Below are 57671 nucleotides of genomic sequence, written 5' to 3' on the forward strand. Positions count from 1 at the left end.
GTCGCCAGCACGGCGAAATGCCCGGCGGCCTCCCGCCACGCCTGGCCGAACATCGCCGCCCCGCCGGACGCGGCCATGAAGGCGGCGAACTCGACGAAGACCAGCGTCGCCGCCATCGGCACCAGGGCGGCGCGAAGGGCGCCGAGGGCGACGTCGGCAGCATGGGGAGCCGATTGCGCGGAGGTGTCGCCCCGGGGCAACCGGGCAAGCAGGATGGCGGCGATCACCACCAGCCATGTCGCCGGATGGCGCAGCACGGCCAGCGGGGCGAGCCCGCCGAACGGGTCGAGCACCAGCCAGCGCCCGGTCCAGTCGGACAGCGGCGGCAGCAGCCGCGTTGCCATCAGGGCGCCGACCAGCATGACATAGGGCCACAGCCGGGCGAACAGACCGCGGAGGTCGGCATCGCCGCGCAGCAGCCGCGGTGCTTCCACCAGCACGAGCAGGATGCCCGTCGCCAGCCCGCCGCCCAGTTCCGGCGCGACGAACCGGTTGGTCGCCCAGATCAGCGCGGCCAAAACCAGGACCAGCGCAAGGTCGGCCGCCCGGTCCCGCAGGGTGGAGCGCAGTCCCGCCGCGTGGATCAGGCCCCAGAACACCGGCAGCAGGCAGGGCAGCACGACCGCCATCAGCAGGGCGCTCGCCGTCCCGAGTTCGGCGAAGGACACGCCGACCAGTTCGGCCCCGACCCGGGTGCCGACGCCCATCGCCCCCCAGGGTGCCAGCACCTGGCTGAACAGGCCGAGCGCTGCGGCATGCACCGGCGGTAGCCGCATCGGCCGCAGCATGGCAAGCGCGACCACCAGCCCGACGCCGAAGCCGGTCACCGATTCGGCGAAGGGGCCGACCAGGAAGCAGGCGGCGAAGACGGCGCGGCGTCGGTTCTCCTGCGGGACGGCGGCGGCGTCCAGGCCGCGCGCCTCGAAGGCGCGGTGGAACAGCAGGCCGGCGGCGATGATCGACATCGCATGCCACGCCAGCCACGCCCCTTCGCCCGCCTTGGCCGCCGCCACCCCGAGCGCCGTGTCGAACGACGGTTGGACCGCGATCAGCGTGGCGAGCGCCAACGCCATGCCGACCAGTCCGGCATTGAGCAGGCTGACCCGGCGGGAGGCGAGCAGGAGGATCGTGCCGGCGAGCGGCATCATGTGGAAGGCGAGGGCCATGATCGGAAAGGACTGCCACGTAAGGAAGGATGGCGGCGCAGGGCGCGGCCGGAGGATCCGGATACTAGTATATCTTGAGCAGTGCAATCATGGCGTGCCTGCATTCCGGCCAAGCATTCCTGTCGCGCGTTTGGGCCGAATGTCTCTGCCGCGCAGATCGGGGGATGTGCATCAGGGCCGCAGCGGCAGGCTGGAGAAGTGGGGCGGGTTCAGGCCGGCCACCTCGGTCAGAAGCTGGGTGAAGCGCTCCGCGGCCGGCGACAGCGAGCGATTCGCCTTGCGGATGAAGCCGATCCGCCGCACCAGCCCCGGCGTGCGGATCGGCTCGACGGCGATGCCGTCGCAGTTGGCGGAATCGACCGCGGATTCGGGCAGCACCGATACCCCCAACCCGGCACGCACCATGCCGACCGCCGTCGACATGTAGTTGGCTTCGCAGGCAAGCCCGATCTCCAGCCCCTCCTTTTCCAACACCCGCTCCAGCAGGGAACGGACGCTGGTGCCGCGGGCGGTGAGGATCAGCGGGAAGGCCGCAACCTCCTTCAGCAGCAGCGGCCGCCGTCCGGCCAGGGGATGGTCGACGGGGAAGAAGGCGCACATGCGGTCGGACAGGAAATCGATCACCTCGACGTCGCGGTCCGGCCCGACCCGGCTGCCGATGCCGAAATCCACCTCCTCCGCCTTGACCAGCTGGATGATCCGCTCGGCGACGACGTCGCTGACCTTCACGTCGATGTTGGGATGGTCGGCGGCGAAGCGGCGGATGGCGAGCGGCAGCAGACCGGCGGCGACCGACGGCAGGGTCGCGACCGACACCGAGCCGCGCCGCAGCCCGGCCAGATCGTGGCCGGCGTCCATCACCGCCTCCAGCTCGCTGAGCACGCGCTGGAGCGCCGGGAGCAGGTCGCGGCCGGCCTGGGTCAGCACGACCTGCCGCTTGTTGCGGTCGAACAGGCGGACGCCGAGCGAGTCCTCGAGCTGGCGGATCTGCACGGTCAGCGCCGGCTGCGACACATTCACCTCGGCGGCGGCGCGGGTGAAGCTGCCCAGGCGGGCCACTGCGACGAAAGCCTTGATGTGCCTGACCCCTTGCAGCATGGCCGAAATCCCATAAAGAAAACGGAATACCGTAATCCAACAAATTCATTTCTCTAATCTGATTGGCGGTTCGTACCATGTCAATCACGGACGCTGCCATCGGACAGAGATGGAACCGCTTGAAGAAACCGGAGACGGTCCGGCAACGGGAGCGGCTTGCCGATCAGGGCGAAAATGCGTCTGCCCAAGAAGAAAACAATAAGAACATCAAGGTTAGCGGAGGTCCCATGCTTGCCATACTCGGTCTGGCCACCATCGTCGTGCTGCTGGTGGTCATCATGTCCAACCGGATGTCGCCCCTGGTGGCGCTGATCGCCATACCGATCATCGCCGCTTTGATCGGCGGCTTCGGCTTCGGCACGAGCAAGTTCATCATCGACGGCATCCGCGCCATCGCGCCGACCGCCGGCATGTTCGTCTTCGCCATCATCTTCTTCGGCGTCGTCACCGATGCCGGGATGATGGACCCGATCATCGACCGCATCCTGCGGCTGGTCGGCACCAAGCCGGCCCGCATCACCGTCGGCACGACGCTGCTGGCGCTGCTGATCCATCTCGACGGGTCGGGTGCGGTCTGCTTCCTCGTCACCATCCCGGCGATGCTGCCGCTCTACGAGCGGCTCGGCATGGACAAGCGCATCCTGGCGCTGTGCGTCTCGATGGCCGCGGGCGTCAATTTCCTGCCCTGGACCGGGCCGATGATCCGCTCGGCCGCGGCGCTGAAGGTGCCGGTGACTGACATCTTCAATCCGCTGATCGCGGTGCAGGGCGTCGGGCTGGTCTTCATCTTCGCGGTCGCCTATCTGCTCGGCAAGCGCGAGGAACGCCGCCTCGGCCTGTCGGTCACGGCGCTGGCCCCCGGCGAGGCGCGCTCGGTTGGCGCCATGGGGAGCGGCGCCATGGGTGCAGGCAGTGCCGCCGCGGCGGGGCCGGCTCCGCGGGTGCTGACGCCCGAACAGCAGAAGATCCGCCGGCCGAAGCTGTTCTGGGTCAATCTGGTGCTGACCCTCTTCATCATGGGCGTGATGATCGAAGGGGCGGTCGACCCGGTGGTGATGTTCATGATCGGCACCGTGCTGGCGCTGATGATCAACTATCCCGACGTCAAGATGCAGAAGGACCGCGTCGACGCGCACGCCAAGGCGGCGCTGATGATGGCGAGCATCCTGCTGGCCGCCGGCGTCTTCACCGGCATCATGGGCGGCACCAAGATGCTGAGCGCCATGGCGCAGTCCGCCGTCGCCTTCGTCCCGCCCGACATGGCGCAGCACATCCCCTTCGCGCTGGGCATCCTGTCGATGCCGCTGAGCCTGCTGTTCGACCCGGACTCCTATTATTTCGGCATGATGCCGGTGATCGCGGAGGTCTACAAGACGCTGGGCGGCGATCCGATCCAGATCGCGCAGGCCTCCGTGCTGGGCCAGATGACCGTCGGCTTCCCGGTCAGCCCGCTGACCCCCGCCACCTTCCTGGTCGTCGGGCTGTGCGGCATCGGCCTCGGCGAACACCAGAAATTCTCCATCCCCTTCCTCTTCGCGGCGTCGGTGGTGATGACCGTCACCGCTGCGGTCCTGGGCGTCATTCCGTTCTGACCCTCCGGCATCCGCCAAGCAGGATTTCCGACCCTCGCCCGCTCATGGGCGGCCCCGGAAATCCTGCGAACCCTGCCTGGACAGGAGCACATCATGAAAAGCATCCGTATCGGATCGGGCGCCGGCTATTCGGGCGACCGCATCGAACCGGCGGTCGAGCTGGCCGAACAGGGCGACATCCAGTATCTCGTCTTCGAATGCCTGGCCGAGCGCACCATCGCCATCGCCCAGGGCGCCAAGCGCAAGGATCCGGCCAAGGGCTACGACCCGCTGCTGGAAGCGCGCATGCGGGCGGTGCTGGAGCCCTGCCATAGCCGGGGCATCCGCATCGTCACCAACATGGGGGCGGCCAATCCGGCGGCCGGGGCGGCGAAGATCCGCGAGATCGCGCGCTCGCTGGGGCTGGAGGGGCTGAAGATCGCCGCGGTGTCGGGCGACGACGTGCTGGAGACGCTGGTCTCCGGCGGCCACCGCATCGAGGAGACCGGCGCCCCGGTGGCAGAGCTGGCCGACCGGCTGGTCTCCGCCAACGCCTATCTCGGGGCCGCGCCCCTGGTCGAGGCGCTGCGGGCCGGCGCCGACGTGGTGATCACCGGCCGCGTCGCCGATCCCGCCCTGTTCCTCGCCCCGCAGATCTTCGAGTTCGGCTGGTCGATGGAGGATTGGGACCGGCTGGGCAAGGGCACCGCGGTCGGCCATCTGCTGGAATGCGCCGGGCAGGTCACCGGCGGCTATTTCGCCGATCCCGGCGTCAAGGACGTCGCCGGGCTGGCCCGGCTGGGTTTCCCCATTGCCGAGGTGGCGGAGGACGGCAGCGCGGTCATCACCAAGGTCACCGGCTCCGGCGGGGCGGTGACCACCGCGACCTGCAAGGAACAGCTGCTCTACGAGATCCACGACCCGTCGGCCTACGTCACCCCCGACGTGGTTGCCGACTTCTCGCACGTCACCTTCACCCAGGAGGGGCCGGACCGCGTGCGGGTCGCGGGCGCCAGCGGGAGGAAGCGGCCGGACACGCTGAAGGTCTCGGTCGGCTATCTCGACAGCTACATCGGCGAGGGGCAGATCTCCTATGCCGGGCCGGGGGCGGTCGCGCGGGGGCGGCTGGCGCTGGAGATCGTGCGCGAGCGGCTGGAGCTGACCGGCGTGCGCGCGACCGAGCTGCGCTTCGACCTGATCGGCATCGATTCCATCCATGGCGACGCGCTGTCGACCGCCGGAGGGCAGGAGCCCTACGAGGTGCGGGTCCGCGTGGTCGGCCGTGCCGACAGCATGGCCGAGGCGGTGCGCATCGGCAACGAGGTGGAGACGCTCTACACCAACGGACCGGCCAGCGGCGGCGGCGCCACCAAGTCGGCGAAGGAGGTGGTGGCCATGCTGTCGGCCCTGCTGCCCCGTGCCCTGGCGAAACCCGCCGTCGATCATGTGGAGGCCTGACATGAAACTCCGTGACATCGCCCACTCCCGCACCGGCGACAAGGGCGACATCTCCAACATCTCGGTCATCGCCTTCGACGAGGCGGACTATCCGCTGATCGAGGCCGCCGTCACGCCGGAGCGCGTGAAGGCGCTGTTCGGCGAGGTCGTGCATGGCGAGGTGGTGCGCTACACCGTTCCCAGCATCGGCGCGCTGAACTTCGTGATGCAAAAGGCGCTGGGCGGTGGCGTCACCCGGTCGCTGGCGCTCGACGCCCACGGCAAGTGCCTGGCCTCGGCCCTGCTCGATCTCGACATCCCGGACCGGGCGGCCTGACCGGCGTTCGTGCGGTCGGCTTTCGGCGTAACGGTGGCCCGCCGATCGGGGGACATGCCTCCTCCGATCGGCGGGCCTTTCCGTTTGCGCCGTCAGCCGGCGCGCACCTGGGTCAGGAAACGGTGGACCTCGCCGCGCAGCCCCTCGGTGCGGACCGACAGCTCGCGGATGCATTCCAGCACTTCGTAGGCGACCTTGCCGCTCTGTCCGGCGGCGGTGTTCACGCCGCCGATGCTGGTCGACACCTCGTGGCTGCCCTGGGCGGCCTGCTGGATGTTGCGGCTGATCTCGCGGGTCGCGGCACCCTGCTGCTCGACGGCGGAGGCGATGGAGGTGGCGACGTCGTTGACCCGGCCGATGACGCGGGCTACGCCCTGGATTTCCTGGACGGCCTGCGCGGTCTCGCTCTGGATGTTGGAGACCTGGGCGGCGATATCCTCGGTCGCCTTGGCGGTCTGGTTGGCCAGCGCCTTGACCTCGCTCGCCACCACGGCGAAGCCTTTCCCCGCTTCACCCGCCCTTGCGGCCTCGATGGTGGCGTTCAGGGCCAGCAGGTTGGTCTGGCTGGCGATGGAGTTGATCAGCTCGACCACCGCGCCGATGCGTTCCACCGCGCCGGCCAGCCCCTCCACCTTGCCGTTGGCGCGCTCGGCGCTCTCCACCGCCTCGCGGGCGATCTGCGAGGACTGGCCGACCTGACGGCTGATTTCGCCGATGGAACTGGACAGCTCCTCGGTGGCGGATGCCACGGTCTGGACGTTGGCGGAGGTCTGTTCGGTCGCCGAGGCGGCGGCGCCGGCCAGCTTGCCGGTCTGGTCGGCGGCGCGGGTCATGTCCTGGGCGCGCAGCTCGATCCCTTCCGCCTCCTTGGCGACGTCGTGGATCAGGTTGCCGACCGACTGCTCGAACTGGTCGGCGAGCCGGGCGGTGGCCTGACGCTTCTCCGCCTCTGTGCGGTGCGCCAGCTCGGCCTGCCGCGACTCCAGCTCCGCCTTGGCGACGGCGTTCTCCTTGAAGACCTGCAACGCCTGGGCCATGCCGCCGATCTCGTTGCGCCGTGCGGCTTCCGGGAAGGTGACGGCGAGGTCGCCGGCGGCGAGCGAGGTCATCTTGTCGCGCAGGCGGTGCAGCGAGCCGACGATGTCGCGGTTGATCAGGACGGCGATCAGCACCAGGCCGCAGATCAGCGCCGCGGTGATGCCGCCGATCCTGAGCAGGAATTCCTGGTAGGCGGCATCGATGTCGTCGGTGTAGACGCCGGAGCCGACGATCAGACCGAGCGGCTGGAAGCGCTGCACGTAGTTGGTCTTCAGCAGCGGAACGTCGGAGCCGAGCTTGGGCCAGACATAGCGGACGATGGCGTCGTCCTGCGTCCGCATCGTGTCGACGATCTCGCGGACGAAGTATTTTCCGGCCTTGTCCTGAAGCTGGGTGCGGTCGGTGCCCACCGCCTTGTGGTTGGACGGGTTGGCGACGGCGATGCCCTTCATGTCGTAGGCGAACAGATAGTCGGCGCCCTTGTGGTAGGACATCGCGTGCACGGCGTTGCGGAAGCGCGTCAGCGCCTCGTCCCGGCCGATGGCCTTGGACTCGACCTCGGCGTTCAACCCCTTCGCCAGGCCGACGGCCATTTCCACCACGGAGCGGATGGTGTCGATGCGGTCGTCCACCATGCGCTGGTGGGAGACGGTGCTGCTGACGGCGATGACGATCAGCGACGCCAACACGGAAACGGAAACGAGGGCGATCAGCTTCACGCGGATCGTCAGATTTTCAAGCAGCCTCATGCCACGGTCTTTCCTGAGCTGACGGTTTTTCGGTCGTGCGGCGACGGCTTCCCGGCTCTCGGCGGACAATGTGGGATGGAGTCTGAACAGGAAGTCATCGCGGGAAAATTGCCGCGCCGAGGGGCTGGAGCCGGGCGGGATGCCCGGGCGGCCGGTCGGCGCACATGCTGGGAGTCGCCGCCACATTAACCGCGATGCTTTAAAACTTTCTTTGCGTCCGAAAATTTCGCGCCGGGGAAGCAGCCTGTCGCCGGCCTCGACGGAGCAGGTGGCCTCAGGGCAGTTGGATCGCCGATTGCCACAGTTGCAGGAAATGCCGGTGCTTCAGCGGGTCGAGGAAGACCAGCAGCGCCGCGCTGAGCGCGATGGGGTGGAGCGGCGCAACGGTGCTGGAACGCAGGCCGGAGGCCGACGCCTCGCGGGTCACGGTGGAGGAGAGCGCGTAAAGGGCGGAGCGGCCGGCGACCACCTCCTGGCCGCGGGTGGACAGCAGGTAATCGATGAAGCGGCCGGCCAGGCCGGGGCGGGGGGCCGATTTCGGGATCGCCGCGACGCGCGAGATGACGAGTGTGTAGTCCTCCGGCATCACGATGCCGATGGGCGCTCCCGCCGCGACGCGCGCCCGTGCGTAGGAACCCAGGACATTGTAGGCGATCAGTGCCTCGCCCCGCTCCACCATGTCGAGGAGCTCGGCGGTGCAGCAGGCCGTCCGCACCTGGGCGTTGCCCATCAGCCCCACCAGCTGCCAGTACTGGCTGAACAGCAGCGCGTCGTGGGCGGCCAGCAGATAGCCGATGCCGCTGCCGGCCACGTCATAGGTGGCGACCAGCCGGCCGTAATGGGCGCGGTCCTCGCGCAGCAGCCGGATCAGCGCGTCGCGGGTGCGCGGCACCCGGTCGTCGGGCAGGCGGTTGCGGTCGTAGGCGATCACCGCCGGCTCGAAGGTGAAGCCGAAGGCCTCGTTCCGCCAGTTGGCCCAGCCCGGCAGGAAATGGGTGTCGGCGGGGACATGGGGCTGGGTGTGCCCGTCATTCACCAGCTTGACCTGGAGGTCGGCGGCGGAGCTGATCAGCAGGTCCGGCTTGTCGGTGTCGGCATCCCTGACCGCGCGGGCATACAGCTCGGAGGTGCCGACGTCGACATACTCGACGGTGACGTCCGGGTTGACGCGCTGGAAGTCGAGGACCAGCGGTTCCATCGCCTGACGGTCGGTCGCCGCATGGATGCGCAGCCGCTCGCGCGCCGTGCCGGGAGCGGGATAGGTGAGGGTGGTCTGGGCCGCCGCTTGCGCCATGGCCTGGGTGGGCGGCCAGAGGGTGGCGATGAAGGCCAGGGCCGCCGCCAGCAAGGCCGCCCGGCCGGCGGATGGGCCGGGCGCGGCGCCGGTGGACGCTGTCCCGGTGGAAATAGGGGAGGGAGCGGGGAGGTCGAGCCGCGCGACCAGCCCGCCGCCGGGACGGTCGAGCAGGGACAGGACGGCGCCATGCGCCTCCGCCACCGAATGGACGATGGCCAGCCCCAGCCCGCTGCCGGCGACGCCGGCCGCCGAGCTGCCGCGCCCGAAGCGGGTCAGCACGGTGGCCTTCTCCGCGTCCGGGATGCCGGGGCCGCGGTCGGCCACCTCGATGCGCAGGCCGCGGTCGCCGGGGCGGCGGGCCAGCGACACCTCGATGGCGGCTTCGGCGCCGGCATATTTCACCGCATTGTCGACGAGGTTGGTCAGCGCCTCGCGCAGGCTGATGGCGTCGCCGGGCACCAGCCCCGGTTCCGCCTCGGGCTCGATCTCCAGCCGGATCGCGGTTTCCCCGGCGACCGGACGCGCCCGCTGGATGACCTGTTCCAGCAGGGCGCCGACATCGACGTCCGCCGGCTTCAACGCCTCGCTGCGGTGCATCACCATGGCGTGGTTGAGAAGCTGGCTGGTGAGGTGGCTGGCCTCCACCGCGTTGCGGTGGACGCGCTGGGCGATGCGGCGCAGGGCGGCTGGGTCGTCCTCGTCCGCCGCCAGCTCGGCCTGGAGGCGCAGGCTGGCGAGCGGCGTGCGGATCTGGTGCGCGGCGTCGGCCAGGAAGGTCTGCATGGTGTCCAGGTTGGATTTCAGCCGCTCCATCAACTGGTTGATGGCATGCACGAGCTGCGACACCTCCTGCGGCGGCGGCATGGCGATGGGGGAGAGGTCGCGGGCGTGCCGGTCGCGCAGCGCCCGCTCCAGCGTGCCGAGCGGGGCCAGCGCCTGCCGGATGCCGAACCACACCAGCCCGGCCACGGCGACCAGGGCGAAGACGATGGGCAGGAAGGCGTTGGCGAGGATGTCGCGGGCCAGCGCCTGCCGCTCCTCCCGCGTCTGGGCGACGGCGATGGTCACCCAGCCGGCGAGGCCCGGATGCGCGACGAAGCGGTCGAGGGTGGCGATGCGCACACGGGCGTCGCGGTAGGTGGCGTCGGCGAAGCGCGGGCGCACGCTGGCGCCGGGCCTGGCGGTCACCGGCAGGTCGTCGTACCCGGTGATCGGCGAGCCGTCGGGCGCGGCGATGCGGTAGAAGAGGCGGTCACGTCCGCCCTGCGGCCCGTCCTCCACTCCATCCTGTGCTCCGCCCTGGGCCAGGATGCTGAGCGAGGAATAGGGCAGGTCGACCAGGAAGCGCCCGTCCTGCACCCGCACTGCGTCGGCGATGGACAGGGCCGAGGCCGCCAGCAGCCGGTCGAAGGCGGCGTCGGCGGCGCGCCTGGCATAGGCGTCGACGAACAGGAACAGCCCGCCGGTCAGCACCGCCAGGACGCCGAGCAGCCGGACGAACAGCCGGCGGCGGAGCGAATAGGTGCCGTCAGTCGCCGACGCGGATTTCCGCCACATACCCCAGCCCCCGAACCGTGCGGATCTCCATGGACGATCCCTGCATCTTGCGCCGCAGCCGCGACACGTACAACTCGATGGCGTTCAGCGCGGTGGGCTGGTCCAGGCTGAACAGGCGGTCCATCAGATCCTCCTTCGACATCACGGCACCGAGTCCGCCGAGGAAGAGTTCCAGCAGGCGGAATTCGCGCCCGCCCAGCTCGACCGGCCGGCCGTCCACCTGCACCGTCTTGGCCGCGGCGTCGAACAGGATGTTGCCGAACTGCGTGCGCGACGACGCCATGCCCTGGGAGCGGCGCAGCAGCGCCCGGCAGCGCGCCTCCAGCTCGCGCAGGTCGAAGGGCTTGACGATGAAGTCGTCGGCGCCGAGGTCCAGCAGGTCGATCTTCACGTCCACCTGCGAGCGGGCGGTCATCATCAGCACGGGGGTGGCGTTGCGGCGCCGGCGCAGCTGGCCCAGCAGCGCCTGCCCGTCGATGCCCGGCAGCATGATATCGAGCAGGACGAGCTGGTAGGGTTCCCGGCGCAGCAGCTCCTCCGCCTCGTGGCCGTCGGCCACCCAGTCCACCGCGTAGCCCAGCTTGCGCAGGCGGTGGACGATGGCGTCGGCCAGATCCTCGGTGTCCTCGACGACGAGAATGCGCATGGGCTGCCCCTCCGGTCTGGACCTGTCCGACGCCTCAATGGGCCATCAGGATCGGCAGGGTAGGCGGTTCGCGCAGGATGTCGAGCGTCACGCCGCCCCAGACCCGTTCGCGGACGCGGCTGTGGCCGTAGCCGCCCATCACCAGCAGGTCGCAGCCGACATCCTGGGCGCTTTCCAGCAGCGCCCGACCGACTCCCCGGCCGGAAAGGGCGATGCCCTGGACGGTCGCGGCGATTCCGTGCAGGGCGAGATAGCCGGTCAGGCGCTCCGGATCGGCCGAGCGGCAGTCCTGCGGCGTGTCGGTGGACAGCACCACCACCTTTTCCGCCCGGTGCAGGAAGGGGATGGCCGCGGCGACCGCGCGGGCCGCCGCCGCGCCGCCGTCCCAGGCGACGGCGACAGAGCCGCCCAGGGTCGAGGGCTCCGCCCGCGGCGCCAGCAGCAGCGGCCGGCCGGAGCCGAACAGCGCCGCCTCGATCACCGGACCCATGGCGTTGGTGCCGTCTGACGCCTGGGCGATCACGGTGACGTCGGCCAGACGGGCCTCCTCCGCCACCGTCTCGGCCAGCGGGCCGGTCGCCTGCTGCCAGGTGGCGGAGACGCTGCCGCCGTGCCGGCTGCCGAACTCGTCGAACAGGCGGTGGGCGGCGTCGACGACCTCGGCCTGCTCCGCCTGCCCGATGCGCATCAGCTGGTCCACCAGCGCCTTGGGGATGGCGGCGCTCTCGATGGAGGTGCGGATCTCGACCTGCGGCATGACGCTGAGACCCTCCAGCCGGGCGCCGAACCGTTCGGCGACCAGGAAGGCGGCGGCGATGGCGCGGCGGTCCAGCGGACGGCCGGTGAGGGGGACGAGAACCTTCTTCATGGCGTGTTCTCCCTGCGGGGGTCCGGTCACAGAATCCAGGCGGTGTGGCGAAGCACCTCCCGGCTGCCGCGCCAGATCATGTCGATGGCGACGTAGGTGATGATCAGCAGGCCGACCCAACCGATCCAGCGGTGCTTGTGCAGCAGATGCGCGATCATGTTGGCCGCCGCCCCCATCAGCACCACCGACAGGATCAGGCCGATGACCAGGATGGTCGGGTGGTCCTTGGCCGCGCCGGCCACCGCCAGCACATTGTCGAGCGACATCGACACGTCGGCCACGACGATCTGCCAGATGGCGGCCCCGACCGTGGCGCCGCCGGCCGCCGCTGCCGCGGCGGTGCCCATGGCGGCACCGGAAACGCCGCCTCCCGGGCCGCCTGCCGGGGAGATGTCCGGGGCGTCCATCGCCTCGTCGGGGGCGATCTCGTCGGTGCCGTGGGAGCGCAGCTCGCGGAACATCTTCCAGCACACCCACAGCAGCAGCACGCCGCCGGCCAGTGTCAGCCCGATGATGGCGAGCAGCTGTGCGGTGATCAGGGCGAAGAAGATGCGCAGACCGATGGCGGCGGCGATGCCCCAGAAGATGACCTTGCGGCGCTGGGCCAGCGGCACCGCGGCGGCGGCCATGCCGACGACGATGGCGTTGTCGCCGGCCAGCACCAGATCGATCGCGACGACCTGCCCCAGCGCGACGAGCTGGGGCCAGAGATCGAGGGAGTCCATGAACCGGGATCCTTATAGATTGCGGGCCAGAATACGGGCCGGAATGCAGGCTGTGGAGCGCGGGGCCGGTCAGGCCGCCGCGGCGCGGCTGCGGCGGCGCATCAGCAGCGGGCCGACCACCAGCAGGACGGCGATGGCGAGCAGCGCCGCCGAGATCGGATGGGTGACGAACACCGTGGGGTCGCCCTGGCTGATGGCGAGCGCCCGGCGGAACTGCTGTTCGGCCAGCGGCCCCAGGATCAGCCCGACGACGCAGGGCGCCACCGGCACGTTCAGCACCCGCATGCCGAAGCCGACCAGCCCGATCACCCACAGGATGACCAGATCGATCACGTTGTTGTTCAGCGTGTAGGCACCGAGCGTCGAGAACACCAGGATGCCGGCATAGAGCCACGGCCGCGGGATCAGCAGCAGCTTCACCCACATGCCCACCAGCGGCAGGTTCAGCAGCAGCAGCAGGACGTTGCCGATATAGAGGCTGGCGATCATGCCCCAGACCAGTTCCGGGTTGCTGTCGAACAGCGTCGGGCCGGGCTGCAGGCCGTATTGCTGGAAGGCGGCCAGCATGATCGCCGCGGTGGCCGAGGTTGGCAGGCCGAGCGACAGCAGCGGCGCCAGCACCCCGGCGGCGGATGCGTTGTTGGCGGCCTCCGGCCCGGCCACCGCCTCGATGGCGCCATGGCCGAACTCCTCAGGCTTCTTCGCGAGGCGCTTTTCGACCAGATAGGAGAGGAAGGTCGGGATCTCGCTGCCGCCGGCCGGCAGGGCGCCGATGGGGAAGCCCAGCAACGTGCCGCGCAGCCAGGGCTTCCACGAGCGCGACCAGTCCTCCCGGCTCATCCATTTGGAGCCCTTGAGCGCGAAGATCTCCTCGGTCTCGAAGCGGTAGCGCGAGGCGACGTAGAGCGTCTCGCCGACTGCGAACAGGCCGACCGCGACGACCACGGTGTCGATGCCGTCCAGCAGTTCCGGCACGCCGAAGGCGAGGCGGGCCTGCCCGGTCTGCATGTCGATGCCGACCAGCCCCAGCGCCAGCCCGAAGAACAGGCTGCCCAGGCCGCGCGCCAGCGAATTGCCCAGCACCGCGGTGACGGTGGTCAGCGCCAGCACCATCAGCGCGAAATATTCGGCCGGGCCGAACAGCAGCGCCATCTTCACCATCAGCGGCGCGACGAAGGTCAGCGCTGCGGTGGCGATGGTGCCGGCGACGAAGGAGCCGATGGCGGCGGTTGCCAGCGCCTGGGCGCCGCGGCCCTGGCGGGCCATGGCGTGGCCGTCGATGGCGGTGACGATGCTGCCGGACTCGCCCGGCGCATTCAGCAGGATCGAGGTGGTCGAGCCGCCATACATGGCGCCGTAATAGATGCCGGCGAACATGATGAAGGCGGAGGTCGGCTCCAGATGGTAGGTGACCGGCAGCAGCAGCGCGACGGTGAGTGCCGGGCCGATGCCGGGCAGGACGCCGACCGCCGTGCCCACGGTGACGCCGATGGCCGACCACAGGAGATTGTACGGCGTCAGCGCCACGAGGAAGCCGTGGCCGAGCGCGGCGAGGGTGTCCATGGATGCGTTTCCTTCCCGAAAGGACGCTTATTCGGCCGGCATGAGCCACTCGCCGACGCTGCCGATCGGCAGATTGAGGTCGAGGCCGTAGTTGAAGACGACGAAGGTGCCGCCGGCGAGCAGCAGCCCGAGCGCGGCGTTCGGCAGGTAGCGCCGGCTGCCGAAGGCGCGCGCCACCGCGACGAACAGCAGGGCGGCGGACGGGATCCAGCCGAGGATCTCGATCAGCAGGAACTGGGCGGCCAGCCCGGCGGCGACGAGCGCCACCGCCCGCAGGTCCAGCTCCAGCCCGGTTTCATGCGCGATGTGGCCGGCGAAGGCCTCGCGCAGCAGCGACAGGCCGATCAGCACCAGCCCGGCCGAGATCAGGTAGGGGAAGAGGGCGGGGCCGACGACGCTGCGGCCGACGGACGGGGTCAGCATGGTTTCGATGGCGATCAGCGCGCCGAGGGCGGACAGGCCGCCGCCGAGCAAGGCTTCGCCGATCCGCAGGCTGCGGGCAGTGGTCATCCGTTCCTCCCGGTTTCTCAATTGGCCGGCGGCGGGCGTCGGGCCTGGTCGCCTGCGCCCGCCCGCGCGGCTTTACTTGGTCAGGCCGATCTCGTGCAGCGTCCCTTCGATGCGGGCGCGCTCCTCCTTCAGGAAGGCGGCGAACCGGTCGGCCGGCTGGTACTGGTCGATCCAGCCGCGCTGCTTCAGGATGTCCTGCCATTCCGGGCTGGCGACCGTCTTGGCCACCGCCTCCTGAAGCTCCTTCATCTCGGCCGGCTTGGCGCCGGTCTGGGCGAAGACGCCGCGCCAGTTGACGAACTCCAGGTCGACGCCCTGCTCCTTCAGCGTCGGGGTGTCGGTGCCGGCCAGGCGCTGCGGCGCCGAGACGGCGATGGCGCGCAGCTTGCCGGCCTGGAACTGCGGCGCGAACTCGTTGTAGCCGCCCATGCCAAGCGTCACATGGCCGCCGAGCGCCGAGGCCAGCAGCTCGCCGCCGCCGGCGGTGGCGACATAGTTGACCTTGGCCGGATCGACGCCGACCGTCTTGGCGATCAGTCCGGCGAGGATCTGGTCGCTGCCGCCGGCCGACCCGCCGCCCCAGGACACCGAGCCGGGATCGGCCTTGAACTTCTGCAGCAGGTCGGCGAAGGACTTGATGGGCGAGTCCGCCGGAACCACGATGGCGGTGTATTCGCCGGTCAGCCGGGCCAGCGGCGCCACCTGGTCCAGCGTCACCGCCGACTTGTTCATGACGATGGCGCCCAGCATGATCTGGCCGCCGACCAGGATGGCCGGGGTGCGCTTCTTGGCGGTGACGAACTGCGCCAGCCCGATGGTGCCGCCGGCGCCGGGGATGTTGGCGACCTGGATGCCGGTGGCCAGCTTCTGGTTCTGCAAGACCTGCTGGAGGGTGCGGGCATGCTGGTCCCAGCCGCCGCCGGGGCTGGCGGGGGCGATGATCTCCAGCCCCTTCAGCTCGGCCAGCGACGGGGTGGCGGTGAGGGCGACGGCGGCCAGCGCCGCAGCGGTGAAGAGGCCCTTGAAGAGGCGGGAATGACGGGAGCCCATGCGAATCCTCCTGGTGGTGTTTTTTCGTGGAAACACGCGTGACTAGATGCCGTTACTTCACGAGGCCGAGGTCGGTGAGGACGCCGCCGATCCGGGTGCGTTCCTCCTTCAGGAAGGTGGCGAAGCGGTCGGACGGCAGATGGAGGTCGATCCAGCCGCGTTCCTTGGCGATCTGCTTCCATTCGTCGGTCCGGACCATGGCACCGACGGCCTCGTCCATCGCCTTCAGCTCCTCCGGCTTCAGGGTGCCGGGCGCCATCACGGCCCGCCAGTTCACCAGCTCGACGTCGACGCCCTGCTCCTTGAAGGTCGGGATGTCGATGCCGGGGACGCGCTGCGGCGCCGAGATGGCGAGCGCCCGCAGCTTTCCGGCCTGGAGCTGCGAGGCCATCTCGTTGTAGCCGCCGGTGGCGACGGTGATGTGCCCGCCCAGGATCGACGCCATCATCTCGCCGCCGGCCCCGGCGGCGATGTAGTTCATCTTGCCGACGTCGCCGCCGACCGCCTTGACGATCAGGCCGTAGAGGATGTGGTCGGGGCTGCCGACGGCGAAACCGCCCCAGGACACCGAGCCGGGATCGGCCTTGAACTTGGCGATCAGGTCGTCAAGCGTCTTCAGCGGCGAATCCGCGGCGACGACGATGGGCTGGTATTCGCCGGTCAGGCGGGCCAGCGGCGTCACCTGGTCGAGCGTCACCGGCGACTTGTTGATCAGGATCGCGCCGATCATGCCGAGGCCGCTGATCATCATGCCGGGGTTGCGCTTCTTCGCCGTGACGAACTGGCTGAGCCCGATGGTGCCGCCGGCGCCGGGGATGTTGACCACCTGGACGCCGGAGGCCAGCTTGTGGTTCTGCAGCACCTGCTGCATCGCGCGGGCATGCTGGTCGTAGCCGCCGCCGGCATTGGCCGGGGCGATGATCTCAACGGATTTGAGTTCGGCCGGCTTGCTTTGGGCCGAAGCCGGGGTGGAGAAGGCCGCCGTGGCGAACAGCATCGCCGCGGCGAGCGCGCCCCTGGCGGGAATGGCGAAAGTCATGAGGATCCCTCCCGTCTGGATTTATCGTTGGCCGGCTTTGTCGCCGGGCAGGCGGGCGGAAAATCCGAGAGCAGGATGGAGCCGCCGGCTCCCGCCCCGTGCGCGGCGCCATGGAAGGCGGGGCGGAAGGCGGGTTCATGCTCTTCCGCCGCCGGCTTTGCAGCGGGGGTGTCCGCCATGACGTTTCTCCCGAGATTATGGTTCGTTCTGACGATTGTTTATCAAACGAAGCTGTCATGAACCTGTCAGGCGTCGAGGGGGTACGCGAAATATCCGTGGTGCCGGCAACCGGCCGGCAGGGGGAGGGCGTCAGCTTGCGGGGGGCGGCTGGCTGATGATCAGCAGCAGGTCGTTCGGCTGGATGACGTAGCGGTCGCGCTCGGTGAAGGCGATGTCGCGGCCGTGGGTGTGGACCTGCACGACGATGCCGGCGGGCACCTCCGCCATGGTCCGGCCGATCTCGCCGGGTTCCGCCCGGCGCTCGGTCAGCACCATCCGCCCGCCGGCCGACATCAGGTCGCACAGGAAGGGGGTCGCGTAGCGCGTCTCCACCGCGTCGGCCATCAGATAGCCGCCGATCTTGGGTGGCGACACCACGAGGTCGGCGCCGCTGAGATTGGCGAGCTTGATGTTCTCCTCCTGCTTGATGCTGGCGACGATCTTGGCGGCGGTTGACAGGTGGCGCACGGTCAGTACCACCAGGATGGTGGTGTCGTCGCGCCCGGTGCTGACGATCACCGCCTTCGCCTGTCCGACGCAGGCCTTGACCAGCGTCTCCTCGCTGGTGGCGTCGCCCAGCAGGCCGATGAGGCCGGCTTCGGCGGCCAGATGCACGCGGTCCTCGGACTCGTCGATGACGACGATGCGATCGCCGGGATGGCCCTTGGCGAGGGTTTCCTGTGCGGCGATGAAGCCGCTGTGGCCGAAGCCGCACAGCACGATGTGCCTGTTCAGCTGCTTCTGAATCCGGCTCAATCGGAAATCCTCCACGATCCGTTGCACGACGAGTTCGTAGGCGGTGCCAAGAAAGATGAACCAGATGAAGATGCGGATCGGCGTAACCGCGAAGGCGTCGATCAGCCGGGCGGTGTGGCTGACCGGAACGATGTCGCCATAGCCGACGGTGGTCACCGTGATCATGGCGAAATAGAGGATGTCGGGGAAACTGACGGCGCCGTCGATCTGGTCCTTCAGCCCGTCGCGGTCGAACCAGAACACCGCGACGACCAGCATGAGCAGGACGGCGACGATCGCGACGCGGACGAACAGGGTCTTTTCCGCCGACAGGCCGGAGCGCACATGGAGCAGCCGCCCCTTGCGCAAGGAGGGCTTCGTCCGACGCCTGTCCCGGATATGCGGCTCCGCCGGTTTGCGCATCGACCATCCGTCCGTTCGGGCTCCCCCGCGAGCACCGACCATCTGAACGCGGGACGGCATTGGTCGGATTTGCGGCGCGGTGGGAAAAAAGGACGGCCTCCCGTCAGGGAACCCGCTTCTTCTCCAGCTTGCGCGCCAGGGTGCGCCGGTGCATCCCGAGGCGGCGCGCGGTCTCGGAGATGTTGAAGTTGGTTTCCACCAGGGTTTCGTGGATACGTTCCCACTCCAGGTTCTTCAGCGAGGTGGTGCGGGCGGACGGGGCGATGGAGGGGTCGCCTTCGGTGCGGTCGAAGGCCGCCTCGATGTCGTCGGTGTTCGAGGGCTTGGCCAGATAGTGGCAGGCGCCGAGCTTGATCGCCTCCACCGCGGTGGCGATGCTGGCGAAGCCGGTCAGCACGACGATGCGCATCTCCTCGTCGGCGTCGTGCAATTCCTTCACGCATTCCAGGCCGGAGCCGGTGGCGAGCTTCAGGTCGACCACGGCATAATCGGGGTCGACCGTCTGCAGCAGCTCGCGCATCTCCTCCAGCCCGGCGCAGCCGTGGACCGCATAGCCGCGGCGTTCGAAGGACCGCCGCAGCGCCCGGGCGAAGGCCGCGTCATCCTCGACGATCAGCAGGGTGCGGACGCCTTCCTCTGATTCAGGCGTCTCAAGCTCAGTCGTCTCCATCGGAGCCTCCGGGCGACAGGGCGGACAGCGGTAGGGTCAGCGTCACGGTGGCGCCGCCGCCGGCGCGGTTCCTGGCCGAGACTGTACCGCCCAGCTTGCGCAGCACGTTGACCACCAGGAACAGGCCGAGCCCGCTGCCCGGCCGCCTTTTGGTCGAGCGGTAGGGCTTGCCCAGCTCCTCCAGGATTGCGGGATCGAAGCCGGGGCCGGAATCGTTGACCGCCACCACCAGATTGTCGCCCTGGCGCAGCGCCGCGACGCCGACCCAGCCCGGCGACGCCTCCAGCGCGTTGTCCAGCACGTTGAACAGCACCTGCTTCAGGGCGAGGTCGGCAATCATCCGCTCCTGGGGGCCGACGGTGTTGTCGTAGTCGAAGCGGGCCGGCGAGCGGGCGGATTTCCAGTCGTCCACCAGCCCGTCGAGGAAGCCCTTCACCGTGGTGCGCACCGTGCCCTCGCCGCGCGCCTCGCCGGACGACATCAGGATGCCCGACACGATGGCCTTGCAGCGGTCGATCTGGCTCTGCATCTCCGCCATCTCCTCCGACAAATCGGGGTCGGACATCAGCGCGGGGATGCGGCGCCAGTCGTTGAGGATCACCGACAGGGTGGCGAGCGGCGTGCCCAGCTCGTGCGCGGCGCCCGACGCCAGCAGGCCCATGCGGACGATGTGGGCCTCCTCCATCGAGCGCTGGCGCAGCTCGGCCAGATAGGCGTCGCGGGCGCGCAGGTTGCGGTTGATCTGGGTGAGGAAGGGAACCAGCAGGCTCGCGGCCAGGACGAAGCAGATGAACATGCCCTGGATATGCAGGTTGAACAGCTCGCCTTCGTGGGCGGGGGGCAGCGGAAGCGGGCGGTAGGTGCCGGTCAGCCAGGTGAAGCCGGCGGTTGCCACCAGCACCAGCGCCCAGGCCGACCATGCCTCCAGCAGCACGGCCCCCAGCGCCACCTGAAGCAGGTAGAGCGAGATGAAGGGGTTGGACGCGCCGCCGCTGAGATAGAGCTGCAGGGTCAGCGCCCAGACGTCGATCAGCAGCTCCAGGAACAGCTGGGTGTTGGAGACGGTGGAGCTGCGGCGGATCTGGATCAGGCTGGCGAGGTTCAGGGCGACCAGCACCAGGATCACCGCGGCCATCGGCATCAACGGCAGCCGGATGCCCATCTGCAGATGGACGATCAGGATCGTCACGATCTGTCCGACGACGGCGAGCCAACGCAGCTGGACGAGCAGGAACAGGTTTTTGCGGTCGGTGGTGTCGAGCACGAAAGACGTCCTGTTCCTCGCCCGGGTCATCAGTCCACCGACTTATATAGACTGTTACCGGCGGGTGGGGAGTTTTAGGAGCGCCGGCTTTGCGCGCTTCGGCGCCTCGTCTCGCTGCGGACGACGAACAGGACGGCGGCGATCAGCATCAGGTCCAGCGCGAACCAGGTCAGCGCGTAGCCGAGATGGCTGTTGGGGAAGCTGACCACCGTCAGGCCGCCGACGGGAAAGCCGCCGGGGTTGCGGGCGGAATCGGCGTCGATGAAATAGGGGGCGGCCCGTTCCAGGCCGTTGGCGGCGGCAATGGCGGCGACGTCGCGCGAATACCAGCGCCCGGCGGCCGGGTCGTTGGAGCGCAGGAAACCGCCCTTCGGCTCGGTCAGGCGGAGAAGGCCGGTGACGGTCACGTCGCCCTGCGGCTGCCCTGCGGCACGGCTGGCGGGATCGCGCTTCTCGGGAGGGACGAAGCCGCGGTTGACCAGGACGGTGAAGCCGCGGTCGGTGACGAGCGGGGTCAGAACCCAGAATCCGCCGCCGAGATCGCTGACCGCCTGCACCAGCGCCTCGCGGTCGTGGAGGAAGCGGCCGGTGGCGGCCACCCGCCGGTATTCGTCCGAGGCGGCGGAGATGGCTGGCCATTGCTCCGGCCCGGGTACAGGCACCGGGGCGGCGTGGATGCGGGCCTCCACCCTCTCGATCAGGTCGAGCTTCCAGGCGCGGCGTTCGAGCTGCCAGACGCCGAGCGCGGTCAGGCCGGCGATGCCGGCCAGCGCCAGAAGGCCGAAGAGGGCCAGCGCCCAGACCGGGCGGGCCCCCTTCGGCGTGCCGCCCGCGGGAGGTGCGGGCGGCGCTGCGGGTTGCTGGCTCTTGCGGCCGGCGGATGTCACGGCAGCTTGCTCATGTCCGGGGTCATGCCCGGCATCATGTTGTGGTTCAGGTGGTACATGACCCACAGCGAGCCCGCGAACATGATGACGACGACGATCAGGGTGAAGATCATCGCCAGCATCGACCAGCCGCCTTCGACGCGGCCGTTCATGTGGAGGAAATACACCATGTGGACCAGGATCTGGACCACGGCGAGCGCCAGGATGATGACCGTGGTGGTCACGTTGTCCAGCGTGCCGGTCATGACCAGCCAGAACGGAATGACCGTCAGGATCACCGACAGGACGAAACCGATCATGTAGCTGCCGAAGGTGCCGTGGGCGCCCGCGGGGTGGCCGTGGTCGTCATGCCCGTGGCCGTCATGACCATGACCTTGGCCCTGATGGGCGTGATGATCGCTGTGCGCGTGGGTGCTCATCGCAGCATTCCCATCAGATAGACGTAGGTGAAGACACCGATCCAGATGACGTCCAGGAAGTGCCAGAACATGCTGAGGCACATCAGGCGCCGGCGGTTCGCCGGGATCAGGCCGCGGCGGGAGACCTGCACCATCAGCGTCACCAGCCACACGCTGCCGAAGGTGACGTGCAGCCCGTGGGTGCCGACCAGGGTGAAGAAGGCCGACAGGAAGGCGCTGCGGCCGGGGCCGGCCCCCTGGTGGATCAGGTGGGCGAATTCGTACAGCTCGATCCCGAGGAAGCAGAGGCCGAACAGCAGCGTGATCGCCAGCCAGGCCTGGGTCTGGCCGGTCCGGCCCTTCTCCATCGCCAGCATGGCGAAGCCGTAGGTGATGGAGGAGAGCAGCAGCATCGAGGTGTTCAACGCCACCAGCGGCAGGTCGAACAGCTCCTTGGGCGTGGGACCGGCGGCATAGCTGGTGCCCAGCACCCCGTAGGTGGCGAACAGGACCGCGAAGATGAGGCAATCGCTCATCAGGTAGATCCAGAAGCCCAGCGCGGTGCTGGCGGCCTCGTGGGCGTGCTCGTCCCTGACATAGAAGACGGGAGGGGTGGCGTCGCGCGGGGCATCGTGCCCCGCGTGGCTGCCATGCATGGCATCAACGGTCGTCGTCATGGCGTTACACCTGTCCGGAGAGCAGACGGGTCCGCTCGTTCTCGGTCGCCACGACCTCCTCCACCGGAATGTGGAAGTCGCGGTTGTAGTTGAAGGTATGGCCGATGGCGACCACCAGCAGGGCGATGAAGCTCACCGCGGCCAGCCACCAGATGTGCCAGACCATGGCGAAGCCGAGCGCCACGCTGATCCCGGCCAGGATGACGCCGGTCCCGGTGTTGCTGGGCATGTGGATCGGGCGGAAGCCGTCGAGCGGACGGGCGTAGCCCCGCTTCTTCATGTCCCACCACGCGTCGTTGTCGTGGATCATGGGGGTGAAGGCGAAGTTGTAGTCCGGCGGCGGCGAGGAGGTCGCCCATTCCAGGGTGCGGCCGTCCCACGGGTCGCCGGAGACGTCGACCAGCTGCTTGCGCTTCAGGATGCTGACGGCGATCTGGATCAGGAAGGCCCCGATGCCGAGCGCGATCAGGAAGGCGCCGAAGGCGGCGATCTGGAACCAGATCTGCAGCGACGGGTCGTCGAACACGCGCAGGCGGCGGGTGACGCCCATCAGGCCCAGGACATAGAGCGGCACGAAGGCGAAGTAGAAGCCGATCACCCAGAACCAGAAGGACAGCTTGCCCCAGAACGGGTCGAGGCGGAAGCCGAAGGCCTTCGGCCACCAGTAGTAGATGCCGGCGAACAGGCCGAACAGCACGCCGCCGATGATGACGTTGTGGAAGTGGGCGATCAGGAACAGGCTGTTGTGCAGCACGAAGTCGGCCGGCGGCACCGCCAGCAGCACGCCGGTCATGCCGCCGAGCACGAAGGTCAGCATGAAGGCGATGGTCCACATCATCGGCAGCTCGAACCGGATGCGGCCACGGTACATGGTGAACAGCCAGTTGAAGATCTTCGCACCCGTCGGGATCGAGATGATCATCGTCGTGATGCCGAAGAAGGAGTTCACGCTGGCGCCCGACCCCATGGTGAAGAAGTGGTGCAGCCACACCAGGTAGGACAGGATGGTGATGACGACGGTCGCATAGACCATCGAGGTGTAGCCGAACAGCCTCTTGCCGGTGAAGGTGGAGGTCACTTCCGAGAAGATGCCGAAGCAGGGCAGGATCAGGATGTAGACTTCCGGATGGCCCCAGATCCAGATCAGGTTCACGTACATCATGGGGTTGCCGCCCATGTCGTTCGTGAAGAAGTGGGTGCCGGCATAGCGGTCGAGCGACAGCAGCACCAACACCGCGGTCAGGATCGGGAAGGAGGCGACGATCAGCACGTTGGTGCAGAGCGAGGTCCAGGTGAAGACCGGCATCTTCATCATGGTCATGCCGGGCGCGCGCATCTTGATGATCGTGCAGATCAGGTTGATGCCCGACAGCGTCGTTCCGACGCCCGCCACCTGCAGGGCCCAGATGTAATAATCGACGCCGACGTCCGGGCTGGCCTCCAACCCCGACAGCGGCGGATAGGCCAGCCAGCCGGTGCGGGCGAACTCGCCGACGAACAGCGAGGTCATGATCAGCACGGCGCCGCCGACGGTCATCCAGAAGCTGAAATTGTTCAGGAACGGGAAGGACACGTCGCGTGCGCCGATCTGCAGCGGCACGACATAGTTCATCAGACCCGTCACGAAGGGCATCGCGACGAAGAAGATCATGATCACGCCGTGGGCGGTGAAGACCTGATCGTAATGGTGGGAATTGAGGTAGCCCTCGCTGCCGTTGAAGGCGATGGCCTGCTGGGCGCGCATCATGATGGCGTCGGCGAAGCCGCGCAGCAGCATGATGAGGCCCAGCACCATGTACATGATGCCGATGCGCTTGTGGTCGACGGTGGTGAACCACTCGTTCCACAGGTAGCCCCACAGCTTGAAGTAGCTGAGGGCCGCGACCAGCGCGATGCCGCCGAGCACGACCGCGCAGAAGGTCGCGACGAGGATGGGCTCGTGGTAGGGGAAGGACTCCAGGCTGAGGCGCCCGAAGAGGAAGGTCGTCAGTGTCTCAAGCATGCCGGTGTGCCCGATCAGGGATTGGCCAGCCGCTGCGGCCCGGCCGGGAACCCGGTGGCGGACGCGCTGGTCGGCGTGACGTTGGGGCGCTGCACGGCGCCCGCGTTGGTGGCGCCCGCGACGGACGCAGCCGTGCCGGCGGCGGCCGCTTCGACCACCTCGGCGACGGTGCAGAGGCCGGTCTGGCCGGCGTCGGGGAAGCCGGCCAGCGTGTTGGCCCGCAGCACGCCGTTGGCGGCGGCCATGCCGCCGGCGCTCAGGCCGCCCGCACGGTCGATGGCGGCCATGTCGCTCATGCACATGGTGCCGGGACGAACGCACATGTTGACGACGGCCTGGAACAGCTTGGGATCGACGGCGCCGAAATGCTGGACCGGCACGTTCTCGCTCGGCTTTTCCAGCGCGAGGTAGCCGCTGCGGTCGAGCGAGCCGCCCGCCGACCTCACCTTGGACACCCAGCCGTCGAAGTCGCCGTCGTTCAGGCCGAGGAAGGCGAAGCGCATGTGCGAGAAGCCGGCGCCGCTGTAGTTGGACGAGAAGCCCTTGAAGGTCCCCGGCTCGTTGATGACGGCGTGAAGCTTCGTCTCCATGCCCGGCATGGCGTAGATCATGCCCGCCAGCGCCGGAACATAGAAGGAGTTCATCACCGTCGAGGCGGTGATGCTGAAGCGGATCGGCCGGTCGACCGGGGCCGCCATCTCGTTCACCGAGGCAATGCCGTATTCCGGATAGACGAACAGCCACTTCCAGTCGAGCGCCACCACCTGCACGTCCAGCGGCTTGGTGCCGGCCGGGATCGGCTTGCCGGCCGCGATGCGGTCGAGCGGACGGTAGGGGTCGAGCTTGTGGGTGGTCACCCAGGTGATGGCACCCAGGCAGATGATGATCAGCAGCGGGGCTGCCCAGATCACCAGTTCGAGCTGCGTCGAATGGTCCCAGTCCGGTTCGTAGCGGGCCGTGCTATTCGACTGACGGTAACGCCAGGCGAACAGCACGGTTAGCGCCATGACCGGGACGATGATCAGGAGCATCAGCAGGGTGGAGATGACCACGAGGTCACCCTGCTGGCTTGCAACGTCGCCGGACGGGTTCAGCACGACCAGGTTGCAGCCACTCAACGCTGCCATCAGTGGCAGCAGGGCGATTGCGCGATAACGGCTCAAGGCAGGACCTGTATCGAAGGTTTGCTTTGGGGAGACAGCTAGCGACAATGCCCTAGCTGCGACATTGGACAATTTGTCCAATGCGCCCGCCTGCGCGCTTGACAGATCACCGAAGGTTAAGGTGACATATTGTATGATCTACGGATCATCGCAAGCGAAACTCTATCCCTTTGTTTGACGATCGGATTCACGCTTCAAATCGATTCCGATTTTACGCGATCCGATCTAACGCAGCCGGAGCCGACATGATGACTTCATCGATTGCGGCGGTCGAACGGGATGCGAGGCTGGTGAACGCGCGGCATCACGGGATCAATCCCGGCGAGATCGCCATCGGCGTGATCATCGGCCGAACGTCCGAGTTCTTCGATTTCTTCGTTTACGCCATTGCTTCCGTGATCGTCTTTCCGAAGCTGGTGTTTCCATATGTCGATCCGCTGACCGGGACGCTCTGGTCCTTCGCCATCTTCGCGCTGGCCTTCGTCGCGCGGCCGATCGGCACCTTCATCTTCATGGCCATCGACGAAAATTACGGGCGCAGCGCCAAACTGACCATCGCCCTGTTTCTGCTGGGCATCTCCACCGTGGCGCTGGCCTTCCTGCCGGGATACGAGTCCATCGGCGTCGCCGCCGCATGGCTGCTTGCCCTGTCGCGCATCGGGCAGGGTGTTGCGCTGGGCGGCACCTGGGACGGTCTGGCCTCGCTGCTGGCGATGAACGCGCCGGAGAGCCGGCGCGGCTGGTACGCCATGATCCCGCAGCTGGGCGCGCCCATCGGCCTGATCGTGGCGAGCGGCCTGTTCGCCTACATGGTCAACAGCCTGTCGGCGGAGGATTTCTTCGCCTGGGGCTGGCGCTATCCCTTCTTCGTGGCCTTCGCCATCAATGTGGTGGCCCTGTTCTCCCGCCTGCGACTCGTACAGACCCCGGAGTTCGAGCGCCTGTTCGTGAACCGCGAGCTGCAGCCCGCCCCCGTGGTGGAGACGCTGCAGGTGGAAGGCAAGCGCGTGGTGATCGGCGCCTTCGCCCCGCTGGCGAGCTTCGCCCTGTTCCACATGGTCACCGTCTTCCCGCTGTCCTGGATCTTCCTGAATGCCAATCAGGAGACCGGCGCCTTCCTGGTGATCGAGGTGATCGCCGCCGCTTTCGGCGTCCTGGCCATCGTCGCCTCGGGCTACATCGCCGACCGGGTGGGGCGGCGCACGCTGCTCGGCACCTGTGCCGCGGCGATTGCAGTGTTCAGCGGCTTCGCCCCGATGCTGCTCGACGGCGGCAAGGTGGGCGAGCTGGTGTTCATGGTGCTGGGCTTTGTCATCCTCGGCCTGTCCTTCGGCCAGTCGTCAGGGTCGGTGGCGTCGGGCTTCACCCAGCAATACCGCTACACCGGGTCGGCGATGACCTCCGATCTGGCCTGGCTGTTCGGCGCGGGCTTCGCGCCCTTCGTCGCTCTGTTCCTGTCCAGCCATTTCGGGCTGATCGCGTCGGGCCTCTATCTGCTGTCCGGTGCGGTCTGCACGCTGGTGGCCCTGAAGATCAACAAGACGCTGTCGTCCTGACATCGCCCAGCTTGTCCGGCCGCCGCATCCCGCGTGGCGGCCGGGCAGACTGAGCGCCCCCGGCGGGCCGACCGCCGTCGGGCCGCCGGATCAGCCGGGGGGCCGCCCGGCGGGTTGGAAGCGGAGGATCGCCGGCGTCCGCATGTCCTCGGCGATCGGAGCGTCGCCTGCGGCTCCGCGCATGGCGGAGACCGGGCGGGGGAAGCCGCTGCGGTCGCTGTAGTCCGGCACCGGCAGGCTGCGGTACCGGGCCTCTTCCCGGTGCAGTGCCCGGGCGCAGACCAGATCAAGCGCCGTCGTCGCCACCACCGCGCCGAAGGCGATGCGGGCATTGTCGGCACGCGGGTTGTCTTTCGATCCAGAGGCCATTCCGGCGGCCAGCGTCGCCATGTCGGCAGCGTCGCCGGCGATGCGGCTCCAGATCCAGGGCTTGGGATCGCCGAGCGCCAGCAGGCCGACGCCGGTGACGATCTCACGCACGCCGTAGGCGCGGATCAGGGTGGTCTCGTCCTCCATTCCCATCCAGCGGGCGATGCTGCGGCCGGCCATCAGTTCGGCGACGCCGATGCCGATGCTGAACCAGCCGAGCCCGCGGGCGAGGGTGTCCGCGGGCGAGGATCGGTCGTAATAGGCCATGGCATCACCTTCAGGGCTTGAGGACCACTTTGATGCAGCCGTCCCGCTTGTCGCGGAAGGTCTTGTACATCTCGGGGCCCTGGTCGAGCGGCACGGTGTGGGTGATGACGAAGGACGGGTCGATCTGTCCTTCCTGGATGCGGTTCAGCAGGTCGTCGGTCCAGCGCTTCACATGGGTCTGGCCCATGCGGAAGGTCAGGCCCTTGTTCATCGCCATGCCGAAGGGGATCTTGTCGACCAACCCGCCATAGACGCCGGGGATCGACAGGGTGCCGGCCGGGCGGCAGACATACATCATCTCGCGCAGCACATGCGCCCGGTCGGATTCCAGCATCAGCGCCTGCTTGGCTCGGTCCATCATGCTGTCGATGGTGGCGGTGGCGTGCGCCTCCATGCCGACGGCGTCGATGCATTTCTCGGGACCCTTGCCGCCGGTCAGCTCGTTCAGCCGCTCGACGACGCTTTCCTCTTCGAAATCGATGGTGATGGCACCGCCCGCCTTGGCCATGGCGAGGCGTTCCGGCACGCGGTCGATGGCGATGACCTGCTTGGCGCCCAGGAGCACGGCGCTGCGGATCGTCATCTGTCCGACCGGGCCGCAGCCCCAGATCGCCACCGTGTCGGTCGGCTGGATGTCGCACTGCGCCGCCGCCTGCCAGCCGGTGGGGAAGATGTCGCCGAGGAACAGCACCTGCTCGTCGCTCAGCCCGTCGGGGATCTTGATGTGGGTGCGGTCGGCGAAGGGCACCCGCACATACTCGGCCTGGCCGCCGGCATAGCCGCCGGTCAGGTGGGTGTAGCCGAACAGCCCGGCGGTGGTGTGGCCGAACAGCTTGTCGGCCAGCGCCTTGTTGCGGTTGGAGCGTTCGCAGACCGAATAGTTGCCCCGCCTGCACTGGTCGCAGTCGCCGCAGAAGATGGTGAAGGGCACCACCACCCGTTCGCCGACCTTCAGCGCGCTTTTTGCTTCGGTGCCGACCTCCATCACCTCGCCCATGAATTCATGGCCGACGATGTCGCCCTTCTCCATGCCCGGCATGACGTTGTCGTGCAGGTGGAGGTCCGAACCGCAGATGGCGCAGGTCGTCACCCTGACGATGGCGTCGCGCGGATGTTCGATCTCCGGATCCGGAACCGTGTCGCAGCGGATGTCGTTGGCGCCGTGCCAGACCAATGCTCTCATGGCGGTTCCCCGGTGATGGCTGCGTGAGTTTCATGCACAGCAACAGGACCGGCGGGCGGAGCGTTCCGCCGCCGGTCGCGCCCGATCCCCAGGGTCGGAGGATCAATGCCTTTTCGCGGGCGACGCAGCCGGACAGGGTCGCCGTCCGTCCGTCTGCCATGCCGCCGCCCGTACCGGGCCGGCGGTTGTCACCAGAAGCAGGAGCAGCACCAGGGCGGTGAAGAACAGGTAGGATTGCAGGATGTTGAGCGGCGTGCCGGCGAGGTCGCTCAGCGGCTGGAAAAAATCGTTGCTCATGATCGCGAAGGCGACGCCAAGCACCAGCAGATCGCGCAGGCCGTTGGGCAGGCCCGTCCTGGCGCGGTCGATCAGGACGAACAGCAGGAAGGCGAAGGCCGGCAGCAGCACGCCGTAATGGGGCACCCACGAGATGGGGGAACCGACGGTGAAGCACAGCCCCGCCACCAGGAAGGAGGCCATCCGGTCGCGCATGCCGCCGCCGATCCGCCAGAGCAGCCCGAACAGGACGAACAGGATGCCGGACAGCAGGGTCGCGGCATGGACGAGCGGGTGGTAGGGGGCGAAGGCGCTGCCCCGCCATTCGGTATCGCCGTTGGTGGTCGACAGCAGGTTGGGCCCGTTCTGGAGCAGGCGATGCAGCAGTCCGTTGACGGTCTGGTTCGAATAATAACTTTCGCCATGCTGGCCGAGGAAGGAGAGCACGTCGAGATAATGCAGCGACGGGCGGAGCCCGTAGAGGGCGCAGGCCGCCGCGAAGCCGGGCCCGACCACCGCTGCCCAGCCGAGCGCGAAGCGCCATTCCTTCCGAACCAGCGCCCAGACCAGGAAGAGCGACATCTGCGGCTTGATCAGCGTCGATGCGCCGAGCAGTGCGCCGGCCAGCGCGCACCGGTCGCGCAGGAAGAACAGGGCGGCGAAGACGAAGGCCATGTTCAGCCACACCTGGATCTGGCCGACCGCGAAAGCCTTCACGATCGGGTAGAAGCACAGGGTGGCGACCGCGCCCAGGGCGGCCAGGGTCAGTCGGCCGACGCCGTTGCGGGCCGTCCGGTCGAACCCCATGCGTTCGGCCAACTCGCGCATCAGCAGCGCCATGCCGGCCGCCGTCGCGACGACCATCAGCAGGTTGATCAGGGCATAGACGCGCAGATGCAGCAGGCCGACCGCCGACATCGCCTCCATCACCAGAAGGGAGGTCAGCGGGTACTGGAACTTCACATGCTGGGTGAAGAAGACCGCATCGTAGACGTTTCCCTCCCCCCGCCCCAGCCCGTGCTCGCGCAGCCAGGCGAAGGCGGTCATCATGGGTTCCCAGGAATCGAGCGGCAACCGCTCCGGCGATCCCGCGAAGATCAGGACCAGGACGTCCCACACCGTGGTATCGCCGCTGCCGCCGTCCAGATAGGGTCGGAACACGACGCCGAGCAGCGTGTCGGCGCACAGGACGAACAGGAAGGCGGAGGCAAGCGCCCAGGCAGCGAAACGATGGGCGCGTTCCAGGTCGCCGGCACGTCCCGGCGACGCGCCGGCCGCGGCCCTTGCGCCCCTTTCCGCAACCCCGTCCGCGGCGTGCACGAATGGCTTCGATTTCATTTGGCAACCACTCCCTGGCGTTCTTTTCCGGCTTCGACCGCCGTCGAACCGGAAAACTATGCCAGAGGCCGCAGGCGGGGGAATGTGCCCCTCCCGTGCCGGACAGGAGTAACGCCATTACATGCCATGGCTCCGCAGCGGTAGCCGACTACCCCAGGGTTTCCAGGGTGGGGGCATTGGGGCACAGGCGGCCATGCGCCGCGCAATCGCCGCCATCCGCGCCGCCATCCGCGCCGCCATCCGCCAGGATCCGGGCGCAGGCGCGTGCCTTGCGGCAATGCATGCACACCCGCACCAGATCCTGCATCAGGTCGGCCCTGTCCGCCTCCAGCGACGTGCCGTCGATGCCGTGCAGGACGAGCGCGGCAGGCAGAAGGGACTGGACATGGTCGCCATGCGCGGCGGCGGCCAGATCGGCCTCCGTCAGGCCGGCATCCTGCAGGACGGCCTTGCGGTCCAGCGGCTCCAGCGCCAGCAGCGCATCCAGCTGGCGGCCGGTGCGCCAGCGGTCGAGCAGGGTGGCGCACCAGCCCTTGCGGATGAAGGCAATGGGAGAGGCGTTCGGAGGGATGGAAGCTGGAAACGGCATGGCGGGCGTTCTCCAATTAATCACCCGATTAATATTGCCGGAGGATGGCGACGGTGCCTTGATCCAGATCAGCCCTTCACGGAACCGGGGGGCGAAGGGCCGGTATCGCCGGGGGACGGGGCCAGCATGCCGGCGGTGACGAAACTGGTGATGGCGTTCAGGATCTCGTCGGGATCGTCCAGATTGACGATGCCGGGCGCCATCTCCTCCAGCCGGTGGGTGTCGGAGAAGGCGTAGAGATAGGCGCCGATCATCAGCGTCATCCGCCAGTAGACGTCCTTTCCCGACAGGTGCGGCAGTGCCGCCTGCAACGCCTCGGTGAAGAGTCGGGTGGAGGGCTCGTAGGCCTCGTTGCGCAGCTTGTAGGAGATTTCCGGCGGCTCGGTGTGCAGCCGGGCCTGGAGGCGCATGAAGGTGCGGCCGGCCGCCGTGGCCCGTATCGACAGCGCCGGCATCAGGAAGGCGCGGACGATGTTCTCGACCGATGGCGGCGTGCCGGAGCGGCGCAGGGCGTCCATCCGCTGCACCCGGTCCTCGGCGATCTGGCGGCCGCGGCGCAGGAAGACCTCTTCGAACAGGCCGTATTTGGAGCCGAAATAATAGTTGATCAGCGCCTGCGTCACCTGGGCGGCATCGGCGACGTTGCGCAGGCTGGTGCCGGCATAGCCGAGGTTGGCGAACTCGATCTCGGCGGCGTCGAGGATCTCGTCACGGACGTTGCTGACGCCCTCCGGCCGGCCGGGGCCGGCCCGGCGGCGTTGCGCCGGGCGTCCCCGCTTGCCTGCCGTCCGGGATTCGGCTCCGTCATCCGGACCCTTGGCAACCGCCTTCGACTGTGAACTCGTTGATTTCATGGTGTCCGTAGAGGGTTCTTCCCCGTCGCGGACACGTATATCACCGTTGGACAAAGGCGCATCCAGTCCTTTTACAGGTTCAGCACACGGTCCGCGGGCACGACGTCGCCGTATTTCTGGGCGATGTCGAACAGGTTGGCCTCGTGCGGGGCGAGCGCACGGTCGCCGACGCAGTCCGACAGCACCACCGGGCGGAAACCGTGGCCCATGGCGTCCACCACGCTGGCCCGCACGCAGCCCGACGTGGTGCAGCCGGCGACCAGCAGCGTCTCCACCCCCTTCTGCGTCAGCCAGGGCGCGAGGCTGGTGCCGAAGAAGGCGGACGGGTTGGTCTTGCGCACCACCAGCTCGCCCGCCGCCGGGGTCAGCTGCGGGACGATGGCGCTGGCGGGCGCGGCCTCGGTCAGGGTCAGCATGCCGGGAACCTTGACCGAGAAGATGGTCGCGTCGGACCCGTCGTCGGCATAGACGATCCTGCTGTGGGCGACCGGCCAGCTGCGGCTGCGCGCCTCGGCCAGCACCGTCACCGTGCGGTCGATGGCGGCGGGGATGTTGCCGCCGCCGAATATGGCGGGGTCGGCGAAGCCGTTGACGAAATCGACGATCAGCAGGCCGATCCGCCCCTGGAGGCCGAGCGACCGGCCGAAGCCCTGGCGCTCGTAGACCGCTTCGGTCCTGTCGCTCATGACACGTTCTCCTCTTCAAGAATGCGGCCCTCGCGGACCATTTCGCGGCCGTCGAGCGCCACGGTGCAGTTGCGCATGGGGATGTCGATGTGGCAGGCGGTGGTGCGCGATCCGCCGCCCTCGTTGTTCGGTCCCATCGAGAACAGGAAGTTGCCGGCGAAGGCGCGGGCATCCATGCCGATGGTGCCCTCGCGGTCGTAGAGGCCGAGCGTCGACCAGCGCGCCCGCCGTTGCAGGCCCCAGCCGACGTGGGAGACGGCGTAGGCCTCCGGATCGGCGAAGACCTCCATGTAGTCGTTCAGCAGGTCGGCATCCATGCCGCCGGTGATCGCGGTGACATAGCCCTTCTCCACCGTCATCTCGATGCGGTCGGTGACATAGGACTTCATCGGCAGCAGGATGTCGCCGCGCTCCAGCACGACGCGGCCCTCCGCCTTGCCCTCGTTGGGGAAGGTCAGGCCGAAGCCGCTCGGCCAATGGTCCCAGCGCCCGGGCGCGTCGACGAAGCCGTATTCCTGGACAGCCGGGAACTCGCCCAGCGGCAGGCGCAGGTCGGTGCCGGCCTTCGAGGTCACCGTCATTTCCTTTGCAGCCGCCATCAGGGCGGTGGCGCGGCCGACACGCTCCTTGTCCTCCAGGCTGGGGAGCAGGCGGACCAGCACCTCCGGCGGCTCGACGGCCAGCAGGATGCGGGTGCCGCTCTCCAGGATCTCCGCCTGTTCGGGCGAGAAGAGCAGCGTCATCAGGTCCAGCACGATGTCGCTTTCCTTCAGCGCCGCGATGGCGGCGCGGTTTCCGGTCAGCGGCGTGGTGCCGAGATAGGCCAGGCTGTCGCGGCTGTGCGCGTGCTCCGCGTTCATCGGCGGCAGGTCGAGCCGGTTCACCATCGCGCCCATCAGCCCGGCGGCGATCCCGGCGGTGCGCAGGGTCTGCGGGTGGGTGCCGGCGCTGGTCAGCAGGGTGACGGTGTTGCCGGGCTTCAGGTTGGACAGGGTGAGGACATGGGTCCAGGCACGGACCATGTCGGCGTCGCTGACGGACATCGTGGGGGTCCTTTTGGTGTGGGGGAGTGATTGGGCTGCTTGACCTTCTGCCTCCTCCCTGGCCCTCCCCCGCTGACGCGGGAGAGGGGACTGCCGCCGATCTGGCGCGTGCTCCCTCTCCCGTGAAACGGGGGAGGGTCGGGGAGGGGGCGGAACGCCGTGCCTCAGACCGGCTTGCCGAGGAAATCGCCGAAGGCGCGGTAGAAGCCCTCCTCGTCGTCCCAGGGGATCATGTGGCCGGCCTTCTCCACCCGGACGATTTCGATGGCCGGGTTGAGGCCGCGGATTTCCTCTTCCTCCTCCGGCAGGATCACGTCGCCGCGGCCGGCGGCGATCAGCAGGGCGGGGCAGGGGATGCGGGGAAGGTCGGCGTGGATGTCGTCGGTGCTGAAGCCGTCATAGGCGGTGACGATGGCCCGCTCGTCGCAGGTGTGCAGCCATTCGGCGCGCAGGCGGAGCTGATCGTCGGTCCAGGTCGGACAGAAGGGGCGCATCGCCTCCAGATCGGTGCCCTGCGCCATCAGCCGGATGGAATCGACGTACCAGGGAAGTTGCGCCGGATAGGGACGGCGGCCCGGTCCCGATACCGGCGGATCAACCATGACGAGGCGGCCCGGTGCGGCACCGTGGCGGCTGACCGCGCGCAGGCCGATGCGGGCGCCCATGGAATGGCCAACCAGGGCGTAGTCCTCAAGCCCCAGCGCCGTGGCGAAGGCGGCGACGTCCGCGGCCATGGCGTCCAGCCCGTAGTCGAGGCTGTCGGACGCCTCCGACAGGCCGCGGCCGCGGATGTCCAGCACATAGGTGTCGAAGCTGCGGCCGAAGCGCTCGGCGACGAAGCCCCAGGTCACCGCCGGGCTGGTGATGCCCGGCACGATCACCACCGGGTGGCCGGAACCGCCGTAGCGCAGGTAGTGCTGGCGGATGCCGTTGGCGCGGATGTTGGCGCCGTATTGGAAGCTGTTGTCCGATCCGTTGGCCATGTCGTCCTCCCTCAGTAGGCGCCGGACAGCAGGGCGCCGGCGCCGGGCACCGCCGGCTTCAGGTCCAGCGCCTTCAGCATGGCGTAGGTGGTGGCGACGGCGGCGGTGATGACGGGCTTGCCGGACATCGCCTCGACCTTGGCGATCACCGGCAGCGACGGCATCTGGACGCAGGCCGACAGCACGATGGCGTCGACGGTCCTGGTGTCCATGCCGGCGACGATTTCGGGCAGGCGTTCCGGGTCATGGCGGCCGACGGCGATGTTGTCGGGGATCTCCAGCGCCCGCCAGTCGGCGACCTCCACCCCTTCATGCTCGATGTAGTCGATGACGAGCTTCGTCAGCGGCTTCATGTAGGGGGCGACCAGGGCGATGCGCCTGGCGCCGATGACGGGGAGCGCGTCGACCAGCGCGCCGGCGCTGGTGATGACGGGCGCGGGCGCCCCGTTCTCCCTGGTGCGGCCTTGCAGGCGCTCCTGCGAGATGCGGTGATAGCCGCGGCCCATGCTCATGATCGCGACGAGGCAGGCGTAGCCCAGCACATCGACGCGGGCGTCGGTCAGCTCAAGCGCGCAGCGGTCGGATTCGGCGTCCATCGCCGCCAGCTCCTCCTTGGCGACGGTCTTCATGCGCATGCGGCTGGAATGGAAGGTGAAGCGGGTGCCGTGCGCCAGCGCGTGCGCGGTCAGCATCGCCGGGATCTCGGTCTCCATCGTCGTGTTGGAGCTGGGGACGATCTGGCCGATGCGGTAGGTCTTGGAAGTCATCGTGAACGGTCCCTCAGGCAGCGAGTTCGGAGGTGGCGGCGACGGCCGGGCGGAACTTGCGGGCGTCGTATTCGTAGACCCAGTTGGCCTGGATGCCGGTGGCCTGCGGGTTGATCAGGCCGCGCAGCCAATAGACGAGGTCGCGCTTGGCCTGGGCCAGCGGCGAGGGCAGGTGGTAGGTGCGCCCGCGCTCCCGCGCTTCCAGTTGCACGCGGCTGGTGCGGGGCAGGCGCTCGCGCTCGTAGTCGCGCAGGGCGGAGGCGACGTCGCGGCCATGGCCGTCCAGCGAGGCGGCCAGGACATAGGCGTCCTCGATCGCCATGGCGGCGCCCTGCGACAGGAAGGGCAGCATCGGGTGCGCGGCGTCGCCCATCAGCGTGACGCGGCCCTTCGACCAGCCGGTCATCGGGTCGCGGTCGAACAGCCCCCATTTGTAGACGGTGTCGACCCGCTGGAAGAGAGTCTCGACATTGCGGTGCCAGCCCTGGAAGGCGTTCAGCAGCTCGGTCCGGCTGCTGGGGGCGTTCCAGTTCTCCTCCACCCATTCGCTGGTCTCGGCGACCGCGACGATGTTCACCGCCTTGCCGCCGCGGACGTAATAGGTGACGACGTGGCTCTTGGGGCCGAACCAGAAGGACGCCTCGGGCGCCACGAAATCCACCGGGCCGCCGACCGGCACCACCGCGCGGTAGCACATGTGTCCGGTGAAGCGCGGCGCCTCCGGCCCGAACAGCGACGCCCGCACGGCGGAACGCACACCGTCCGCGCCGACGATCAGGTCGGCCTCGTATTCGCTGCCGTCGTCGAAAGCGGCTACGGCGACGTCGGCATCCTGCCGGACCCCGGTGCAGCCGACGCCGAAGGTCGCGACGCCGTCCGGCACCACCGAAGCCAGGATGGCATGCAGGTCGGCGCGGTGGATGTGGATGAAGGGTGCGTCGTACAGCGTCTGGCAGTCGGTCAGCGGCGTGCGGAAATTCTCCCGCGCCGTCCGCCAGTTGCGGCCGGCCAGCGCCTGCGGCAGGAAGCCTGCCTCCAGCATCTTGTCGAGCAGGCCCAGCGTCCTGATGACCTTGACGGCGTTCGGCGTCATCTGGATGCCGGCACCGATCTCGCCGAAGCCGGCGGCGCGCTCGAACAGGCGCACCTCGAAGCCCCGTTGCAGCAGGCAGCCGGCCAGCGCGACGCCGCCGATGCCGCCGCCGACGATTCCGATACGCGGTTTGGTTCTCACTCTGTCCCTCCAAGGGAGTTGCCGATTATTAATCGGTCGGTCGTTTAATTGATGTCGGTCTGGGACGCCGTGGATTTGGCGGCAGGCTGCCCCTCCCCATCCCTCCCCCTCTTCGAGGGAGAAGGGGACTGCCGCCGTCCTTCGCTTAACCCTTCAGGTGTCCTGCCCCCTCTCCCGCCAGAGGCGGGGGAGGGATGGGGAGGGGGCCGCCGCTCCCGCCGCTCACCCGCCCAGATAGGCCTTCAGCAGCTCCGGATCGCCGCGCAGCTCGGCGGAGGGCCGGGCGGTGGTGATGCGGCCGGTCTGGACGACGTAGGCACGGCTGGCGACCGACAGCGCGTTGTGGATGTTCTGTTCGACCAGCAGCACCGTCACGCCATGGGCGTTGATGGCGCGCACCACCTCGAACACCTCCTCGGCCATGCGGGGGCTGAGGCCCAGGCTGGGTTCGTCCAGCATCAGCAGGCGGGGTTCCGACATCAGGGCGCGGGCGATGGCCAGCATCTGCTGCTCGCCGCCGCTGAGCGTCCCGGCCATCTGTTTGGCCCGTTCGCGCAACCGTGGGAAACGGTGGAAGGCCATGCCCATGCGGGTTTGGACCTCGTCCTTGGAACGGCAGAGATAGGCGCCGAGCGCGATGTTCTCATCCACCGTCATGCCGGGCCAGACATGGCGCTCCTCCGGGCAATGGGCGATGCCGGCGGCGACGATCTCTTCCGGCGGGCGGTTGGCGATCGGCTGCCCATTCCACAGGATGCTGCCCGACCGTGCCTTCAGCAGGCCGGAGATCGCGCGCAGCGTGGTGCTCTTGCCGGCGCCGTTGGCGCCGATCAGGGCCACCGTCTCGCCGGCATGGACCTCCAGCGAGATGCCGTGCAGTGCCGCGGTGCTGCCGTAGGACACATGCAGATCCTGCACTTGCAGCACCGGCCCGCCGGAAGAGGACGTCCTGACCGGCGTGGTCATCGTGTCGATGCTCATGCTGCCGCCTTTCCCAGATAGGCCTCGGCGACCTTCGGATTGCTCAGGATTGCGCGCGGCTCCCCTTCCGCCAGCATCTGGCCGAAATTGAGGACGACGATGCGGTCGCACACGCCCATCACCAGCTCCATGTTGTGCTCCACGATCAGCAGCGACTGCACCGCGGTGCCGACCAGCGTCTTCAGCGTCTCGCCGAACACGCCGGCCTCGTGGCTGTTCAGGCCGGCGGCCGGCTCATCCAGCATCAGAAGCGTCGGCTTGGCGGCCAGCGCCACCGCGACCTCCAGCAGGCGCAGCTCGCCGCAGGACAGCAGGCTGGCCGGGGCGTTCATGCGGCGGGACAGACCCATCGTCTCGACGATGGCGGATGCGCTTTCCCGCGCCTCGCGTTCCGCCCGGCGGACAGTCGCGCCGGGGAAGAAGGTGGCGAGCAGCGACTGGCGGCCCGCCATGTAATGGCCGGTCAGCACATTCTCGAACACCGTCAGCCGCTTCATCACGTTGGTCTTCTGGAAGCTGCGGATCAGGCCGAGCCGCGCGATGGCGTGCGGCTTGTGGCTGGTGATGTCGGTGCCCCTGAAAAAGACCCGGCCCTCGGTCGGCGTGTAGAAGCCGGTCAGCATGTTGAAGCAGGTGGTCTTGCCGGCGCCGTTGGGGCCGATCAGCCCGACGATCTCGCCGGGGTTCACGGTGAGCGCGACCTGCTTCACCGCGGTGATGCCGCCGAAGCGCATGGTCAGGTTCTCGGCGCGCAGCAGCGGCCCGGCCAGGGGGGAGGCGGTCATACGGTGCGCTCCTCTATGACGGGGGAGAGGGCGGGGCGGGCGCCGCGCTGCTCGCGGCGCTGGGCGATGAAGCCCATCAGGCCGTTGGGCAGGAAGAGGACGATCGCCATCACGATCAGGCCGAACAGCGACAGGCGCAGTTCCTGCAACTCGCGCAGGTACTCCTCCAGCAGCGTCACGATGACCGCCCCGACCACCGGGCCGACCAGCGTGCCCTTGCCGCCCATCAGCACCATGATGATGATCGTCGCCATGAAGGAGAAGCGGAACACCTCGGGCCCGACGAAGGAGATGTAGAAGGCGTAGAAGCCGCCGGCCAAGCCGGCCAGGAAGGCCCCCAGCACGAAGGCCTGCATGGCGGTGCCGAAGGGGTTCACGCCGATGGACTGCGCGACGTAGCGGTTCTCGCGAACCGCCACCGCGGCGCGGCCGGCATTGGAATAGACGAAGCGGTAGGACAGGTAGAAGGTCAGCGCCGCCAGCCCCAGCACGATGGCGAAGAAGGCGCGCTTGTCGGCGATGCCGCCCTGCCCGATGCCGGCCAGCCCCATCGGGCCGTTGGTGACGCCGATCCAGTTGTTGGCGATCAGCCGCAGCACCTCGGCGAAGGACAGGGTGACGATCACGAAATAGGGGCCTTGCAGCCGCAGCGTGACGGCGCCGATGGCGAGCCCGAACAGGGCGGCGACCGCTCCCGCCGCCGGAACCGCGGCCCACATCGGCCAACCGGCATTCACCGACAGCAGCGCCGCGGTATAGGCGCCGGTGCCGAGGAAGGCGGTGTGGCCGAGCGAGAACTCGCCGACATAGCCCACCACCAGGTTCAGGCTGTTGGCGAGAATGGCGTAGAACAGCGCCATGACGGCGAGGTGTAGGATGTACTGGTCGGTGACCGCGAAGGGCAGCAGCGCCGCCAGTCCCAGGAAGCCCAGGAGGATGTTGCGTTCGAGCGTCATGTCAGGCCCTCTCCGCCCGGATCGAGAAGAGACCCTGCGGCCGCAGCACCAGGATCAGGATGACCAGGATGAAGCCGATGATGTCGACCATGCCGGTGGCGACGTAGCCGCCCCACAACGCCTCCGCGACACCCAGCAGCAGGCCGCCGGCGATGGCGCCGGGAAAGCTGCCCATGCCGCCCAGGATCACCACGACGAAGCTCTTCAGGCTGACCAGCCCGCCGACCGACGCCTGGGCCGAATAAATGCTGGCGAGCAGCATGCCCGACAGCGCCGACAGGGTGCAGCCGAGTGCGAAGGTGGCGGCATAGATCTGCCCGGTGCGGATGCCGGCGAGGCTGGCCGCCATCGGATCCTGGAAGGTCGCCCGCATGGCGCTGCCCAGCCGTGTGCGGTGGATGATGGCATGGGCGCCGACGATCAGCGCCACGCCGATGACCATGGCGAGCAGGCGCATCTTGGTGATGGTGACCGGGCCGAGGAAGATCGGCCCTTCGGTGATGGCGCGGGCGACCTTCATCGGGGCGGGGCCGACCGCCAGCAGGGTTATGTTCACCAGGAAGATCGACAGGCCGATGGTCAGCAGGATGCCCGGCTCCTCCCCCTGGCCGCGGACGCGCTCGATCAGGAAGCGGTCGACCGCCCAGCCGAAGCCGCCGATGACCAGCGCGACCACCACGAGGCCGGAGAAGAAGTCGAGCCCGAGGTGGGTGGTGACGAACCAGCCCACCACCCCGCCCAGCATGTAGAACTCGCCATGGGCGAAGTTCACCACCCGCATCAGCCCGAAGATCAGCGTCAGCCCGAGCGCCGACAGCGCATAGAAGACGCCGACGACCAGCCCGTTCGCCAGGAATTGCAGGAACAGATCCATTGCGGTCTCGCCTCAGTATGGCGTGGCGGAGGACGGCGTCACTGCGGGGCCTCGACGGGCGAGGATGCGATGACCTTCGGCGTCCCGCCTTCGATCCGCACCAGCACGGCGTCGAAGCCGTAGGCCTGCCCCTTGGCCGTGAAGCGGTAGACGCCGTTGGGGGCCTCGTAGCTGGTCTTGGCGAGCGCGGCGCGGATCGCTTCCGCATCGGTGCTGCCGGCGCGCGCCACGGCCTGGACGACGATGTTCAGCGCGTTGTAGCCGGCGGCGCCGTACTTGCCCGGCTTCACGTTGTATTTGGCTTGATAGGCCTTCACGAAGTCCTGGTTGCGCGGGGTCTCGACGCTGGAGACGTAGGGGACGGCGGCGTGGATGCCCTCCGCCGCGTCGCCGGTCAGGTTGATGAAGTCGGCGGTGGCCCAGGATCCGACGCCGAACACCTTGCTCTGCAGGCCCATCTCCTGGAACTGCTTGACCAGGATCGAGCCGTCCTGCGTTTCCGCCGCGACGAAGATGCCGTCGGGCTTGGCTGCGCGCAGCTTGGTCAGCAGCGTGAAGAAATCGGTGGTGCCGTGGTCGAAATACTCGGTCAGCGCGGTCTTGACGCCGAGCGCCGAGAGGTCGCGGGAGAATTCCTCCACTCCGCCGCGGCCCCAGTCGTCGTTGACGCCGACATAGGCGACGCTCTTCAGCTTCAGGTCGGTGGCGAGGATCTTGGCGAAGGCCTTGGCCATCAGCGCGTCCGTCTCGGCGGCGCGGAAAAACCAGGGGTTGTTCTGCTCGGTCAATGCCGCGCTCGACGACACGCCGGTGACCAGCGGGATCTTGTATTTCGCCGCCACCGGCATGATCGCCGCGGTGGCGGAACTGCAGAAGGCGCCGACGAGGACCGCGACCTTGTCCTTCTGCACCAGCTTCTCGACGGCGTTGACCGAGTTGGCCGGCGCGCATTGCCCGTCCTCGATCACCAGTTCCACCGGCTTGCCGAGCACGCCGCCCTTGGCGTTGATCTGCTCGATCGCCAGCCTGGCGCCCTCGACCACCGATTTGCCGTTGTAGGCGACGGAGCCTGTCAGCGGCTCGACGAGGCCGATCCTGACGCTGTCCTGCGCATCGGCCGGGCCGGCCGCGGCAAGGGTCGCGGTAAGGGCCGCCAGAGCGCATCCCAGAACGTACCGGTTCATCTCAACCCTCCTGTTCGAGTGTGGATTTGGCCGCGGGCGGATTTCGTGGTGTCCACGCATATCGCCCGGCCGCCCTGCCCGGCCTTGTCTCCGTAGTGAAGCCGAGCGTGGCGGCAGCCCCCATTCGGGGTGCTTATGTGTCTGTTTTTCAGATCGTTGATCAATTTTATTATTCGATCAATTAATTCTTTGACCAACGTTAATGAGGGCTGATGCCCCCTGTCAATCCCGTTTTTTTGGCCGGCTGCCGTTCAGGTCCCGCCGGCTGTTTTGCCATTGCCGCGGCTGAAAGCGATCCGGCAGCCATTCCATGGGCTTACCGCTCTGCAAACAGTGGGCCATCGATGAGGGGGATGCTGAGCGGAGCGATGCGGAGGCGCGCCGGGGGTGCGGGCGGAAGAGTGTAGCGTGGGCATTGCACGAAATGTGAGCAGCCGATGGGCTGGACGGCACCCTGCCGATTCAGAAGGCAGATTCTGGCAGGATGAAGCCGAGCCTTTCCATAGGCTGGCAGATCAGCCTGAGGGCGTCAGACTGCCGAATGGTGCTGTTCGGCAACCCGCCGTTGATGAACGCATGGAGGTTATGCATTTAGGGAATCCCTCCGTTCTTCCATCTCTATTGTTCTGGAGGCGGAGAGTGTCCTAATGTCAGGCTCCCCCAATTTCGGGTTTGGCGCCGACGCCGTCCCGACAGACCCCAGCTTCAGGCCCCGCGGTGACCGACGGTGATGGCGTCTTCTCACATAATCGTCGGTGGCGCCACCTGGTTCTACCTGTCGAGCCGGTATGGCGTGGGATTCGACGCGGTCGCCTTCGGTGCGGCCATCGTGGGGGCGCTGGCGCCGGACATCGACCATCCGAAATCCATGCTGGGTCAGTTGGTGAAGCCGCTGTCCACCGCAATCTCCAACATCTTCGGCCACCGCGGCGTCACCCATTCGGCGCTCGCCATCGCCGGCTGCCTGTGGGTGGTGCATGAGCATGCGGCCTATCAGCACCTGCTGATTCCCTTCATCGTCGGCTATCTCACCCATCTGGCGGGCGACCTGCTGACCCCGGCTGGTTTGCCGCTGTTGTGGCCGATCAAGCGGCGGCGCAACTTCGCCCTGCCGATCTTGAAGACCGGCGGCTTTTCCGAACAGCTGGCGGTGACGCTGATGGCGGGTTGGATGATTTCCGGCCTGTTTGCCGGGGGCTGGCCGGAATGGCCGCTGCAACGTCCATGGCGCTCGGTCGTGGCTGCGGCGCAGACCTATCTGGGAGACGGCGGGATGGAGAAGGCCGCGCCCCCGGTCCCTGTCCGCAAACCGCCGGAAGCCGCAAGGCAGAAGCCGCTGAAAGGCTGAACCGCGGGGCCATACGGGGAATCGCGTATTCCCGATTATCGACGGCTCTTCGAAGATCGATGAAAGCAAAGGGAAACGGCTGCCGATCAGGCGGCTCCGGCGGCGTCCGGTTGCGCCGCCCCCTCGTCCCGTCTTCGCACCCGGCCGGCCGGGTCCCGTCCATACGCCTGCCAAACCCAGGGAGATCGCGATGATCCATGGCGACATCACCAGCAGCAACGACACCGTCGGCGTTGCCGTCGTCAATTACAAGATGCCGCGCCTTCACACCAAGGCGGAGGTGCTGGAGAACGCGCAGAAGATCGCCGATATGCTGATCGGCATGAAGACCGGCCTGCCGGGCCTCGATCTCGTGATCTTCCCCGAATATTCGACCCACGGAATCATGTATGATTCCAAGGAGATGTACGAGACGGCCGCCACCATCCCCGGCGACGAGACCGAGATCTTCGCTGCCGCCTGCCGCAAGGCCAAGGTATGGGGTGTCTTCTCTCTGACCGGCGAACGGCATGAGGAGCACCCGCACAAGGCTCCCTACAACACGCTCATCCTGATGAACGACCAGGGTGAGATCGTGCAGAAATACCGCAAGATCATGCCGTGGGTTCCCATCGAGGGCTGGTACCCCGGCAACTGCACCTATGTGTCGGAAGGCCCGAAGGGGCTGAAGGTCAGCCTGATCATCTGCGACGACGGCAACTACCCGGAAATATGGCGCGACTGCGCCATGAAGGGAGCCGAGCTGATCGTGCGTTGCCAGGGCTACATGTATCCGGCCAAGGACCAGCAGGTGCTGATGGCCAAGGCGATGGCCTGGGCCAACAACGTCTATGTCGCGGTGGCGAATGCCGCCGGCTTCGACGGGGTCTATTCCTACTTCGGCCATTCGGCGCTGGTGGGTTTCGACGGCCGCACGCTTGGCGAATGCGGCGAGGAGGAGTACGGCATCCAGTACGCCCAGCTGTCCAAGTCGCTGATCCGCGATTTCCGCAGGAACGGCCAGTCGGAAAACCATCTCTTCAAGCTGGTGCACCGCGGCTACACCGGCATGATCAACAGCCATGACGGGGTGAAGGGCGAGGCGGCCTGCCCCTACGACTTCTATCGCCAGTGGGTGAGCGACCCGGAAGGAACGCGGGCGATGGTGGAATCCTTCACCCGGCCGACCGTGGGCACGCCCGAATGCCCGATCGACGGCATTCCGTCGGAAGAGCCGGCGCACCGCTGACCGGCGGCGCCCGGATCCATGGCAAGAGGCGGCGGCATGGCGCTCCAGACCTACCGGTTGGACCGGGAACCCTATTACTGCCCGACCGGCGATGAGATCGCGCTGTTCGAGGCGGCCCATGCCGATCGCATGCCGGTGATGCTGAAGGGGCCGACCGGCTGCGGCAAGACCCGCTTCATCGAGCATATGGCCTGGCGGCTCGGCCGGCCGCTGGTCACCGTCGCCTGCAACGAGGATCTGACGGCGTCCGACCTCGTTGGCCGCTATTTGCTGGAGGCGGAGGGAACGGTGTGGCAGGACGGGCCGCTGACGCTGGCGGTCCGCCATGGCGCAATCTGCTATCTGGATGAGATCGTGGAGGCGCGGGCCGACACCACCGTCGTCATCCATCCCCTGACCGACGAGCGCCGGGCGCTTCCGCTCGACAAGCGCAACGAACTGGTGGCGGCACATCCCGATTTCCAGCTCGTAGTCGCCTACAATCCCGGATACCAGAGCGTGGTGAAGGATCTGAAGGAATCCACCAAGCAACGGTTCGCTGCGCTGGAGTTCGGCTATCCAGCCACCGGGATCGAGGCGGACATCGTCGCGCACGAGGCGGGGATCGGACCGGAGTTGGCACGCCAGGTGGTGGCGGTCGGCGAGCGCAGCCGCAACCTGCGCGGCCGTGGGTTGGAGGAGGGGGCGTCTACCCGCATGCTGATCCATGCCGGCCGCCTCATCGCCCGCGGGGTGGCGCCCGAGGCCGCCTGCCGCATGGCCATCGTGCTGCCGCTGACCGACGATCCCGACCTGCGCGACGCGCTGGCGGCGGCGGTCGGTGCCTGCTTCTGAGCGGCGATGACGGAGGGGATTGCGCTGGCCGATGCCGAACGCCGGCTGAAGGCCTATGTCACCGCGCTGTGGGGCTTCGATCCGCCGTTGCGGGCGCTGGCGGAGGACGGCGACCCGATGGCGGCGCGGCCCGGCTTCGATGCCGACCTCGTCCGGCTGCCGGCGGTCTGGCCCGGCATGGATGTCTATCGGGCAGCGCTGGCCCATGTCGCGGCGCACCGGGTGTTCTCGCATCCCTGGCCGGCCAAGGGGCTGAAGCCGCTGCTGACCATCGTGGTGTCGCTGGTCGAGGACGCGCGGGTCGAGCATCTGGCGATGCGCCGCTTTCCCGGTCTGCGCCGGCTGTGGGCACCGTTCCACCGGGTCGAGCCTTCCGGCTCGCTGATGGCTGCCGACCTGATGGAGCGGCTGGCGCGGGCGCTGTTCGATGCGGAGCACCGCGACGGCAACGCCTGGGTCGACAAGGGCCAACACCTGTTCTTCGAGCGGCCGGATCGTTGGGACGACCCGGCCTTCAGCCTGACGGTCGGCGGCATCCTCGCCAACGAGCTTGGCAAGACGCGGGTGCAGATCAACGCCAAGGGGCACCGCGTCGACCCGCCCTATCGTGATGACAATGCCGGCTTGTGGCTGTACGACACTCCGCCCGAGCCGCCGCGCGATGCCGACGACCCGCTGGAGGCGGCGCAGCCGGAGCGGGTGGAGGACGACTGCGCGGATCGGCGCGATGGGCCGCCCGAGCCTGTGCCTGCCCTGGTACCGCTCGCCGTTGCCGAAACCGCGGCATTGCGGCCGGTGGCGCGCTATCCGGAATGGGATTACCGCATCGGCCTGCACCGGCCCGACTTCGTCCAGCTGGTGGAGTGTGATCCGGTGCCGGCGCCGCCATTGGACATGGCTGCCGATCCGTGGTTGGCGGGCCGCGTGCGCGCCTTGGTCCGTCACGCCGTGGTGGCACGGCCGGAGCGGTTGCGGCGGCAGAGGGAGGGCGACCGGCTCGACCTCGACGCCTGCATCGGCGCGGCTGCCGCCCAGCGCCACGGCCACGCACCGGACGCCCGCGTCTACCAGCGAGTGAGGCGCGAAGGGCGCGACCTGTCGGTCCTGCTGCTGCTCGACGCCTCGCACTCTACGAACGATGAGGCCGGCAAGGGCACGGTGCTGGAGCTGGAGCGCCGGTCGGCGGATCTGCTGGCCGGCGCGCTGGCTGCGGCGGGGGACCGTTTCGCGCTGGCCGGCTTCCGGTCCGACGGCAGGGAAGCGGTACAGTGGCTGCCGGTCAAGCGCTTCGGCGATCCCTATGACGAGGCGGCGCGCGGCCGGCTCGCCGGTCTGGATGGGCGCTGGTCGACGCGCATGGGCGCTGCGCTGCGCCATGGCGGCAGGGAACTCGCCGGCCAGCCGACGCTGCGCCGTCTGTTGCTGCTGGTCACCGATGGCGAGCCGTCCGACATCGACTGCCCCGATCCGCGCCATCTGGTGGAGGACGCACGCAAGGCGGTGCAGGAGCTCTCCGGCCGCGGCATCGACGTGGCCTGCGTGGCGTTGGGCGGCGACCGGCCGACGCTCCACCGCATCTTCGGGCTTTGCAACGTGCTGCCCGTCGACCGGGTGGAGCGGCTGCCGGAGATCCTGCCGGCGGTCTATGTGCGGCTGACCGGGTGACGCGGGCGGGGGTGCAACCTCCTACCGTCCGTTCAGCGCCCGCACCGCCATCGCGGCGGCGGCGGCCCGGTTCTCCACGCCGAGCTTGGCGTAGATCTGCTCCAGGTGCTTGTCGACGGTGCGCGGGCTGAGGCCAAGGATTTCGGCGATGTCGCGGTTGGGCTTGCCGTTGGCGACCCACATCAGCACTTCGGCTTCCCGCGTGGTCAGGGACAGCCTGTCCTTCAGCAGGGCATCCTCGCCGGCCCCGCTCTCCTCGGCCAGTTGCAGCAGGATCTCGTCGGGGCCGGTCTGGCCAACCGGACTCAGGCGCAGGCTTCGGCCGTCCAGGCCGGTGGCGATCGTCACGCTGTCAGGCTTGCGCCCCGGACCGCCGGCCTGCCGGTCCGCCAGCCAGCGCCGCGCCTCCTCCGGCAGCGAGACGCCGGCCCCTCCCGCGGTTCCGCCATCGGTGCCGAACGCCGCCTCCAGCATGCGGGTGGTCTGCGGCGTGCACCACAGCACCTCGCCCTTGTGGTTGGCTGCTAGCAGGGTGCGGCCGGTGACGTCCAGCGCCGCCCGCGTGCTCTGGGCGACGCGGGCGTTGGCGAGATGGGCGTACATGCGGGCGATCAGAGTCTCCGCCACGATCGGCTTGGTGACGTAATCGACGCCGCCGGCGGCGAAGGCCTTCAGGATATGCTCGGTCTCGGTCAGGCCGGTCATGAAGAGGACGGGGACATGGGCGACCTGGCTGTTGCGCTTCAGCTGGCGGCAGGTCTCGAAGCCGTCTAGCCCCGGCATGATGGCGTCCATCAGGATGACGTCGGGCGTCACCTGCTCCAGCAGCGCCAGGGCCTTTCGGCCGTCCAGCGCAACCAGCACGGTCACTCCGGCCTCTTCCAGTGCGTCGGTCAGGAAGCTGAGGGCTTCGGGGGAATCGTCGACGACGAGAACGACGTCACGCGGTTTGGTTACGGCTGCTTTCGTCATGGCTGTCATCGCGGTACACCGCCTCCAGCGCGGCCATATACTGGTTCAGGTCGTAATTGCTGACGAGCGCGCGCATGCGGCCGACGAAGCGCTCCAGCTCGGGATGGGCGGCGGCGATCTCCGCCAGCTTGGCCTGCATGCCGCGGACATAGCCGATGCGGCCCAGATGGATCAATTCGGCGATGTGGTGCTGCGGCGGCAGCTCCGACGGGGTGAAGACGGGCGGGCCGGACTCGGTGCCGGCCGGCTCCTCATACTCCCAGTCGATGCCGCGCAGCCGGCCGATGCAGGCCAGAAGCTTGGGGATCGACACCGGCTTGGCGACGAAGCCGTCATAGGGCCGATCCGGGACGGGCGATGAGCGGTCCTCCCGCGTGTCGGCGGACACCAGGACGATGGTGGTCTCGACATGGCCGGCGTCGCGCAGGCGCCGCGCCACCTCCAGCCCGTTCATGCCGGGCATCGAGATGTCGAGCAGCAGGATGTCCGGCCGGTACAGATCCGCCATGGCGAGGCAGTTCGGTCCGTCGGTCGCCTTCACCACCGTGAAGCCCAGCTCTCCCAGGATGTCGGCCAGCAGGTTGCGGTGGGCGAGGTCGTCGTCGGTCACCAGCACGGTCAGGCGCGGCCCGCGATAGCCGCGGATCAGGTGGTCCGGCTGGGCAGGCGCGGTGGACAGCATGGCGGCCGACATCATCAGCCGCACCCGGAACAGGCTGCCCTTGCCGGGGGTGCTGGTCACGGTGATCTCGCCGCCCATCACCTGGGTCAGCAGCTTGGTGATGGTGAGGCCCAAGCCCATGCCCGGTACCATCGGGTTGGCGGCGGACCCGCGTTCGAAAGGCTGGAAGATCCGCTCGCGGTCGTCGGGCGCGATGCCGGGGCCGGTATCCTCCACCTCGAACTCGGCGATCTGGCTGCGGTGGCGTACGCGCAGGCACACCGTGCCGGTGTCGGTGAACTTGATGGCGTTGGACAACAGGTTGATCAGGATCTGGCGGATGCGCCCCTCGTCGGTGAAGACCACCGGCGGCAGGTCTTCCGGCGCCTCGAAGCTGAAGACGATGCCCTTGGCCTCCGCCTGCAGGCGGAACATGCCGACGAGCTGGTCGAGCAGGTCGCCGAACCGCACCTCGGCCCGGTTCAGCTGGAGACGGCCGCTTTCGATCTTCGACACGTCGAGCAGCCCGTCGAGCAGCCCGGACAGATGCTCCGCGCTGCGCCGGATGACGCGGACGGCGTCGATGCGGTGCGGCGGCATGGCGGGGTCGCGCTCCAGCATCTGCGAATAGCCGAAGATGGCGCTGAGCGGCGTGCGGAATTCATGGCCGATGCCGACCAGATAGCGGCTCTTGGCGAGGTTCGCGGTCTCCGCCGCCTCCTTGGCCTTCTGGAGCTGGGCGTCGGTGCGGTCATGGGCCTCGATCTCCTGCATCAGCAGCGCGGTCTGCTTCTGCGTCTCCTCCTGCGCCACCTTGCGGCTTTCGCGGGCCAGCACGAACAGCCAGGTGGCGACGCCGGCGACGATCATCAGGATGAAGAAAACCTTCCACAGCGTGCTGCGGATCAGCGCCTGCGCCTCGGCATTGACCGAGGCGACCTCGACATAGACCAGGGACAGCACGGCGCCGATGGCGAGCGCCAGCATGAACAGGACGGCCAGATAATGGCCGAGCCGGGCCTTCAGCGCCGTCGCCGCCCGTGGCGGCAGGATGGCGTCCAGCGCGTGGCGCAACTGCACGCCCACCCGGGCGTCGCTCTTGCAGCCGTCGCCGCAGCGGGCGTCCAGCGAACAGCAGAGCGAGCAGATGGCGCCGGCATAGACCGGGCAAAAGGCCATGTCGTCCGGCTCGAACGCATGCTGGCAGATGCGGCAGCGGATCGCCTCCTCCCCGTTCCAGCCCTCGAAGGGGCGGCGCGCGATGTAATACTCGCCGCGGGTCGCCCAGGCGATGGCCGGAGCAGCAAGGAAGGCGGTGGCGAAGGCGAGGAAGGGCGCGCAGACCTTCAGCGTCGGTCCCAGCGCGCCCAGAAAGGCCAGCATCGACAGCAGCGTCGCCAGCAGCATTGCGCCGACACCGACCGGGTTGATGTCGTAGAGGTGGGCGCGCTTGAACTCGACATGGCGCGGACTGAGCCCGAGCGGCTTGTTCACCACCAGATCGGCCACCAGCGCCCCGATCCAGGAGGCGGCGACGCTGGAATAGAGCCCCAGCACCGGCTCCAGCGTCTTGTAGATGCCCAACTCCATCAGCATCAGGCCGATGACGACGTTGAACACCACCCAGACCACCCGGCCCGGATGGCTGTGGGTCAGGCGCGAGAAGAAGTTGGACCAGGCGATGGAGCCGGCATAGGTGTTGGTGACGTTGATCTTCAATTGCGACAGGACGACGAACAGCCCGGTCAGGCCCAGAGCCAACTGCGGAGAGGGCGTCACATACTGGAAGGCGACCAGATACATGCGGGTCGGTTCCGCCGCGAGCTCCAGCGGCACCGCGTTCTGCAGGGCCAGCACCACGAGGAAGGAGCCCAGCAGGAGCTTGATCGTGCCGATGACGATCCAGCCCGGCCCTGCCGCCACCAGCGCCACCCACCAGTTCAACCGCTTGCGGCCCCTGGCGTCGGGGTCGTAGGGCAGGAAGCGGATGAAGTCGACCTGTTCGCCGATCTGTGCCAGCAGCGAGAACACCACCGACGCCGCGGCGCCGAACAGCATCAGGTCGAAGCCGCCGGCACCGGTCTCCGCCGACTGGCCGGTGAAGCGGGTCCAGGTGGCGAAGGCGTCGCCATCGTCGAGCGCTATGAACAGGAAGGGCAGCGCGTGCAGGGCCAGCCACAGCGGCTGCGTCCACAGCTGGATGCGGCTGATCACCGTGAAGCCGTAGGCGACCAGCGGGATCACCAGGAGCGAGCTGACCACATAGCCGGCGGCCAGCGGCAGGCCGAACACCATCTCCAGGGCGGTTGCCATGATCGCCGCCTCGATGGCGAAGAAGATGAAGGTGAAGGAGGCGTAGATCAGCGAGGTGATGGTCGAACCGATATAGCCGAAGCCGGCGCCGCGCGTCAGCAGGTCCATGTCGACGCCGTAGCGGCTGGCATAATAGCTGATGGGCAGCGCGCTGGCGAAGATCAGGACGGCGGCGGCCAAAATGGCGAAGACCGCGTTGGAGAAGCCGTAATTCAGCGTGATCGCGCCGCCGATGGCCTCCAGCGCCAGGAAGGAGATCGAACCGAGCGCCGTGTTCGCGACCCGTGAGGGCGACCAGCGCCGCGCTTTGCGCGCGGTGAAGCGCAGCGCGTAATCTTCGAGCGTCTGGTTCGCGACCCACCTGTTGTAGGTCCGCCGGACCGCGACGACCCTCTGGCGCTTGCCCTTCACCCCCGTCCGTCCTCCGGCTGTTTGTTTGTTGTGCTGACCATTCTCCAAGGTCGTTCAAGGACCAGTTTGCACAGTAATATCCATCGTGTCCCAGTCTGACAAAAAGAATTCCACAGACCAAGAAAAATGGAATCCCGCATGTTTTCTGCGAGAGCACATGAGTGCATCACTCGCTTTTCGGTGGTTGCGAGTGGCTTGCCATTCCCGGACTGCTGACAGTTTATAACGATTTGCGGGCTTTCGCCCCTATACGCAAATCCACGTATTGCTGCGCCGCACCGTTCGGCCAACCATCGGCACGTCCTATCGCGGAACGCTCCGCCAACTCCCCAAAAAATCCCGCCTTTCAAAAAGGCCCGGCTCCGTCGCAGGCGACCTTTTTCAGGGCGGCAACGGCCAACATCAGGAGGTTTCATGTCCTCGGACAAGATCAATGCGGACAAGATCAACGGTGGCCTGCCTTCGCCGCTCCGCCGCAAGCTCCTCCTCGGCATGGCGGTGCTGCCCGCCGTCGGCCTGCTGCCGCGCGGCGCGCTGGCCCAGGCGCTGCCGACCGATGCGGTGAACACGACGAAGCTGGCGGTCACCGACAGCACGGTGAAGGTCGGCATCCTGCATTCCACCACCGGCACCATGGCGATCTCGGAGACCGGCTCGGTCCAGGCCGAAAAGCTCGCCATCGCCCAGATCAACGAGATGGGCGGCGTGCTGGGCCGCAAGATCGAGGTCATCCAGGAGGACGGCGCCAGCGACTGGCCGACCTTCGCCGAAAAGGCGCGCAAGCTGCTGGTCGAGGACAAGGTGGCGGCGGTGTTCGGCTGCTGGACCTCCGCCTCCCGCAAGGCGGTGCTGCCGGTGTTCGAGCAGTATAACGGCATGCTCTATTACCCGACCTTCTATGAAGGGTTGGAGCAGTCGAAGAACGTCATCTACACCGGCCAGGAGGCGACGCAGCAGATCCTCGCCGGGCTGGACTGGGTGACGAAGGAGAAGGGGGCGAAGACCTTCTTCCTGATCGGCTCCGACTATATCTGGCCGCGCACCTCCAACAAGATCGCCCGCAAGCACATCGAGATGCATGGGCAAAAGGTGGTGGGCGAGGAGTATTTCCCGCTCGGCCATACGCAGTTCAACTCCGTCATCAACAAGATCAAGCTGACCAAGCCGGACGTGATCTACGCCTCGGTCGTCGGCGGGTCGAACGTCGCCTTCTACAAGCAGATGAAGGCCGCCGGCATCGACCTGAACAAGCAGACGCTGATGACCATCTCCGTCACCGAGGACGAGCTGCTGGGCATCGGCGGCGAGAACATCGCCGGCGCCTATGCCTGCATGAAGTATTTCCAGTCGCTGAAGAACCCCAACAACGAGAAGTTCGTCGCCGCCTTCAAGAAGATGTGGGGCGGGGAAAGCGTGATCGGCGACGTGACCCAGGCGGGCTATCTCGGCCCCTGGCTGTGGAAGTTGACGGCGGAGAAGGCCAAGAGCTTCGATGTCGACAAGATCGCCGCCGCATCGGCCGGCATCGAGTTCACCGGGGCGCCGGAAGGCTATGTCCGTGTCCACGAGAACCATCACCTGTGGAGCAAGACCCGTGTCGGCCGCGCCCGCACCGACGGGCAGTTCGAGGTGGTCTACGAGACCGCGGACCTGATCGAGCCGAACCCGTTCCCGAAGGGCTACCAGTAAGGGGCGGGGGGCACTTGGACTTGCCCCCACCCTAACCCTCCCCCGCTGGGCGGGGGAGGGAACGGCTGCCGAACGCCGACAAGGCTCCTGTCCCCCTCCCCCGCCCAGCGGGGGAGGGGCGGGGCGGGGGCAAGCGTCACAGGAGTTCCCATCATGTTCGAGGGCTACAGCCTGGCCGAGCTCGGGTCGATCTTTGCGATGCAGGGATTTGCGGGGCTCATTCTGTTTTCCGTCTTCGTGCTGATGGCGCTTGGCCTCGCCATCATCTTCGGGCAGATGGGCGTCATCAACATGGCGCATGGGGAGTTCATGATCCTCGGCGCCTATGTGACCTATCTCTGCTCCAACTTCATCTCCAGCACCGCGCCGGCCCTGTTCCCGGCCTATTTCTTCATCGCCATGGTGCTGGCCTTCATCGCCAGCGGGGCGCTGGGCATGCTGGTCGAATGGGGGATGATCCGCTTCCTCTACCGGCGGCCGCTCGACACGCTGCTGGCGACCTGGGGGCTGAGCCTGATCCTCCAGCAGGTCTTCCGCTCGGTCTTCGGTGCGCGCGAGGTCGGCGTGGTGCTGCCCGACTGGCTGATGGGCTCGGTCGCCGTCACCGACACCATCGAGGTGCCGATCAACGGCCTGTTCGTGATGGGCCTGACCATCGCCATCACAGTCGTCATCTATGCCGTGATGTTCCGCTCGCGCTGGGGCCAGGGCGTCCGCGCGGTGATGCAGAACCGGGTGATGGCCGGCGCCGTCGGCATCAACACCGAGAAGGTCGACCGCTACACCTTCGGGCTGGGCTGCGGCATCGCCGGGGTGGCGGGCAGCGCCTTCACCATGGTGGGGTCCACCGGCCCGACCTCCGGCCAGCTCTACATCGTCGACACCTTCCTGGTGGTGGTGTTCGGCGGCGCCCAGAGCCTGATCGGCACCATCGCGTCGGCCTTCACCATCAGCCAGGCCCAGTCGACGATGGAGTTCTTCCTGAGCGGTTCGACCGCCAAGGTGCTGACGCTGCTGACCGTCGTCGTGATCCTGATGCTGCGCCCGCAGGGCCTGTTCGTCCTCAAAGTCCGCCGCTGAGGAGCCTTTCCCATGACGTCCATGACGCGCACCCCTCAAACTCCACCTCCGGGCCGCCTTCTCGGGCGCATCGACGGCGACATCGCGGGCATCCTGCTGCTGGCCGCCCTGCTGGTGATCGTCCTGCCGCTGGGGCTCGACATCTTCCGCCTGAACATGGTCGGCAAATACCTGACCTATGCCTTCGTGGCGCTCGGCCTCGTGCTGTGCTGGGGCAGTGCCGGCATCCTGTCGCTGGGGCAGGGCATCTTCTTCGGCATCGGCGGCTATTGCATGGCGATGTTCCTGAAGCTGGAGGCGTCCAGCCCGGAAGCCACCAAGATCCAGTCGACTCCCGGCATTCCCGACTTCATGGACTGGAACCAGCTGAAGGCGCTGCCCTGGTTCTGGGAGCCGTTCCACAGCCTGACCTTCGCCAGCATCGCGGTGGTGGCGGTCCCGGCTCTGCTGGCCTTCATCGTCGGGCTGGCGATGTTCAAGCGGCGGGTCGGCGGTGTCTATTTCGCCATCATCACCCAGGCCTTCGCCGCCATCCTGACCATCCTGATCGTCGGCCAGCAGGGCTACACCGGCGGCATCAACGGCATCACCGACCTGCGCACCCTGAAGGGTTGGGACATCCGCACCGACGAGGCGAAGCTGGTGCTGTACTTCGTCAACGCGGCCCTGCTGATCGGCTGCATCCTGCTGTGCCTCTATGTCCGCCGCTCCAAGCTGGGGCGCATCCTGGTGGCGCTGCGCGACAAGGAGGACCGGGTCCGCTTCTCCGGCTACGACGTCGCCAACTTCAAGATTTTCGTCTTCTGCTTCGCGGCGTCGCTGTCGGCGGTGGGCGGCGCGATGTTCACGCTCCAGGTCGGCTTCATGTCGCCGTCCTTCGTCGGCATCGTGCCGTCGATCGAGATGGTGATCTACTGCGCGGTTGGCGGCCGGCTGTCGCTGCTGGGCGCGGTCTACGGCACGCTGCTGGTCAACTGGGCCAAGACGATGCTGTCGGAGAGCTTCCCCGAGCTGTGGCTGTTCGCCATGGGCGCGCTGTTCATCGGCGTGGTGATGGTGTTCCCCAACGGCCTTGCCGGCCTCTACCAGCAGTTCATCGCCCCGCAGCTGCGCCGGCTGACCAGCCGGCGGGCAAGCGGTGCGGCCGCCACCGCCGCCCCGATCATCCCGCCCCACACCGCCGCCGATTGAGGAGGGAGCAAACCCATGGCGAATCCCACCGATTACCTGCTGGCGGTCGAAGGGCTGACTGTGTCCTTCGACGGGTTCAAGGCGGTCAACGACCTGTCCTTCTACGTCGACAGCAACGAGATCCACGTCATCATCGGCCCCAACGGCGCCGGCAAGACCACGGTGCTCGACCTGATCTGCGGACGGACCAAGGCGTCCGGCGGCTCCATCAAGTTCCGCAACAAGGAACTGACGGCGATGAAGGAGCACCAAATCGTCACCGCCGGGGTCGGGCGCAAGTTCCAGAACCCGTCGATCTACGACGACCTCACCGTGTTCGAGAATCTGGAAATCTCCTATCCCCGCGGCCGCAGCGTGTTCGGCGCGCTCGCCTTCAAGCGCGACGCCGCGGTGCGTGAGCGGGTGGCGGAGATCGCCGAGATGATCTTCCTGGCCGACCATCTCGACCAGCGCGCCGAGTATCTCAGCCACGGGCAGAAGCAGTGGCTGGAGATCGGGATGCTGCTGATCCAGGACCCCGAGCTGCTGATGCTGGACGAGCCGGTCGCCGGGATGAGCGTCAACGAGCGCAGGAAGACCGCCGAGCTGCTGAACCGCATCATCCAGAACCGCTCGGTGCTGGTGATCGAGCACGACATGAAGTTCGTCGAGGACATCGCCCACCGCGTCACCGTCCTGCACCAGGGCAAGATCCTGTCGGAAGGCAGCATGGAGCGGGTGAAGAACGATCCCAAGGTCGTCGAAGTCTATCTGGGCCATTGAGTCTATCCAGGCCACTGAGCGGGGGATCAAGAGATGCTGTCGGTCAATCAACTCCGCGTGTCCTATGGCGAGAGCGAGGTCCTGCACGGGCTGGACTTCGCGGTGGCGCCCAACGAGATCGTCGCCATCATGGGCCGCAACGGCATGGGCAAGACCACGCTGATGAAGTCGCTGATGGGGATCGTGCCGACCCGGTCGGGCGCCATCCGCATTGGCGACACCGAGATCACCGGCCTGAAGAGCTACGAGCGGGTGGCCAAGGGCGTCGCCTATGTCCCGCAGGGCCGCATGATCTTCCCGACCATGACGGTGCAGGAGAACATCGAGACGGGGCTGAGCGTCCATGGCGGCCGCAGCGTGCCGGGGGACCTCTACGAGCTGTTCCCGGTGCTGCTGGAGATGAAGGGCCGGCGCGGCGGCAACCTGTCGGGCGGGCAGCAGCAGCAGCTCGCCATCGCGCGCGCCCTGGCGACCAGGCCGAAGGTGCTGCTGCTGGACGAGCCGACCGAGGGCATCCAGCCGTCGATCATCCGCGAGATGGCCCGCACGCTCCGCCGCATCCGCGACGAGAAGGGGCTCAGCATCATCGTGTCGGAACAGGTGCTGAGCTTCGCGCTCGACATCGCCGACCGGGTGCTGGTGATCGAGAACGGCGAGATCGTCCATGAGGACAGCCGCGATCAGGTCGACGAGGCGAAGGTCGCGCGGCTGCTGTCGGTCTGACCGGCGCCGGCTCCCCCCGTCCCCGCACCCTGCCTCTCCACCACAGAGGGAAGCGCCATGAGCCCTGCCAAGTCCGGATCCACCGCCTGTGCCACCGCCTGCGCCGTGGTCGCCCTGCTGTCCGCCATGGCGGTGCCGCTGACCGGCTCGACCGGAGTGGCGACCGCCGGCCTCGTCGTTTCCGCGGCGCTGGCCGCCGCCGCCGCCGCCCTGACCCACCGGCGGGATGCCGCGCTCGGCCCGCTCGGCGCCCGCGCCGCGGCGCTGTCCGGTGCGGCTGGCGAAGCTGGCGGCGATCCGGTGCGGGAGCTTGCCGACGCGCTCGACCGCATCGCCGCCGCCGCCGAGGCCCGCGCCGCCCATGAGGCCGAGCGCGAGGTCGAGCGCAAGGCGATGGAGGAACGCGCGGTGCGGCTGGAGACCCTGACCCGCGCCTTCGAGAACAAGGTCGGCCATCTGGTGCAGACCGTCTCCACGGCGGCCGGCGAGATGACCGGGACGGCGACCGCGATGACCGGCACCGCCGACCGCAGCAACCGGCTGTCGGCGACGATGGCGGCGGCGTCCGGCCAGGCCTCGGTCAACGTCCAGACGGTGGCGACGGCCACCGAGGAGCTGTCGGTCTCGATCCAGGAGATCGGCCGTCAGGTCGCGGTGTCGGCCGGCATCGCCGGCAAGGCGGTGGAGGACACGCGGCGCACCGATTCGGTGGTCCAGGGGCTGGCCGAGAGCGCCAACCGGATCGGTCAGGTGGTGTCGATGATCCACGGCATCGCCGGCCAGACCAACCTCCTGGCGTTGAACGCCACCATCGAGGCGGCCCGCGCCGGGGAGGCCGGCAAGGGCTTCGCCGTCGTCGCCACCGAGGTGAAGGCGCTGGCCAACCAGACGGCCAAGGCGACGGAGGACATCTCCACCCAGGTCGGCGCCATCCAGTCGGCCACGGCGGAGGCGGTCGACGCCATCCGCGGCATCGCCGGCACCATCGCCGACATCAACGAGATCGCCGCGACCATCGCCGCCGCCGTCCAGCAGCAGGGCGCTGCCACCGCCGAGATCTCCCGCAGCGTCCAGGAGGCCGCGCGCGGCACCGAGGAGGTCGCCCGCAACATCGCCGGCGTGACCGAGGCGGCGGCCGACACCGGCATGGCGGCTGGGCAGGTGCTCGACGCCGCGGGCGAGGTGTCGCAGCGCGCCGACCAGCTGAGCCAGGAGGTCAACAACTTCCTGGCCGAGGTCAGCCTGCAGTCCGCGCTGCGCCGCCGCGCCGCCGCATCCGGCCGGATGACGGGCGGCGCCGCGCCGGTCCGGCGGAGCGCCGCCAGCGGACCGGCGACGGCGGCGGTCAACGGCACCGGGCTGGCGGTCACCGACGACAGCGTGACCGTCGGCATCCTGCATTCCGCCACCGGCACCATGGCGTTGAGCGAGGGCGGCTCGATCCAGGCGGAAATGATGGCGATCCAGCAGATCAACGAGCGGGGCGGCGTGCTCGGCCGCCAGATCGTCATCGCGCAGGAGGACGGCGCCAGCGACTGGCCGACCTTCGCCGACCGGACGGCCAAGCTGCTGGCCGGGGACAAGGTGGCGGCGATCTTCGGCTGCTGGACCTCGGCCTCGCGCAAGGCGGTGCTGCCGATGCTGGAACGGCACAACGGCCTGCTCTATTACCCGACCTTCTACGAAGGGCTGGAGCAGTCCAGCCACGTCATCTACACCGGCCAGGAGGCGACCCAGCAGATCCTCGCCGGGCTGGACTGGGTGATGCGGGAGAAGGGGG

General features: G+C 68.0%; 51 protein-coding genes and 1 pseudogene (2 of these 52 only partly in view). 15 read left to right on the forward strand and 37 right to left on the reverse strand.

Annotated elements, in window-relative coordinates; all coding sequences use genetic code 11:
* Together ABMY26_RS11155 and ABMY26_RS11160 are read right to left on the reverse strand one after the other, a co-directional pair.
* Positions 1-1166, reverse strand: the 5' portion of a protein-coding gene (locus ABMY26_RS11155; protein ID WP_372396336.1) for an L-lactate permease. 319 nt of this gene lie to the left of the window's left edge; 1166 of the gene's 1485 nt are visible here — the first part of the coding sequence; it begins with the start codon at positions 1164-1166; the stop codon falls past the left edge of the window.
* Positions 1167-1337: 171 nt separating this feature from the next.
* Positions 1338-2264, reverse strand: coding sequence for a LysR family transcriptional regulator (locus tag ABMY26_RS11160; protein ID WP_372396337.1), 927 nt, complete (start codon positions 2262-2264; stop codon positions 1338-1340).
* A 227-nt stretch (positions 2265-2491) separates the two neighbouring features.
* Here ABMY26_RS11160 and ABMY26_RS11165 point away from each other — a divergent pair, with 227 nt between their 5' ends.
* From ABMY26_RS11165 to ABMY26_RS11175, 3 genes are all read left to right on the forward strand, one after another.
* On the forward strand, positions 2492-3856 hold the full coding sequence (locus tag ABMY26_RS11165) for a CitMHS family transporter (RefSeq protein WP_372396338.1): 1365 nt from the start codon (positions 2492-2494) through the stop codon (positions 3854-3856).
* A 93-nt stretch (positions 3857-3949) separates the two neighbouring features.
* Positions 3950-5293, forward strand: a complete 1344-nt coding sequence (locus ABMY26_RS11170) for an acyclic terpene utilization AtuA family protein (RefSeq protein ID WP_372396341.1) — start codon at positions 3950-3952, stop codon at positions 5291-5293.
* A 1-nt stretch (position 5294) separates the two neighbouring features.
* Complete coding sequence (locus ABMY26_RS11175) at positions 5295-5609, forward strand: hypothetical protein (protein WP_372396343.1); 315 nt, start codon at positions 5295-5297, stop codon at positions 5607-5609.
* A 92-nt stretch (positions 5610-5701) separates the two neighbouring features.
* Here ABMY26_RS11175 and ABMY26_RS11180 read toward each other — a convergent pair whose 3' ends face one another.
* The 17 genes from ABMY26_RS11180 to cyoA all read right to left on the reverse strand — a co-directional run bounded on the left by ABMY26_RS11180 (position 5702) and on the right by cyoA (position 25089).
* Positions 5702-7396 carry a methyl-accepting chemotaxis protein gene (locus ABMY26_RS11180; protein ID WP_372396344.1) on the reverse strand — a complete coding sequence of 565 codons (1695 nt, stop codon included), beginning with the start codon at positions 7394-7396 and terminating at the stop codon, positions 5702-5704.
* 274 nt (positions 7397-7670) lie between these two features.
* A complete protein-coding gene (locus ABMY26_RS11185; protein WP_372396346.1) occupies positions 7671-10250 on the reverse strand; it encodes an extracellular solute-binding protein in 2580 nt (859 codons plus the stop codon).
* A complete protein-coding gene (locus tag ABMY26_RS11190; protein ID WP_372396347.1) occupies positions 10222-10896 on the reverse strand; it encodes a response regulator transcription factor in 675 nt (224 codons plus the stop codon). Before ABMY26_RS11190 ends, ABMY26_RS11185 begins: the two co-directional genes overlap by 29 nt.
* Before the next feature lie 34 nt (positions 10897-10930).
* Positions 10931-11764 carry a universal stress protein gene (locus tag ABMY26_RS11195; protein WP_372396348.1) on the reverse strand — a complete coding sequence of 278 codons (834 nt, stop codon included), beginning with the start codon at positions 11762-11764 and terminating at the stop codon, positions 10931-10933.
* A 26-nt stretch (positions 11765-11790) separates the two neighbouring features.
* Positions 11791-12489 carry a TerC family protein gene (locus ABMY26_RS11200; RefSeq protein ID WP_372396349.1) on the reverse strand — a complete coding sequence of 233 codons (699 nt, stop codon included), beginning with the start codon at positions 12487-12489 and terminating at the stop codon, positions 11791-11793.
* 69 nt (positions 12490-12558) lie between these two features.
* Positions 12559-14052, reverse strand: coding sequence for a tripartite tricarboxylate transporter permease (locus tag ABMY26_RS11205; protein WP_372396350.1), 1494 nt, complete (start codon positions 14050-14052; stop codon positions 12559-12561).
* A 27-nt stretch (positions 14053-14079) separates the two neighbouring features.
* Positions 14080-14562 carry a tripartite tricarboxylate transporter TctB family protein gene (locus tag ABMY26_RS11210; RefSeq protein ID WP_372396352.1) on the reverse strand — a complete coding sequence of 161 codons (483 nt, stop codon included), beginning with the start codon at positions 14560-14562 and terminating at the stop codon, positions 14080-14082.
* A gap of 72 nt (positions 14563-14634) precedes the next feature.
* Positions 14635-15612: a tripartite tricarboxylate transporter substrate binding protein gene (locus ABMY26_RS11215; RefSeq protein ID WP_372396354.1), complete on the reverse strand. Its 978-nt coding sequence runs from the start codon at positions 15610-15612 to the stop codon at positions 14635-14637.
* A 52-nt stretch (positions 15613-15664) separates the two neighbouring features.
* The gene (locus tag ABMY26_RS11220) at positions 15665-16651 is read right to left on the reverse strand and encodes a Bug family tripartite tricarboxylate transporter substrate binding protein (protein ID WP_372396355.1); all 987 of its coding nucleotides are present in this window, start codon (positions 16649-16651) and stop codon (positions 15665-15667) included.
* 309 nt (positions 16652-16960) lie between these two features.
* Positions 16961-18028 carry a TrkA family potassium uptake protein gene (locus ABMY26_RS11225; RefSeq protein ID WP_372396356.1) on the reverse strand — a complete coding sequence of 356 codons (1068 nt, stop codon included), beginning with the start codon at positions 18026-18028 and terminating at the stop codon, positions 16961-16963.
* Positions 18029-18131: 103 nt separating this feature from the next.
* The gene (locus ABMY26_RS11230; protein ID WP_372396357.1) at positions 18132-18698 is read right to left on the reverse strand and encodes a response regulator transcription factor; all 567 of its coding nucleotides are present in this window, start codon (positions 18696-18698) and stop codon (positions 18132-18134) included.
* Positions 18685-19962, reverse strand: coding sequence for an ATP-binding protein (locus ABMY26_RS11235; RefSeq protein WP_372396358.1), 1278 nt, complete (start codon positions 19960-19962; stop codon positions 18685-18687). Before ABMY26_RS11235 ends, ABMY26_RS11230 begins: the two co-directional genes overlap by 14 nt.
* 74 nt (positions 19963-20036) lie before the next feature.
* Complete coding sequence (locus ABMY26_RS11240) at positions 20037-20849, reverse strand: SURF1 family protein (RefSeq protein ID WP_372396359.1); 813 nt, start codon at positions 20847-20849, stop codon at positions 20037-20039.
* Positions 20846-21268, reverse strand: coding sequence for a cytochrome o ubiquinol oxidase subunit IV (gene cyoD, locus ABMY26_RS11245; protein ID WP_372396361.1), 423 nt, complete (start codon positions 21266-21268; stop codon positions 20846-20848). The genes ABMY26_RS11240 and cyoD overlap by 4 nt, the downstream gene beginning before the upstream one ends.
* Positions 21265-21924: a cytochrome o ubiquinol oxidase subunit III gene (gene cyoC / locus ABMY26_RS11250; RefSeq protein WP_372396363.1), complete on the reverse strand. Its 660-nt coding sequence runs from the start codon at positions 21922-21924 to the stop codon at positions 21265-21267. Before cyoC ends, cyoD begins: the two co-directional genes overlap by 4 nt.
* A 4-nt stretch (positions 21925-21928) precedes the next feature.
* Positions 21929-23926: a cytochrome o ubiquinol oxidase subunit I gene (gene cyoB, locus ABMY26_RS11255; RefSeq protein WP_372396364.1), complete on the reverse strand. Its 1998-nt coding sequence runs from the start codon at positions 23924-23926 to the stop codon at positions 21929-21931.
* 14 nt (positions 23927-23940) lie between these two features.
* A complete protein-coding gene (gene cyoA / locus ABMY26_RS11260) occupies positions 23941-25089 on the reverse strand; it encodes a ubiquinol oxidase subunit II (protein ID WP_372396365.1) in 1149 nt (382 codons plus the stop codon).
* A 245-nt stretch (positions 25090-25334) separates the two neighbouring features.
* Here cyoA and ABMY26_RS11265 point away from each other — a divergent pair, with 245 nt between their 5' ends.
* On the forward strand, positions 25335-26645 hold the full coding sequence (locus ABMY26_RS11265; protein WP_372396366.1) for an MFS transporter: 1311 nt from the start codon (positions 25335-25337) through the stop codon (positions 26643-26645).
* Positions 26646-26735: 90 nt separating this feature from the next.
* On the opposite strand, the gene ABMY26_RS11270 is transcribed toward ABMY26_RS11265, so the two are convergent.
* From ABMY26_RS11270 to ABMY26_RS11345, 16 genes are all read right to left on the reverse strand, one after another.
* Complete coding sequence (locus ABMY26_RS11270; RefSeq protein WP_372396367.1) at positions 26736-27281, reverse strand: cyclase dehydrase; 546 nt, start codon at positions 27279-27281, stop codon at positions 26736-26738.
* 10 nt (positions 27282-27291) lie between these two features.
* A complete protein-coding gene (locus ABMY26_RS11275) occupies positions 27292-28464 on the reverse strand; it encodes a zinc-dependent alcohol dehydrogenase (RefSeq protein ID WP_372396368.1) in 1173 nt (390 codons plus the stop codon).
* 102 nt (positions 28465-28566) lie between these two features.
* On the reverse strand, positions 28567-30078 hold the full coding sequence (locus ABMY26_RS11280; RefSeq protein WP_372396369.1) for a glycosyltransferase family 87 protein: 1512 nt from the start codon (positions 30076-30078) through the stop codon (positions 28567-28569).
* A gap of 148 nt (positions 30079-30226) precedes the next feature.
* Positions 30227-30667: a hypothetical protein gene (locus tag ABMY26_RS11285; RefSeq protein ID WP_372396370.1), complete on the reverse strand. Its 441-nt coding sequence runs from the start codon at positions 30665-30667 to the stop codon at positions 30227-30229.
* A 68-nt stretch (positions 30668-30735) separates the two neighbouring features.
* The gene (locus ABMY26_RS11290; RefSeq protein ID WP_372396371.1) at positions 30736-31521 is read right to left on the reverse strand and encodes a TetR/AcrR family transcriptional regulator; all 786 of its coding nucleotides are present in this window, start codon (positions 31519-31521) and stop codon (positions 30736-30738) included.
* Between the two features lie 71 nt (positions 31522-31592).
* Complete coding sequence (locus ABMY26_RS11295) at positions 31593-32207, reverse strand: isochorismatase family protein (RefSeq protein WP_372396372.1); 615 nt, start codon at positions 32205-32207, stop codon at positions 31593-31595.
* A complete protein-coding gene (locus ABMY26_RS11300; protein WP_372396373.1) occupies positions 32204-33250 on the reverse strand; it encodes a 2,5-dihydroxypyridine 5,6-dioxygenase in 1047 nt (348 codons plus the stop codon). The genes ABMY26_RS11295 and ABMY26_RS11300 overlap by 4 nt, the downstream gene beginning before the upstream one ends.
* A 164-nt stretch (positions 33251-33414) precedes the next feature.
* Positions 33415-34233, reverse strand: coding sequence for an alpha/beta fold hydrolase (locus ABMY26_RS11305; protein ID WP_372396374.1), 819 nt, complete (start codon positions 34231-34233; stop codon positions 33415-33417).
* A gap of 11 nt (positions 34234-34244) precedes the next feature.
* Positions 34245-35000 (reverse strand): Asp/Glu racemase, encoded by a 756-nt coding sequence (locus ABMY26_RS11310; protein ID WP_372396375.1) that lies wholly within the window; start codon positions 34998-35000, stop codon positions 34245-34247.
* 13 nt (positions 35001-35013) lie between these two features.
* Complete coding sequence (locus ABMY26_RS11315; protein WP_372396376.1) at positions 35014-36234, reverse strand: FAD-dependent monooxygenase; 1221 nt, start codon at positions 36232-36234, stop codon at positions 35014-35016.
* A 222-nt stretch (positions 36235-36456) separates the two neighbouring features.
* A complete protein-coding gene (locus ABMY26_RS11320; protein WP_372396512.1) occupies positions 36457-37161 on the reverse strand; it encodes an ABC transporter ATP-binding protein in 705 nt (234 codons plus the stop codon).
* A 50-nt stretch (positions 37162-37211) separates the two neighbouring features.
* Positions 37212-38000 (reverse strand): ABC transporter ATP-binding protein, encoded by a 789-nt coding sequence (locus ABMY26_RS11325; protein ID WP_372396377.1) that lies wholly within the window; start codon positions 37998-38000, stop codon positions 37212-37214.
* Entirely contained in the window at positions 37997-38956 is a 960-nt protein-coding gene (locus ABMY26_RS11330; protein ID WP_372396378.1) for a branched-chain amino acid ABC transporter permease, read from the reverse strand. The genes ABMY26_RS11325 and ABMY26_RS11330 overlap by 4 nt, the downstream gene beginning before the upstream one ends.
* Position 38957: 1 nt before the next feature.
* Complete coding sequence (locus tag ABMY26_RS11335) at positions 38958-39830, reverse strand: branched-chain amino acid ABC transporter permease (RefSeq protein WP_372396379.1); 873 nt, start codon at positions 39828-39830, stop codon at positions 38958-38960.
* A 38-nt stretch (positions 39831-39868) separates the two neighbouring features.
* The gene (locus tag ABMY26_RS11340; protein ID WP_372396380.1) at positions 39869-41014 is read right to left on the reverse strand and encodes an ABC transporter substrate-binding protein; all 1146 of its coding nucleotides are present in this window, start codon (positions 41012-41014) and stop codon (positions 39869-39871) included.
* A 462-nt stretch (positions 41015-41476) separates the two neighbouring features.
* Positions 41477-41605 (reverse strand): hypothetical protein, encoded by a 129-nt coding sequence (locus tag ABMY26_RS11345; protein WP_372396381.1) that lies wholly within the window; start codon positions 41603-41605, stop codon positions 41477-41479.
* A gap of 139 nt (positions 41606-41744) precedes the next feature.
* On the opposite strand from ABMY26_RS11345, the gene ABMY26_RS11350 reads away from it, so the two are divergent.
* The 4 genes from ABMY26_RS11350 (at position 41745) to ABMY26_RS11365 (ending at position 46089) form a co-directional block, all read left to right on the forward strand.
* Entirely contained in the window at positions 41745-42362 is a 618-nt protein-coding gene (locus ABMY26_RS11350) for a metal-dependent hydrolase (RefSeq protein ID WP_372396382.1), read from the forward strand.
* Positions 42363-42552: 190 nt separating this feature from the next.
* Positions 42553-43590: an aliphatic amidase gene (locus tag ABMY26_RS11355; RefSeq protein WP_372396383.1), complete on the forward strand. Its 1038-nt coding sequence runs from the start codon at positions 42553-42555 to the stop codon at positions 43588-43590.
* Positions 43591-43626: 36 nt separating this feature from the next.
* A complete protein-coding gene (locus ABMY26_RS11360; RefSeq protein ID WP_372396384.1) occupies positions 43627-44424 on the forward strand; it encodes a CbbQ/NirQ/NorQ/GpvN family protein in 798 nt (265 codons plus the stop codon).
* A gap of 6 nt (positions 44425-44430) precedes the next feature.
* Complete coding sequence (locus tag ABMY26_RS11365) at positions 44431-46089, forward strand: nitric oxide reductase activation protein NorD (protein WP_372396385.1); 1659 nt, start codon at positions 44431-44433, stop codon at positions 46087-46089.
* Positions 46090-46110: 21 nt separating this feature from the next.
* Here ABMY26_RS11365 and ABMY26_RS11370 read toward each other — a convergent pair whose 3' ends face one another.
* Positions 46111-47061 carry a response regulator transcription factor gene (locus tag ABMY26_RS11370; protein WP_372396386.1) on the reverse strand — a complete coding sequence of 317 codons (951 nt, stop codon included), beginning with the start codon at positions 47059-47061 and terminating at the stop codon, positions 46111-46113.
* On the reverse strand, positions 47030-50446 hold the full coding sequence (locus ABMY26_RS11375; RefSeq protein ID WP_372396387.1) for an ATP-binding protein: 3417 nt from the start codon (positions 50444-50446) through the stop codon (positions 47030-47032). The genes ABMY26_RS11370 and ABMY26_RS11375 overlap by 32 nt, the downstream gene beginning before the upstream one ends.
* Before the next feature lie 414 nt (positions 50447-50860).
* Between ABMY26_RS11375 and urtA (ABMY26_RS11380) the strand changes: the two genes are divergently transcribed.
* The 7 genes and pseudogenes from urtA (ABMY26_RS11380) to urtA (ABMY26_RS11410) form a co-directional block, all read left to right on the forward strand.
* Entirely contained in the window at positions 50861-52135 is a 1275-nt protein-coding gene (urtA, locus tag ABMY26_RS11380) for an urea ABC transporter substrate-binding protein (RefSeq protein ID WP_372396388.1), read from the forward strand.
* A 153-nt stretch (positions 52136-52288) separates the two neighbouring features.
* Entirely contained in the window at positions 52289-53215 is a 927-nt protein-coding gene (gene urtB / locus ABMY26_RS11385) for an urea ABC transporter permease subunit UrtB (RefSeq protein ID WP_372396389.1), read from the forward strand.
* Between the two features lie 21 nt (positions 53216-53236).
* Positions 53237-54406, forward strand: coding sequence for an urea ABC transporter permease subunit UrtC (gene urtC, locus ABMY26_RS11390; RefSeq protein WP_372396513.1), 1170 nt, complete (start codon positions 53237-53239; stop codon positions 54404-54406).
* A gap of 15 nt (positions 54407-54421) precedes the next feature.
* Positions 54422-55168, forward strand: a complete 747-nt coding sequence (gene urtD, locus ABMY26_RS11395; protein WP_372396390.1) for an urea ABC transporter ATP-binding protein UrtD — start codon at positions 54422-54424, stop codon at positions 55166-55168.
* 33 nt (positions 55169-55201) lie between these two features.
* Entirely contained in the window at positions 55202-55891 is a 690-nt protein-coding gene (gene urtE / locus ABMY26_RS11400; RefSeq protein WP_372396391.1) for an urea ABC transporter ATP-binding subunit UrtE, read from the forward strand.
* A gap of 552 nt (positions 55892-56443) precedes the next feature.
* Positions 56444-57016 (forward strand): annotated as a pseudogene (locus ABMY26_RS11405) (methyl-accepting chemotaxis protein); the annotation flags it as partial.
* Positions 57017-57175: 159 nt separating this feature from the next.
* Positions 57176-57671, forward strand: the start of a protein-coding gene (urtA, locus tag ABMY26_RS11410; protein ID WP_372396514.1) for an urea ABC transporter substrate-binding protein. Its footprint extends 704 nt past the window's final position; only the first 496 of its 1200 coding nucleotides appear in the window; its start codon is at positions 57176-57178; the stop codon falls past the right edge of the window.

It is taken from the genome of Azospirillum sp. HJ39 (assembly GCF_041507355.1).
Taxonomy (GTDB): Bacteria; Pseudomonadota; Alphaproteobacteria; order Azospirillales; family Azospirillaceae; genus Azospirillum; species Azospirillum thiophilum.

Coding starts and splice junctions, on each gene's coding strand:
- ABMY26_RS11160 (WP_372396337.1), bottom strand. CDS start 2,264: ATGCTGCAAGGGGTCAGGCACATCAAGGCTTTCGTCGCAGTGGCCCGC.
- ABMY26_RS11165 (WP_372396338.1), top strand. CDS start 2,492: ATGCTTGCCATACTCGGTCTGGCCACCATCGTCGTGCTGCTGGTGGTC.
- ABMY26_RS11170 (WP_372396341.1), top strand. CDS start 3,950: ATGAAAAGCATCCGTATCGGATCGGGCGCCGGCTATTCGGGCGACCGC.
- ABMY26_RS11175 (WP_372396343.1), top strand. CDS start 5,295: ATGAAACTCCGTGACATCGCCCACTCCCGCACCGGCGACAAGGGCGAC.
- ABMY26_RS11180 (WP_372396344.1), bottom strand. CDS start 7,396: ATGAGGCTGCTTGAAAATCTGACGATCCGCGTGAAGCTGATCGCCCTC.
- ABMY26_RS11185 (WP_372396346.1), bottom strand. CDS start 10,250: ATGTGGCGGAAATCCGCGTCGGCGACTGACGGCACCTATTCGCTCCGC.
- ABMY26_RS11190 (WP_372396347.1), bottom strand. CDS start 10,896: ATGCGCATTCTCGTCGTCGAGGACACCGAGGATCTGGCCGACGCCATC.
- ABMY26_RS11195 (WP_372396348.1), bottom strand. CDS start 11,764: ATGAAGAAGGTTCTCGTCCCCCTCACCGGCCGTCCGCTGGACCGCCGC.
- ABMY26_RS11200 (WP_372396349.1), bottom strand. CDS start 12,489: ATGGACTCCCTCGATCTCTGGCCCCAGCTCGTCGCGCTGGGGCAGGTC.
- ABMY26_RS11205 (WP_372396350.1), bottom strand. CDS start 14,052: ATGGACACCCTCGCCGCGCTCGGCCACGGCTTCCTCGTGGCGCTGACG.
- ABMY26_RS11210 (WP_372396352.1), bottom strand. CDS start 14,562: ATGACCACTGCCCGCAGCCTGCGGATCGGCGAAGCCTTGCTCGGCGGC.
- ABMY26_RS11215 (WP_372396354.1), bottom strand. CDS start 15,612: ATGGGCTCCCGTCATTCCCGCCTCTTCAAGGGCCTCTTCACCGCTGCG.
- ABMY26_RS11220 (WP_372396355.1), bottom strand. CDS start 16,651: ATGACTTTCGCCATTCCCGCCAGGGGCGCGCTCGCCGCGGCGATGCTG.
- ABMY26_RS11225 (WP_372396356.1), bottom strand. CDS start 18,028: ATGCGCAAACCGGCGGAGCCGCATATCCGGGACAGGCGTCGGACGAAG.
- ABMY26_RS11230 (WP_372396357.1), bottom strand. CDS start 18,698: ATGGAGACGACTGAGCTTGAGACGCCTGAATCAGAGGAAGGCGTCCGC.
- cyoD (WP_372396361.1), bottom strand. CDS start 21,268: ATGAGCACCCACGCGCACAGCGATCATCACGCCCATCAGGGCCAAGGT.
- cyoC (WP_372396363.1), bottom strand. CDS start 21,924: ATGACGACGACCGTTGATGCCATGCATGGCAGCCACGCGGGGCACGAT.
- cyoB (WP_372396364.1), bottom strand. CDS start 23,926: ATGCTTGAGACACTGACGACCTTCCTCTTCGGGCGCCTCAGCCTGGAG.
- ABMY26_RS11265 (WP_372396366.1), top strand. CDS start 25,335: ATGATGACTTCATCGATTGCGGCGGTCGAACGGGATGCGAGGCTGGTG.
- ABMY26_RS11270 (WP_372396367.1), bottom strand. CDS start 27,281: ATGGCCTATTACGACCGATCCTCGCCCGCGGACACCCTCGCCCGCGGG.
- ABMY26_RS11275 (WP_372396368.1), bottom strand. CDS start 28,464: ATGAGAGCATTGGTCTGGCACGGCGCCAACGACATCCGCTGCGACACG.
- ABMY26_RS11280 (WP_372396369.1), bottom strand. CDS start 30,078: ATGAAATCGAAGCCATTCGTGCACGCCGCGGACGGGGTTGCGGAAAGG.
- ABMY26_RS11285 (WP_372396370.1), bottom strand. CDS start 30,667: ATGCCGTTTCCAGCTTCCATCCCTCCGAACGCCTCTCCCATTGCCTTC.
- ABMY26_RS11290 (WP_372396371.1), bottom strand. CDS start 31,521: ATGAAATCAACGAGTTCACAGTCGAAGGCGGTTGCCAAGGGTCCGGAT.
- ABMY26_RS11295 (WP_372396372.1), bottom strand. CDS start 32,207: ATGAGCGACAGGACCGAAGCGGTCTACGAGCGCCAGGGCTTCGGCCGG.
- ABMY26_RS11300 (WP_372396373.1), bottom strand. CDS start 33,250: ATGTCCGTCAGCGACGCCGACATGGTCCGTGCCTGGACCCATGTCCTC.
- ABMY26_RS11305 (WP_372396374.1), bottom strand. CDS start 34,233: ATGGCCAACGGATCGGACAACAGCTTCCAATACGGCGCCAACATCCGC.
- ABMY26_RS11310 (WP_372396375.1), bottom strand. CDS start 35,000: ATGACTTCCAAGACCTACCGCATCGGCCAGATCGTCCCCAGCTCCAAC.
- ABMY26_RS11325 (WP_372396377.1), bottom strand. CDS start 38,000: ATGACCGCCTCCCCCCTGGCCGGGCCGCTGCTGCGCGCCGAGAACCTG.
- ABMY26_RS11330 (WP_372396378.1), bottom strand. CDS start 38,956: ATGACGCTCGAACGCAACATCCTCCTGGGCTTCCTGGGACTGGCGGCG.
- ABMY26_RS11335 (WP_372396379.1), bottom strand. CDS start 39,830: ATGGATCTGTTCCTGCAATTCCTGGCGAACGGGCTGGTCGTCGGCGTC.
- ABMY26_RS11340 (WP_372396380.1), bottom strand. CDS start 41,014: ATGAACCGGTACGTTCTGGGATGCGCTCTGGCGGCCCTTACCGCGACC.
- ABMY26_RS11345 (WP_372396381.1), bottom strand. CDS start 41,605: ATGCATAACCTCCATGCGTTCATCAACGGCGGGTTGCCGAACAGCACC.
- ABMY26_RS11350 (WP_372396382.1), top strand. CDS start 41,745: ATGGCGTCTTCTCACATAATCGTCGGTGGCGCCACCTGGTTCTACCTG.
- ABMY26_RS11355 (WP_372396383.1), top strand. CDS start 42,553: ATGATCCATGGCGACATCACCAGCAGCAACGACACCGTCGGCGTTGCC.
- ABMY26_RS11360 (WP_372396384.1), top strand. CDS start 43,627: ATGGCGCTCCAGACCTACCGGTTGGACCGGGAACCCTATTACTGCCCG.
- ABMY26_RS11365 (WP_372396385.1), top strand. CDS start 44,431: ATGACGGAGGGGATTGCGCTGGCCGATGCCGAACGCCGGCTGAAGGCC.
- ABMY26_RS11370 (WP_372396386.1), bottom strand. CDS start 47,061: ATGACGAAAGCAGCCGTAACCAAACCGCGTGACGTCGTTCTCGTCGTC.
- urtA (WP_372396388.1), top strand. CDS start 50,861: ATGTCCTCGGACAAGATCAATGCGGACAAGATCAACGGTGGCCTGCCT.
- urtB (WP_372396389.1), top strand. CDS start 52,289: ATGTTCGAGGGCTACAGCCTGGCCGAGCTCGGGTCGATCTTTGCGATG.
- urtC (WP_372396513.1), top strand. CDS start 53,237: ATGACGCGCACCCCTCAAACTCCACCTCCGGGCCGCCTTCTCGGGCGC.
- urtD (WP_372396390.1), top strand. CDS start 54,422: ATGGCGAATCCCACCGATTACCTGCTGGCGGTCGAAGGGCTGACTGTG.
- urtE (WP_372396391.1), top strand. CDS start 55,202: ATGCTGTCGGTCAATCAACTCCGCGTGTCCTATGGCGAGAGCGAGGTC.